43 protein-coding genes (2 of these 43 only partly in view) are annotated in these 57,671 nt (G+C 66.1%); 12 read left to right on the forward strand and 31 right to left on the reverse strand.

The genetic code is table 11. The features are described from left to right. The 3 genes from ACN22W_RS33875 to ACN22W_RS33885 all read left to right on the forward strand — a co-directional run. On the forward strand, positions 1-349 hold the 3' portion of the coding sequence (locus ACN22W_RS33875) for a MarR family winged helix-turn-helix transcriptional regulator (protein ID WP_226800689.1). It extends 332 nt beyond the left edge of the window; only the last 349 of its 681 coding nucleotides appear in the window; the start codon falls outside the window, past its left edge; its stop codon occupies positions 347-349. Between the two features lie 87 nt (positions 350-436). Continuing rightward, complete coding sequence (locus tag ACN22W_RS33880; protein WP_419690425.1) at positions 437-970, forward strand: toxin; 534 nt, start codon at positions 437-439, stop codon at positions 968-970. A 216-nt stretch (positions 971-1,186) separates the two neighbouring features. After that, positions 1,187-2,557 (forward strand): MFS transporter, encoded by a 1,371-nt coding sequence (locus ACN22W_RS33885; RefSeq protein WP_193102708.1) that lies wholly within the window; start codon positions 1,187-1,189, stop codon positions 2,555-2,557. A gap of 66 nt (positions 2,558-2,623) precedes the next feature. Here ACN22W_RS33885 and ACN22W_RS33890 read toward each other — a convergent pair whose 3' ends face one another. The 12 genes from ACN22W_RS33890 to ACN22W_RS33945 all read right to left on the reverse strand — a co-directional run bounded on the left by ACN22W_RS33890 (position 2,624) and on the right by ACN22W_RS33945 (position 20,788). Next, entirely contained in the window at positions 2,624-5,380 is a 2,757-nt protein-coding gene (locus ACN22W_RS33890) for a UPF0182 family protein (protein WP_419690426.1), read from the reverse strand. A 270-nt stretch (positions 5,381-5,650) separates the two neighbouring features. Beyond that, entirely contained in the window at positions 5,651-7,786 is a 2,136-nt protein-coding gene (locus ACN22W_RS33895; RefSeq protein ID WP_419690765.1) for an alpha-galactosidase, read from the reverse strand. 23 nt (positions 7,787-7,809) lie between these two features. After that, complete coding sequence (locus ACN22W_RS33900; protein ID WP_419690427.1) at positions 7,810-8,661, reverse strand: carbohydrate ABC transporter permease; 852 nt, start codon at positions 8,659-8,661, stop codon at positions 7,810-7,812. Next, complete coding sequence (locus ACN22W_RS33905; protein WP_419690428.1) at positions 8,662-9,585, reverse strand: carbohydrate ABC transporter permease; 924 nt, start codon at positions 9,583-9,585, stop codon at positions 8,662-8,664. Positions 9,586-9,643: 58 nt separating this feature from the next. Then, positions 9,644-10,882, reverse strand: a complete 1,239-nt coding sequence (locus tag ACN22W_RS33910) for an extracellular solute-binding protein (RefSeq protein ID WP_419690429.1) — start codon at positions 10,880-10,882, stop codon at positions 9,644-9,646. Between the two features lie 68 nt (positions 10,883-10,950). Further along, positions 10,951-12,102 (reverse strand): ABC transporter ATP-binding protein, encoded by a 1,152-nt coding sequence (locus ACN22W_RS33915; protein WP_419690430.1) that lies wholly within the window; start codon positions 12,100-12,102, stop codon positions 10,951-10,953. Positions 12,103-12,146: 44 nt separating this feature from the next. Next, a complete protein-coding gene (locus tag ACN22W_RS33920) occupies positions 12,147-14,210 on the reverse strand; it encodes a hypothetical protein (RefSeq protein WP_419690431.1) in 2,064 nt (687 codons plus the stop codon). A 173-nt stretch (positions 14,211-14,383) separates the two neighbouring features. Then, positions 14,384-15,427, reverse strand: a complete 1,044-nt coding sequence (locus tag ACN22W_RS33925; RefSeq protein ID WP_419690432.1) for a LacI family DNA-binding transcriptional regulator — start codon at positions 15,425-15,427, stop codon at positions 14,384-14,386. A 278-nt stretch (positions 15,428-15,705) separates the two neighbouring features. Continuing rightward, the gene (locus tag ACN22W_RS33930) at positions 15,706-17,577 is read right to left on the reverse strand and encodes a hypothetical protein (protein ID WP_412026283.1); all 1,872 of its coding nucleotides are present in this window, start codon (positions 17,575-17,577) and stop codon (positions 15,706-15,708) included. Positions 17,578-18,109: 532 nt separating this feature from the next. Further along, the gene (locus tag ACN22W_RS33935) at positions 18,110-18,610 is read right to left on the reverse strand and encodes a flavin reductase family protein (RefSeq protein WP_419690433.1); all 501 of its coding nucleotides are present in this window, start codon (positions 18,608-18,610) and stop codon (positions 18,110-18,112) included. A gap of 140 nt (positions 18,611-18,750) precedes the next feature. After that, positions 18,751-19,779 (reverse strand): methionine synthase, encoded by a 1,029-nt coding sequence (locus ACN22W_RS33940; RefSeq protein WP_419690434.1) that lies wholly within the window; start codon positions 19,777-19,779, stop codon positions 18,751-18,753. A gap of 25 nt (positions 19,780-19,804) precedes the next feature. Beyond that, the gene (locus tag ACN22W_RS33945) at positions 19,805-20,788 is read right to left on the reverse strand and encodes a DUF1852 domain-containing protein (RefSeq protein ID WP_419690435.1); all 984 of its coding nucleotides are present in this window, start codon (positions 20,786-20,788) and stop codon (positions 19,805-19,807) included. A gap of 330 nt (positions 20,789-21,118) precedes the next feature. Here ACN22W_RS33945 and ACN22W_RS33950 point away from each other — a divergent pair, with 330 nt between their 5' ends. Next, complete coding sequence (locus ACN22W_RS33950) at positions 21,119-22,027, forward strand: LysR family transcriptional regulator (RefSeq protein WP_419690436.1); 909 nt, start codon at positions 21,119-21,121, stop codon at positions 22,025-22,027. Between the two features lie 30 nt (positions 22,028-22,057). Here ACN22W_RS33950 and ACN22W_RS33955 read toward each other — a convergent pair whose 3' ends face one another. Further along, entirely contained in the window at positions 22,058-22,219 is a 162-nt protein-coding gene (locus ACN22W_RS33955; protein ID WP_419690437.1) for a hypothetical protein, read from the reverse strand. 181 nt (positions 22,220-22,400) lie between these two features. After that, positions 22,401-25,994, reverse strand: coding sequence for a YadA-like family protein (locus ACN22W_RS33960; protein ID WP_419690438.1), 3,594 nt, complete (start codon positions 25,992-25,994; stop codon positions 22,401-22,403). Positions 25,995-27,094: 1,100 nt separating this feature from the next. On the opposite strand from ACN22W_RS33960, the gene ACN22W_RS33965 reads away from it, so the two are divergent. After that, entirely contained in the window at positions 27,095-27,901 is an 807-nt protein-coding gene (locus ACN22W_RS33965; protein ID WP_048251906.1) for a response regulator, read from the forward strand. A 30-nt stretch (positions 27,902-27,931) separates the two neighbouring features. Here ACN22W_RS33965 and ACN22W_RS33970 read toward each other — a convergent pair whose 3' ends face one another. Further along, a complete protein-coding gene (locus ACN22W_RS33970) occupies positions 27,932-30,124 on the reverse strand; it encodes a TonB-dependent siderophore receptor (RefSeq protein ID WP_419690439.1) in 2,193 nt (730 codons plus the stop codon). Between the two features lie 495 nt (positions 30,125-30,619). Here ACN22W_RS33970 and ACN22W_RS33975 point away from each other — a divergent pair, with 495 nt between their 5' ends. Next, positions 30,620-31,567 carry a mannuronate-specific alginate lyase gene (locus ACN22W_RS33975; protein WP_412026275.1) on the forward strand — a complete coding sequence of 316 codons (948 nt, stop codon included), beginning with the start codon at positions 30,620-30,622 and terminating at the stop codon, positions 31,565-31,567. Positions 31,568-31,696: 129 nt separating this feature from the next. Here the strand turns inward: ACN22W_RS33975 and ACN22W_RS33980 are convergent, their stop codons facing one another. After that, a complete protein-coding gene (locus ACN22W_RS33980) occupies positions 31,697-32,722 on the reverse strand; it encodes an AraC family transcriptional regulator (protein WP_419690440.1) in 1,026 nt (341 codons plus the stop codon). Between the two features lie 352 nt (positions 32,723-33,074). Between ACN22W_RS33980 and ACN22W_RS33985 the strand changes: the two genes are divergently transcribed. The 6 genes from ACN22W_RS33985 to ACN22W_RS34010 all read left to right on the forward strand — a co-directional run bounded on the left by ACN22W_RS33985 (position 33,075) and on the right by ACN22W_RS34010 (position 39,367). After that, positions 33,075-34,322 (forward strand): dienelactone hydrolase family protein, encoded by a 1,248-nt coding sequence (locus ACN22W_RS33985; RefSeq protein ID WP_419690441.1) that lies wholly within the window; start codon positions 33,075-33,077, stop codon positions 34,320-34,322. Between the two features lie 40 nt (positions 34,323-34,362). Beyond that, positions 34,363-35,151, forward strand: coding sequence for an SDR family oxidoreductase (locus ACN22W_RS33990; RefSeq protein ID WP_419690442.1), 789 nt, complete (start codon positions 34,363-34,365; stop codon positions 35,149-35,151). Positions 35,152-35,215: 64 nt separating this feature from the next. After that, complete coding sequence (locus tag ACN22W_RS33995; protein ID WP_419690443.1) at positions 35,216-36,454, forward strand: styrene monooxygenase/indole monooxygenase family protein; 1,239 nt, start codon at positions 35,216-35,218, stop codon at positions 36,452-36,454. A 5-nt stretch (positions 36,455-36,459) separates the two neighbouring features. Continuing rightward, entirely contained in the window at positions 36,460-36,987 is a 528-nt protein-coding gene (locus tag ACN22W_RS34000) for a flavin reductase family protein (RefSeq protein WP_419690444.1), read from the forward strand. A gap of 36 nt (positions 36,988-37,023) precedes the next feature. Then, entirely contained in the window at positions 37,024-37,980 is a 957-nt protein-coding gene (locus ACN22W_RS34005; protein WP_419690445.1) for a SphA family protein, read from the forward strand. 124 nt (positions 37,981-38,104) lie between these two features. Then, positions 38,105-39,367 carry a serine hydrolase domain-containing protein gene (locus tag ACN22W_RS34010; protein WP_419690446.1) on the forward strand — a complete coding sequence of 421 codons (1,263 nt, stop codon included), beginning with the start codon at positions 38,105-38,107 and terminating at the stop codon, positions 39,365-39,367. 151 nt (positions 39,368-39,518) lie between these two features. On the opposite strand, the gene ACN22W_RS34015 is transcribed toward ACN22W_RS34010, so the two are convergent. From ACN22W_RS34015 to ACN22W_RS34085, 15 genes are all read right to left on the reverse strand, one after another. Continuing rightward, positions 39,519-41,459 (reverse strand): heavy metal translocating P-type ATPase, encoded by a 1,941-nt coding sequence (locus ACN22W_RS34015; RefSeq protein WP_419690447.1) that lies wholly within the window; start codon positions 41,457-41,459, stop codon positions 39,519-39,521. After that, positions 41,456-42,499: an SPFH domain-containing protein gene (locus ACN22W_RS34020; protein WP_419690448.1), complete on the reverse strand. Its 1,044-nt coding sequence runs from the start codon at positions 42,497-42,499 to the stop codon at positions 41,456-41,458. The genes ACN22W_RS34015 and ACN22W_RS34020 overlap by 4 nt, the downstream gene beginning before the upstream one ends. Continuing rightward, on the reverse strand, positions 42,496-43,533 hold the full coding sequence (hflC, locus tag ACN22W_RS34025) for a protease modulator HflC (RefSeq protein ID WP_419690449.1): 1,038 nt from the start codon (positions 43,531-43,533) through the stop codon (positions 42,496-42,498). Before hflC ends, ACN22W_RS34020 begins: the two co-directional genes overlap by 4 nt. A 44-nt stretch (positions 43,534-43,577) precedes the next feature. Continuing rightward, positions 43,578-45,473, reverse strand: coding sequence for a protease modulator HflK (hflK, locus tag ACN22W_RS34030; RefSeq protein WP_419690450.1), 1,896 nt, complete (start codon positions 45,471-45,473; stop codon positions 43,578-43,580). A gap of 655 nt (positions 45,474-46,128) precedes the next feature. Continuing rightward, the gene (locus ACN22W_RS34035) at positions 46,129-47,109 is read right to left on the reverse strand and encodes a type II secretion system F family protein (RefSeq protein ID WP_419690451.1); all 981 of its coding nucleotides are present in this window, start codon (positions 47,107-47,109) and stop codon (positions 46,129-46,131) included. A 36-nt stretch (positions 47,110-47,145) separates the two neighbouring features. After that, complete coding sequence (locus tag ACN22W_RS34040; RefSeq protein WP_419690452.1) at positions 47,146-48,123, reverse strand: type II secretion system F family protein; 978 nt, start codon at positions 48,121-48,123, stop codon at positions 47,146-47,148. Between the two features lie 33 nt (positions 48,124-48,156). Continuing rightward, complete coding sequence (locus ACN22W_RS34045) at positions 48,157-49,524, reverse strand: CpaF family protein (protein WP_419690453.1); 1,368 nt, start codon at positions 49,522-49,524, stop codon at positions 48,157-48,159. A 19-nt stretch (positions 49,525-49,543) separates the two neighbouring features. Continuing rightward, entirely contained in the window at positions 49,544-50,761 is a 1,218-nt protein-coding gene (locus ACN22W_RS34050; RefSeq protein WP_419690454.1) for an AAA family ATPase, read from the reverse strand. Positions 50,762-50,783: 22 nt separating this feature from the next. Further along, on the reverse strand, positions 50,784-51,227 hold the full coding sequence (locus ACN22W_RS34055) for a TadE/TadG family type IV pilus assembly protein (RefSeq protein ID WP_419690455.1): 444 nt from the start codon (positions 51,225-51,227) through the stop codon (positions 50,784-50,786). Then, positions 51,224-51,757, reverse strand: coding sequence for a TadE/TadG family type IV pilus assembly protein (locus ACN22W_RS34060; protein ID WP_419690456.1), 534 nt, complete (start codon positions 51,755-51,757; stop codon positions 51,224-51,226). Before ACN22W_RS34060 ends, ACN22W_RS34055 begins: the two co-directional genes overlap by 4 nt. A gap of 12 nt (positions 51,758-51,769) precedes the next feature. Next, entirely contained in the window at positions 51,770-53,035 is a 1,266-nt protein-coding gene (locus ACN22W_RS34065; protein WP_419690457.1) for a pilus assembly protein TadG-related protein, read from the reverse strand. A gap of 25 nt (positions 53,036-53,060) precedes the next feature. After that, entirely contained in the window at positions 53,061-53,357 is a 297-nt protein-coding gene (locus tag ACN22W_RS34070) for a hypothetical protein (RefSeq protein WP_048251883.1), read from the reverse strand. A 20-nt stretch (positions 53,358-53,377) separates the two neighbouring features. Then, positions 53,378-55,306: a pilus assembly protein N-terminal domain-containing protein gene (locus ACN22W_RS34075; RefSeq protein ID WP_419690458.1), complete on the reverse strand. Its 1,929-nt coding sequence runs from the start codon at positions 55,304-55,306 to the stop codon at positions 53,378-53,380. 104 nt (positions 55,307-55,410) lie between these two features. Continuing rightward, complete coding sequence (cpaB, locus tag ACN22W_RS34080) at positions 55,411-56,250, reverse strand: Flp pilus assembly protein CpaB (RefSeq protein ID WP_412026256.1); 840 nt, start codon at positions 56,248-56,250, stop codon at positions 55,411-55,413. 35 nt (positions 56,251-56,285) lie between these two features. Continuing rightward, a protein-coding gene (locus tag ACN22W_RS34085) for an ATP-binding protein (protein ID WP_419690459.1) crosses the window boundary here: on the reverse strand, positions 56,286-57,671 show its 3' portion. 15 nt of this gene lie beyond the right edge of the window; only the last 1,386 of its 1,401 coding nucleotides appear in the window; its start codon lies beyond the right edge, outside the window; the stop codon is at positions 56,286-56,288.

Genomic DNA, 57,671 nt, shown 5'->3' on the forward strand with positions numbered 1-57,671 from the left:
GCTGCTCGTGACGTCGGGTGCCATCACCAAGAAGATCGACCGCCTCGCGAGCCTCGGGATGGTGGAGCGTCAGCCCGATCCGGGTCATGCCGGCGGATTCATCGTCCACCTCACCCGGAAGGGGCTCGACGTCGTCGACAAGGCGGTCGTGAAGCTCGCGAACGAATCGTCGATCGCACCGGCGATGGCGCATTTTTCCGATGCCGAGCGCGAAGCCGGCAACGATTTCTGCCTGCGCACGCTCGCGTTGATGGAAGACCTGGTGCTTCCGGACGCCGACGATACGGACAGCGCGCCACCCGCGGCGCGGGCCAAGCCAACGCGTCGCGCGCCGCGCGGCGGCAAGTAAGCGGCGGGCCGGCCGGCGCGTGTAGCGGGATCTATCGGGCACATCAGGCACAATACGCGGCCTCGCCATTCCACCGCGGTCAAACACATGCGCTTCGTCGTCGTCGGAACAAGCGGGTCGGGGAAATCCACCTTCTCCAGCGCGCTGGCGGCTGCCGCGGGCTGCCCGTACATCGAACTCGATCAACTCTACTGGGGCCCCGACTGGACAGCCGTGCCGCCCCAGCAGTTCGAGAACGCGGTGCTTGCCGCGACGGCCGGCGACCGCTGGGTCGCCGACGGGAACTACAGCGCCGTGCGCGACGTGCTCTGGTCGAGGGCCACGCACGTCGTCTGGCTCAACTTCGGGCGATGGACGGTGTTCTCCCGCGTGCTCTGGCGCACGGTAAGCCGCGGGCTCATGCGCACCGAGCTTTCGCACGGCAACCGGGAGTCGCTGCGGATGGCGTTCTGCTCCAGAGATTCGGTGCTGCTGTGGTCATACACCACGTTCGACAAGAACCGTGTCAAGTTCGCCACCCTGCGCAACGATCCGAAATTCGCGCATCTGCAGTGGACGGAAATCACCGAGCCGTCACGTACCCGGGCGTTCATCGACATGCATGCCCGCACCGGCGGGTGAATGCGATGCGGTATCCGCGCGCGTGTTCGGTTTGAACATCACGCCACCCTCGTCCCTATCGCAACGAATAGCCATTAAATATCACGTTGCGATATATCAGGATGTCTGACTGAAAAGCCTGGACACCGTGCAATCCACTAGCCGCGGGCACTTGCCGGAACCCATCGCCGGGCGTATGGTTGATTTCTCTATCGCCCTTATCCGGGAGATATCAACATGGCTGCCACACAATCCGCGGCCACGCCCCTCTCCGACGAGGAAGCCCGGCGCCAGTTGCGCCGCGCCGTCATCGCCAGCACGATTGGCACCACGATCGAATGGTATGACTTTTTCCTCTACAGCACGGTCACCGGCCTGGTCTTCGCAAAGCTGTATTTCCCGCAATCCCACCCGCTCGTCGGCACGCTGCAGGCGTTCCTGATCTATGCCGTCGGCTTTGTCGCGCGGCCGGTCGGCGCGGCGATCTTCGGCCATTACGGCGACCGCATCGGACGCAAGGCCACCCTGATCGTGACCCTGTTGCTGATGGGGCTCGCCACGTTCGCCGTGGCCTTCGTGCCGACCTACGCCGCGATCGGCATCTGGGGCGCGGTCATTCTCACGGTGCTGCGCTTCATCCAGGGCGTCGGCGTGGGCGGCGAATGGGGCGGCTCGGTCCTGATGTCGATGGAGTGGGCGCGCACCAATGCGCATCGCGGTTTCGTCGCATCGTGGCCGCAGTTCGGCGTGCCGGCCGGACTGTTCCTCGCCAACCTCGCCGTGCTGGCCATGAGCTGGTTTTCCGGCAGCAGTTTCCTCGCGTGGGGCTGGCGCGTGCCGTTTTTCCTCAGCATCGTGCTGGTCGCGATCGGGCTCTATATCCGCCTGAACATTCTCGAGACGCCGATCTTCGCGAAGCTGCTGGCCGAGCGCCGGATCGAGAAGACGCCGATGCTCGAAGTGTTGCGCAAGCAACCAAGGGATATCGTGCTGTCGGCGTTCGCGCGGATGGCCGAACAGGCGCCGTTCTATATCTATACGGCGTTCGTGTTCACGTACGGGATCACGGCGCTGGGCGTGTCGCGCGAACTGCTGCTGACGGCGGTGCTGGTGGCGTCCGTGGTCGAGTTCTTCACCATTCCGCTGTTCGGGCACGTGTCGGATCTGATCGGGCGGCGGCGAATGTACATAATCGGTGCGGCTGTCGTCGGTGTGTTCGGATTCCTCTACTTCGCGATGGTCGATACCCGGAACCCGGTCTGGATCTTCGCGGCCATCGTGCTGTCGCTGGTCCCGCATTCGATGATGTACGGGCCGCAGGCCGCCTTGATCGCCGAGTCGTTTACAGGGCGGTTGCGGTATAGCGGCGCGTCGATGGGTTATCAGCTCGCGTCGGTCATTGCCGGTGGCCCGGCACCGCTGATCGCGACGGCGCTGTTCGCCTACTACCATTCGGGGTATGCGATCGCGGCGTACGTGCTGGTGTGTGCGGTGCTGAGCGTGGTCGCCGCATCGAAGCTCGGGGACTACACGAACAAGGATATTTCGCGGGAATACGACGATGCGCGGGGGTTGGGCGATCACGGGCACGCGCCGCCGGTGACCTGACGAACCGGCCGGCGATCGAGCCGTCGGGAAGCGTATGGGGTGCACGCCCGTTTGGCGGCACCCCGCTCACTTCTTGTTATCCGCTCGAACGGCGCCCAGCGCCTCGAGCAACGGCCGCAGCGCATCGAGTTCCGTACCGAAGCCGGCCCAATCCCCCGCCTTCAGCCGCTCGATCGCGCGGTTGTAATGGGCCAGCGCGTCGCGGGCGCGCGCATCCGCTGCGCCGCTCGCCGGTGCCACCGCCACCGGCCCCGTCTCCTTGAAGAGCGCGGCGAGCGCCTCGCTCAGGTTCTCCTCCATCACGACGCGATCGCCGTAGGCCGCGATCACCCGTTTCAGCTCGGGCAATTGGCCCGACGCCGCGCGTAGATAAAGCGGCGACACGTAGAGGATCGAGTTTTCGATCGGCACGACCACGAGATGGCCGCGGATCACGCGCGAGCCCATCTGGTTCCACAGCGAGATCTGCTGCGAGATTTCCGTGCTCTGCTGGATGCGCGCCTCGATCTGGTACGGCCCGTAGATCAGCTTGTCCTTGGGGAATGCGTAGACGATCAGCTTGCCGTACCCGGGCGGATCGCAACGCGCGGCCAGCCACGCGATCATGTTCTCGCGCTGGCTCGGCACCATCGGCAGCATCAGCACGAAGCCGGCCTGCGCGTCGCCGGGCAGTCGCATGATCGTGTAGTACGGCGCCATCCGCGTGTTCGCGGTGTCGGCGCCGTCGATATCGCCCAGCGCGCGCGGAAACTGCCAGAGGTCCTCGCGGTTATAGAACACTTCCGGCGCGTCCATGTGATACGCGCGGTAGAGGTTCGCCTGGATCAGGAACAGGTCTTCCGGATAGCGGATATGCCGTTGCAGATCCTGCGGCATCGCGTCGAGCGGCTTGAACATGCCGGGGAAGATGCGTGCGTAAGTCCGCACCAGCGGATCGGACGGATCGCTGACGTAGAAGTCGACCGTGCCGTTGTATGCGTCGACCACCACCTTGACCGCGTTGCGAATGTAGTTGGCGCCGTCGCCGACACCGGGCGGCGCATACGGAAACCAGCGACTGGTCGTATAGGCGTCCTGCATCCAGAACAGGCGGCCGTTGCTGGCCACGATATACGGGTCGTGGTCGAGCGCGAGGAACGGCGCGATCGTGCGGATCCGGTCGCGGATGTTGCGGTGAAACAGGATCCGGCTGTCGTTCGTGATGTAGTGCGTCAGCAGGATGTTGGGATCGTCGAACTGCCACGCGAACAGGCTGCGCCGCGCCACGCCGCCGATCGCGACACCGTCGCGCCCGCTGTAGGACGTGTAGACGTTGCTGTCCCCCTTCGGGTAGTCGAATTCGGGCACGCTGCCCTTCACGATCACGTAACCCTGCCCGCCTTCACCGAAGTAAATGCGCGGTTCGCTGATGGCCGGCCCGCCCTCCGCGGCAGGCGGAATGTCACGCAGATAAAGCGACGGCAAGCCTTCGGTGGATTTCTCCGTGACCGGCGACATTACGACGCCGTTGCCGTGGGTGAACAGCAGATGCAGGTTCACCCAGGTTCGCGCGTTCTCCGGCAGCATCGTCTGCTCCAGTTCGCGTGCCGACAACATGACCTGCCGGTAGCCGGAGTCGAGCCGGTAGCGATCGATATCCACGGAGAAGAACTTGTAGTAAGTCCGGATCTCCTGCAACTGCGCATAGGTATCCATCAGCGGCTGCACATCCCACAGGCGGATGTTGTCGACGGTCGCGCGATTGGCCTGCAGCGACGCGAGATTCAGCCCTTCCTCGGCTGCAAACGGCTTGACCTCGATCTGCGCGAGGCCGTAAGCCTGCCGCGTCAGCGCGATGTTGTGCTGGATATAGGGCGTCTCGAGCTGCAGCTCGCTCGGCTTCACGTAGAAGCGCTGGAACAGTGCGGGATAGAGGATGCCGAGCGCAAACGACGTGCCGAACACCAGCAGCACCGCAGCGGCCGGCAAACGATAGCCGGGCCGGCGCATGTTGACCAGCATCGCGACGGCCGACGCCGTGGCGAGGCCGACGAGCAGCCACAGCACCGGCAGCATCACGTGGACATCGGTATAACCGGCGCCGACCACGACACCGTTGTTGTCGTAGAGCAGCAAAAATCGTTCGAGCCACCACGACCACGCCTTCAGCAGGAAGAAGAGCGCCAGTAGCGCCGAACCGTGAACGGCGGCGGCAGACGAAAGCCCCTTCGGCCGCCGCAGTGCGATGTCGCCGCGCAGCCAGTAGACGATGCCTGCGGCGATCGCGCAGCACACGACCACTTGCAGCAGCAGGTTCTTCAGCACGATCCAGACGGGCAGCGCGAACAGATAGAAACCGATGTCCTTGCCGAAGATCGGATCGTGTGCGCCGAACGGCACCTGATGCAGATAACGCAGCGCAACGTCCCAGCTCGACATCGCACCGGCGGCGATCGCAAGCCCGAGGAAGGCGGCGCCGGCGGCAATGACCACGCGCCATGGAATGCGCGACGCGACGTCTCTTGCCAGCGCCAGAAGGACTTCCTCCTCGCGCGTCGACGCAGGGTCCTCGACCGGCCAGACATCGACGGGCCGTGCATGACGATGCGCGAGCAACCCCGACGCGCCGATCGCGGCCGCCGCCACGGCGAACACCGCGACGAACAGCAGCACCCGCGTGGACAGGACCGTCCAGTACACGCCGCCATAACCGATCGACGAGAACCACAGCCAGTCGACCAGGACCCCGGTGATGCGCCCGACGACGATCAGGCAGGCGATGACGATTGCAGCCGCGATCCCATAGCGTTTCAGGCGCGAAACGGACGTTGCTTGCGAGCGCATCGAGGCTCCTTTGCCGGGCCGTCATGCGTGGCCGGCTGCGGCCCGATCGGGGTGCGCCGCCGATCCGTCGGTGAGGATCGCGGCTGGCCGCATGTCTGAATGCTACGCCCGTTGCCGAAACGTCGCCATCCGGCGGCAGGCGCGACGTTGCCGAGGACGAGCGATGCAGCGCAGTGCAGCAAATCCGGTCGCACCCGGTGCGACCGGCAAGCCCGTGCCGACGAGCCGTGACGAACAGGCGTTCGATGCACGGCTCGTCGAACCGAACGCTTACGCCAGCTGCGTCACCTGCTCCAGCGCAATCAGCGTGCACGATTCGGGCGGTTGCGGCGGCAGCGGCACGCCGATGTCCAGCAACGTCGCGCCCGAAAGTTCGGCGCCTTCGCCGGCCATCGCCGCGAACAGGTCGGTCTGCTGCACGAAGTGCGGCGCGACCGGCACATGAAGGAAGCGGACGCGATAAACGACATCGCGCCGCAGTCCGTCGATGCGCAGCGGCAATGCGTAGCGCGTGTCGTCCTCGTGCAATCGATAGACGGCCAGCAGCGACGACATCCCGTCGTCGGCGACGGCCTGGGTCCACGACAGCGCACTGCCGGCACGCCCCTGCCGCAAGGTTCCGCCGTGCAGGACCGGCCGCCACGCCTTGTACAGCGCAATCCAGCGGCGGGCTTCGTCGAATTCCTCGGCGCTGAGGGTTCGCGGATCGATTTCGAGCCCGAGGTGACCGAAGATCGCAACGGCGGCCCTGAACGCCAACGTATGCCGCCGCCCTGTCGTATGAGAGCATTCCGCGCCGATGTGCGCGCCCATCACCTCGGGCGGAAAGAACCGCAGGAAGCCGCGCTGGATACCGATCCGGGTCAGCGCATCGTTGCAATCGCTCGTCCAGATCCGCTGAACGTATTCCAGCACGCCATAATCGGCACGCCCGCCGCCGGATGCGCAGCTCTCGATCTCCACCGACGGAAACGCGCGACGCAACCGGTCCAGCAATGCGTAGAACGCACGGGTCTGGCGACGGTATGCCGCGAGGCCGTGGTGGCCCGCGGTCGCAAGATCACGATTCATGTCCCACTTGACGTAAGCGATCGCGTGTTCGTGCAGCAACGCACCGACCTGCGCGAACAGATGCGCTGCCACCTCGGGCTCCGCGAGATCGAGTACCAGCTGGTTGCGCCCCGTCACCCGCGGCCTGCCGTCGAGCTGGAGCACCCACTCGGGATGGGCGCGATACAGCTCGCTGTCCGGGTTGACCATCTCCGGCTCCATCCAGAGCCCGAATTCCATGCCGAGGCCGCGCACGCGCTCGATGAGCGGCGCGAGGCCGCGCGGATACTTGTCGGCATCGGGCCACCAGTCGCCCAGCCCGGCGCGATCGTTGTTGCGTCGATGAAACCAGCCGTCGTCGAGCACGAAGCGCTCGACGCCCAGTCGCGCGGCGGCCCGGGCCAACTCTTCGAGATCCGCGGGATCATGCTCGCAATACACGGCCTCCCAGGTATTGAGCATGACGGGGCGCGGGCGCATGGGCTGCTGCGGCGCGTTCAGCATGTTTGCGCGAACGAAACGATGGAACCCGGCGCTCAGTCCGTTCAGGCCGCACGCGCTATACGACAGGTAGGCGCACGGCGTGCGATAGCGTTGCCCGGGGCCAAGCACGACTTCCCCCGGGGCCAGCCACTCGCCCAACTGGAGTTGCCGACGACCGTCGAGCATGGGTTCGATGACGATCGAATGATTGCCGCTCCATCCCAGATGCGCGCCATAAACCTGGCCTTCGTCGTCACCGAGCGACGAACCGATCATCACGCCCGGAAACGAGTCGTGGGAAGTACGACCGCGCCGGTTGTCCCGGCGCCACGTTGCGACGCCGAGGCGCTCGCGCGTTTCCTGGAACTCCAGCGTCCAGCGCCCAAAGAAACCCAGTACCTGGTCTGCGTCGGGCGGCAACGGCACCGATGCCGCGGCCAGCCAGTCCACGCGAAACGGCGTCTCGCCGCGATTCTCGACCTCGGCCCACATCGTCACGACGTCCGACGCCGGATCGATCGCATAACCGAGCGTCACGCCGAGCGCGGCTTGCTCGTCGCTCAGCTTCAGCAACATGCCGTGCGCGTTTCGGCTGACTTCGTCGAGCCGGAATTGCTGCGCCCAGTCCGTGTCGCCGTCCGTCCCCGGACGGGCGCCCGCCAGTGCGGGCTGGTGAAACCAGCCGAACCCGTGGGTCGGCAGGACGGTGAACGGCGGATCGCCGTCGAGCACCGTCGGCGGGTGCGGTCGCGCGCTCGCGGCGCGCCACACGCCGGCGCGTTCATCGGGTTTCGCGCCGAAGTGACGCCATACCGGCGGCATGCCGGACGACTCCTCCAGCGCGATGCAGACGTTGGAGCCGTTCAAGCACACCAGTTTCGTATCGAACATAGGTCTTACCCTTTGGTGGCCCCCATCGTGAGGCCGGCAATGAAGTGTTTTTGCTTGAAGAAAAAGATCAGGACAGGCGGAAGGGCTGCCACGATCGATCCGGCCGCGACGAGATGCCATTGCGCGACCCAGATGCCGCTCAGCGTCTTCAGCCCGGCGGTGACCGGCATCGCGTGATCGCCCTGCACCAGCACCGTGGCCCAGAAGTAGTCGTTCCACACGAAGGTGAAGACCAGTACCGAGATCGCCGCCATCGCCGGCCGCACCAGCGGCAGCACGACCTTGTAGAAGACCTGGAACTCGGTCGCACCGTCCATGCGGGCTGCTTCGATCAACTCGCGCGGCAGCTCGATGATGAAGTTGCGCATGAAGAACGTGCAGAAGCCGGTATTGAACGCGACATGGAACAGCACGAGGCCCGGCACGGAGTTGTAGAGCCCCAGTTGCAGGCTCATCAGGCGAACCGGAATCATCAGGATCTGGAACGGCACGAAGTTGCCGGCCAGGAACAGGAAAAAGACCGGCAGGTTCAGCCTGAACCGATAGACGCCGAGCGCGAAGCCGGCCATGCAGCTGAGGGCCACCGCGCCGATCACCGCCGGCACCGTGATCAGGCAGGTGTTGACGAGATAGCGCGCCAGCGGCGTATCCGTGAACACGGCGCGATAGTTCTCCACGATGCGCCACTCGGTCGGCCATCCCCAGTAGTTGCCGGCGAAGATGTCGGCGGACCCGCGAATCGACGTCAGCGCGATGGCCAGAAGCGGCAGCAGCCAGACGACGAGCGCGACGGCAAGCACGACGCGGTACAGCCATTGCGCGGAACGGCCGGCCTGTTCGATCGGTGTGGGAAACATTCAGGCAAGCTCCTTTTCCTGCGTGTAGACGCGAACGATGACGAAGCCGATATAGACGAGCATCAGCAGAAACAGGATCGTCGCGATCGCCGAGCCGTAGCCGACCCGATAGCCGTAATCGCCGAGTGCCTGTTCGACCATGTAGTAGGCGAGCACCCGCGACGATCCGTACGGGCCGCCCTGGGTCATGATCGACACCATGTCGAAGCTGCGCAGCGCGCCGACGACCGTCACGACGATCGCCACGAACGTCGCGGAGCGCAACTGGGGCAGCACGACGCGACGCAGCATCGACCAGCCATGCGCGCCTTCGAGGCGGGCTGCCTCGATCAGGTCGGGCCGCACGTTCGACAGACCCGTCAGGTAAAGAATCATGCAGTACGAAATCTGCGGATAGAGCCCGGCGGCAACGATGCCGTAGGTGACGTACCGCTCGTCGGACAGCACGGCCACGGGCGGGATGCCGAACCATTGGAGCACGTGGAACAGCAGGCCGTTGGACGGATCGTAGAACCAGCCGAACACGAGCCCGATCACGGCCTGCGAGATCACGAACGGAAAGAAGAACATCGACTTGACGGCGCGCATCCCGAACACGTTCTGATTGAGGAACAGCGCGAAGAACAGGCCGGCCGGAACGGCCAGCAGAAAGCCGACCAGCCAGATGATGTTGTTCCTGAACGCCGTCCAGAAATCGGGGTCCCCGAGGAGCTCGAGGTAGTTGCCCAGGCCGACGAAGCGCGGCGTGCTCAAGCCGTCCCACGCATAGAAGCCGAAGCCGATCGAGCGTGCGATCGGAACGATGACGTAGACGGCGAACAGCACGAGCGCGGGCGCGAGAAAAAGCCAGGGCGCGATTGCGCGCTGGTGACGCTCCCAGAACGTGACGCGCGGGGCGCCGACGGATGTGGCAGTGGATTGCACGAAACCTCCGGTGGCGGACGAACGCGGCACCGCGTCCGTCCGGGACACGATTCGATCGTTATTTGTAGACGCGCTGGCGAACCTGCTCCAGCCGGTCGAGCACCTCGCCACGCGAGTCGGGTTTCAGCATGTAGCGCTCGAATCCGTCCATCGCGGCCTGGGTCAGCTCGGGCGCGGCATCCCGGTCGAAGAACTGCGACAGCCCCTGTGCGTTCGCGAGCAGCGCCGCGCCGGCCTTCAGATACGGATCGCTCGGCGGCGGCGCATCCTGGTTGACCGCCAGTTCCTCGGTGCGCTCGCCGTACCGGGCCTGGACGTCCGCGCGCGCCATATAGGCGAGGAAGCGGCGCGCGTCGGCCTTGTTCCGCGCATTCGCGGGGATGTGGATCGACTCGATCGGCGCCTCCTCCGCGCGGGGCACCGCGGGATCGATCGTCGGGAACGGCATGAAGCCCAGCTTGTCCGGGCCGAGGCCGGCCTGCTTCATCGGCGCCACCACGAAGTTGCCCATCAGGTACATCGCGCCCTTGCCTTGCGCGAGCGACGCGGCCGCCTCCTGCCACGTGTAGGACGCGTGATTGGCGAGGAAATAACCCGGCTTCGTCAATTGATCCCAGCGATCGAACACGGCCTTGACGCGCGGGTCCGTCATCGGCACCTTGCCGCTCGTCAGCGCCATGTGGAACGGAAAGCCGTTCACGCGCAGGTCGAGATAGTCGAACCACGCCAGATTCGTCCACGGCTCCTTCGTGCCGATCACGAGCGGCGTGATGCCGTTCGCCTTGAGCTTCGCGCACGCGTCGAGCAATGCCTGCCACGTCTTCGGCGGCTCGATGCCGAACTTCGCGAAGAGGTCCTTCCGGTAATAGAGGCCCCACTGGTAATACGTGTACGGGATGCCCCACTTCTTGCCGTCCAGGGTCAGCGCCGGCGCCGCCGACTTCAGCTTGGCGTCGAGATTGCCCTTCGCCCACAGATCGGACACGTCCTCGAAAAGCTTCGCGCGCACGAACGGCTCCATCTTGTGCCCCGGATACCAGTTCACGACATCGGGCGCGTCGGCGGTCAGGAAATTCCGGATCGCCGTCTTGTACGCATCGTGGTCGAAGCGGTTGACCTTGACCTGCACGTCGGGATTCTCGGCCTTGAAGCCGTCCACCGCCGCGTCGAACGCGGCTTTCACCGCGACATCGGACGTATCGGTATTGATGACGAGAGGGGCGGCGCCGGCATGCAATGCGGCCGTGGCCGCCAAGGTGCACAACGCGGTCTTCAGCACGTTCCTGCGGGTATTCATGGGGATCTCCTCCTTGTGGTTCGCGGCGGCGTGGCGCCGCTCAATTCGTTTCGTCGATTGCTTGCGGTTCACGCGTACGAGGCCAGCAGCGGCGCTTCCTCGTCGATGCAGCGCCGCAGTGCCTGCCCGCTGCGGTCGAACGCGTGCAACTTGTCGGCCGGCATGAACAGCGAAAGACGGTGGCCGGCACCGACGTTCGTCGTGCCGGGCAGCTTCGCGATCCACTGCTGCCCCGCCTCGTCGCCGTGCAGATAGACGTAGGTCGCTTCGCCGAGCCGCTCCTGCCAGGTCGCCTCGCGCACGAGATGCTGCCGCTCGCCGCCGAGCGCGAAATCTTCCGGGCGAATGCCGAGCGTGAGCGGTTCGCCGGGGCTCAAGCGGCGGGCATCGACGCAGGCCGACAGCACTTCGCCGCTCGCGAGACGCACGCGGGCCTGACGCTCGCCGGCGTCGACCAGTACGGCGTCGATGAAATTCATCTTCGGCGACCCGATGAACCCGGCGACGAAGCGATTGCGCGGATGGTGATAGAGCTCGAGCGGCGACCCGGCCTGCGCGAGACTGCCGTGCTGACGCGTCGCGTCGCCCGAATTGAGCAGCACGACGCGGTCGGCGAGCGTCATCGCCTCGACCTGGTCGTGCGTCACGTAGATCGTCGATACCCGGCCGATCTCGCGGTGAATGCGTGCAATCTCGTGGCGCGTCTGCACGCGCAACGCTGCGTCGAGATTGGACAGCGGTTCGTCGAACAGGAAAACGCCGGGCTCGCGCACGATCGCGCGTCCGATCGCGACACGCTGCCGCTGGCCACCCGACAGCGCCCGCGGCTTGCGATCGAGCAGGTGTTCGATCTGCAGCGCGCGTGCCGCCCCGAGCACCTTGTCGCGAATCGTCGCCTTGTCGACGCGCGCCAGCGTCAGGCCGAACGACAGGTTTTCATAGACGGTCATGTGCGGAAAGAGCGCGTAGCTCTGAAACACCATCGACACGCCGCGCCGCGCGGGCGGCACCTCGTTGATCCGCCGGTTGCCGATGAAGATCTCCCCGTCGGTGATGTCCTCGAGCCCGGCGATCATGCGCAGCAACGTCGATTTTCCGCAGCCCGATGCCCCCAGGAAGACGCAGAACTCGCCTTCGGCGATGTCGAGATCGACATCCCGCACGATCGGCAGACCGCTGCCGTATGCCTTCGACACGCCTCTCAGTACTACGCTTGCCATGCCAGTCTCCACGTGAATGTCTGGTTCGGATGCATGCCGCGTGCCTATTTCGAAACCTGTACGACCGCGGTGCCTTGCGGGGCGACCGTCACGTCGACGTAGGTATAGGTCGGTCCGCCGCTGCCTTCCGGCTGTTCGGTGTTCGCCGCGCGCGCCACGCCGTTGACGACGACGCTCGGGTAGACGCCCGCGAATCGCGCATGCCATGCATAGGACGTCCCGCCCGCCGGGTTCTCGTTGGCGAGCGTGCTGCGCGTGGTGCCGTCATGTCGTACGGTGACTTTCCCCGCGCCGATCGGGATGTGCGAGACCTGCAGCCAGGCCATGCCGGTGGCCGGCAGTTGCGACGTCGTGGTCAGCTTGCCGGCCGACGCGTCGGGTTCGACGCCAAGCAGCCCGGCAATCGCCTGTCCGACGAGCGTGAACGACACCTCCGGATAATCTCCGTTGACGAAGTTGTTGCCGTAACCGCCGTGGACGTCGTTGATGCGGTTGTACACGTATTGCATCCACGCCCACGCGGTGGTGCCGTCGTGAACCGCGAAGAATGCGTCCGGCAGATAGGTCACGGCTTCGAGGTTGGCGGGTGCCTGGCCGAGCGCGGTGGTGTTGAGCCATCCCATGTACTGGTCGCGGCGCGTGCCCGGGTTCATGATCCCCTTCATCGGCGGGAACCAGCTCATCTCGCCGCCCCACGCGATCGACTTGACTGCCGACGGGTCGTAGGAGCGCACCACATCGGTCGAGTCGGTGGACGACACCACGCTCCACGGCGCGTTGTAATAGGTCTTCAGGTCGCCGGCCCGGGTCGCATAGGTGTTCGCCGTCGTCGTATCGCCGGCCGCCGTCGCAAGCTGCTGCATCGCGACGTACGCGCGGTACTGGCTGGACAGCGCGTCGGCCGCCTCGACCGGATTGCCCGGTGCGCCTTCGTTGTAGCTCGCCACGCCGGCCCAGATGTCGGCGCCGCTTTCCTGCGCGACCTTGACCTGCCGGCCGTTGGCCGTGCCGTCGACGAGCGGCCCGTAGTGCGCGTCGACGAACGCACCCGCGGTGTTCGCGACGAACGCATAGAACGGCCCGCCCGATGCCGCGTAATCGGCGTCGCCGGTCCAGTGGTAGCCGTCCGCGATACGCTGCGCGAGCTCGAACGGTGCCGGCAGCTCCCGCACGAACGACGTATCGCTCGAATAGTCGGTGAGGCCGATGGAGCCGTCGAAGTTCAGCGCCCAGACCGGGTAGCCGCCGCGCGCCGTGTTCGCGGTCGCGGCGAACGCGGCCAGCATCGCCTTGTTCTGCGCGTCCAGCCCCAGCATGTGCGCACCGACGAACTGATGCGCGAAATCGCGCGCGTAGTAGTAGGAGCGGAATGGATAGCCGGCCCAGTAGGACGGCGCGTAGGTCGCGACGCCCTGCCCGCTCGGATGCGATTCGTCCTGGTTGGTCACGCCGGTCGTGCAGGCCGAACGCGTCCACGAATTCGCCTTGACCTTTGCCCAGTTGAACAGCGCGACGACGGCCGTGTTGTCCGACGACAGCTGCGGATCGTTGGGGGCGGAAGGGACGACCTCGATATCGTCGACATTGATCCACGCGCGCCCGCTCGACGACGTGAAAACGATCGTCACGGCCTGATTCGCGGCCACGGCAACATGCGGGAGGGTGTACTTGATGTAGTTCGAATTCGCGATCGTCGACGGCAGCGTGACGCTTTGAACGGTCTGGCCGGCCACCTGAACGGAGAAGGTGCCCCCCGTGCCGTTCGCGGACGTGGCGATCCAGGCGGAGAGATCGAAGTTGCCCGCGACGGGCGCCGTCACGGTCTGGGACACCGAGTAGCCGTCCCCGCCGTTCAGGAATGCGGCGCGCCCGCCGCCATGCGGATTGTTCGACGCACATCCGGCGCCGGACGTGACCGTCCATGACGCCGGGCACGCATAACCGGTTGCCCCCGCGGATTCGAAACCCGGATCGCCGAACTGCAGACTCTGAAAGTTGGCCGGGCATGCGGCGTGCGCCCATCCGGCACCTTGAAGAACGGCGGCACACAGCATCGCCGCGTGGATTTTGCGCTGCGCGAGCGCACCTTTCCGATTGTCTCGTCTCATGATTTTTCCAATCCTTTTTTATGTTCGCATTCCTGATTACTTTCCTGGCATTCTCCGTACGCTTTCCGCCTCGCACTGCTTGTCCGTCGATTGCTTGTGTCGTGCCCGACGATCGCTCGCCGGGCGCATCCGTGACGTGACGACGTGGTCTTTGTCGCGAGGCGGGCGCGCTGCTACGTCTTCCGGTTCGCGCCGCAGGATTGCCGGACGATCAGTGGCGCGAGATCGCGGGTATGCAGCCCGTCGGGCGAATCGCCGGAAATGATGCCGAGCAGCGTGGCCGCCGCATCGCGACCCTCCTGGAACGGTTCGGTGCGGACGGTCGTCAGCGCTGGCGTCGCGAACGCCGCCAGCGGAATGTCGTCGTAGCCGACGATCGCGATGTCCTCCGGAATGCGCAACCCGGCTTCGCGAATCGCCGCCATCGCACCGAACGCGATCGTGTCGTTTCCGGCGAACAGCGCCGTCATGGGCGGCGAACCGGCGAGCATGGCGCGCATCGCGTCATAACCGCTCTGCGAACTGTAGTCGGCGAAGGCAATCCATTCGGGCCGCACGTCCACGTGATGCGTCGCCATCGCTTGCCGGAAACCGTCCAGACGATCGCGGACGACCTGATAGTCCTCCGACGCAAAGCCGATATGCGCGATCCGCTCGTGACCGAGCCCCAGCAGGTGTTCCGTTGCCTGCTGCGCGGCCGCGCGGTTGTCGACGCCGATCGCACACACGGTACGCTGCTCGGCGAGGTTCGAACCGAACACGACGAGCGGGAAGCCCTTCTCGGCCAGTTCATGCAGGTGTCCTTCGTCGAGACGTCGCGGATTCAGGACAGCCAGTCCGTCGATGCGCCCGCTGTCCACGAGGTCGAGGAACGCGCCGGGGCGGTCGGTCTCCTGCACGGGTTCGAGCATGACCTTGTAGCCGTGCGCATGGCACGCGACGCTGAGGCCGGCGAGAAAGCGCGGAAGATAGGCGTCGACGTCGACATGCACGTGATCGCCATGCGGCATCAGGAGCGCGATCGTTTTCGTGGAGCCGCTGGCGAGCGATCGGGCCATCGCGTTCGGCACATAACCGAGCTGCCGCGCGGCCATCATCACGCGCTCGCGCGTTTCCTCGCTGATCCCCATGCCGGTTACGCCATTCAGCACGAACGACACCGTCGTGCGCGACACGCCGGCAAGCTGGGCGACCTGGGTACTGGTTACGCGACTCACGACGCCATACTCCTGATTCGATTTAGTTACAGACTGGAAGGCTGGCGCAGGCAATCCCCGCCCCAGGTTGATCGTCGACCCCAATATACCCGAGGCAACCAGCACCCTCGTCGCAGCGCGCCGAACCACCATCTAACGCGGTTTAGTATAGAGGCGGCACGCAACAGGTCAAGGAAACGAAATTGAGTGAATACCCTTAGGCCGGCGCATGACTGCCGCGCCGGTCAGCCGGCGCGACGTGCGCATGCGCCGTGCATCCGCACGCGCTCCGGACCGCTTCAGGAGGACAGCGTGACCGCCATTTTCGTCACGCTCCAGTTCGGATCGCCGGTGCTCATCCAGATCCCCGAGCCGTCGCTGCCGCCGCAGGTCGGCACCCCGTTCGAATCGGATGTCAGCGCGTAGTACCCCGTCGATTGCGTGCCATTGGACCAGGTCTGCACGACCTTGCATTGCGTATTGCTGCCCTTCGACGGGAACTTCACGAGCCAGTGGAATCCGCTGACCGGCTGGGCGACGGGATCGGAATCGTAGGTGAAATCCGTCTCGATCGTGCCGTTCGCCGTCATCGTCTGCGCAATGCCCGCCTTGACCGTGATCGTGTTGCCCGCGTCATGGAAGTACAACGGGATGTTGTTGACGGCGACGCTGTTGCCGGCCTGGAACGACGACGGCAATCGGGCGAGCGTGACGAGCTTCTTGTTGGGTGCGTCGAAATCGAGACCCAGCACCTTCGTGATCACGTCGGAGATCATTGCGAACGCAACTTCGGGATAGCCCGTGACGCCTGCACCGGATTCCCACGACGCCAGCCGCGTCAGCCATTTCCATGCCGTATCCGGCTGGTTCGCGTTGTAGAACGCCGTCGGCAGATAGGTATGCGACTCGATGCCCGGGTACGAGAGGCCGTGTGCCTGATAGAGCGCCTCCGACTGGGTGTCGACGTAGTTCGCCTGGTTCGTCAGTTTCCCCGCATCGGTAATCACGCCCTTGTAGAGCGGGAAGAGATTCGGCTCCTGCGCGTAGTAGTCGTAGTACTGCAGGCTCTGGTAATTCGACGCGTTGTAGGTCGTGCTCGTCGTGCCGACGAGCCCCACCGAGAAATGCTGCACGGCCGGCAGATACCAGTCGCCGTTGAAACTCGTCGACAGCGTGCCGAACCGGGTCGTCACGTTGGTCGCATCGCCTTGCGCGAGCAGCGACGGATACGCGGAAATCTCGCGGTAATAGGCAATCTCGCTTGCCGCCATATCGCCGCCCAGCAGGATCACGAGATTGCTCGGGAGGTTGTTGCCGCGGTCATACACGAACTCGTTGTAGGTCGCCGCCTCGCCGTTGGTCTGGGCCCGCGCCATCCGGAAACCCTCGGCGTTGATGTAGCTGTTGTTGCTGACGTTGGTAAAGCCGTTGTTGAGGTTGTTCGTATAGTTCGTGAAATCCGCACCCAGATAGCGGCTGTCCGCGGTCAACCGGTACATCCTCGCAATGTTCTCGCCGATCTCGAACGGCGCCGGCGATTCGTCGTTCTGCTCGTACACCGTGCCGTTCGCGCCGATGGCCCAGTAAGGCGCCATCGCGCCGCCGTTGTCGTGCATCAGCTTCACGAAGTGATCGGCCATCTGGTAGTTCTGTTCGTAGAAGCCGAGGTAGTACGCGCCGGTCGCCTGGTGGACATAGTCCCGCGAATAGTAGGCGCAACGATTCTGCAGACCCGCGAGATAACCCGGCTGCAGGTCCTGGGCCGACGACGGGCAACGCACGTCGCTCGATGCGCTCGGCCAGCCGAGGCCGGCCGGCTGCGGCGTGCTGAAGAAGCTCCAGTTGTCGGCCACGAAGTTCAGCTTGCGGGCTTCGACGACCGCCTGGTTGAATGCCGTGGCCAATGCCGCGGCGGAATTCGCGGAATCGGAACTGCTGGCATGCGCCGTCAGTTCGCCATTGTCGACCGCAACCGCGGCATTCAGCGCCGCGACGGAACGCGCAACCGGATTGTCCGATTGCCCGTTGCATCCGAACAGGAACACGCTCGCGGCAACGGCCGCCAGCACGCGCAGCCGATGGGGCGCGGTTCCGCCATCGGCGCCCGGACCGCTTGCAAAGCGCTTGAGATTCATGCGCGCACCCGCGCGCCCCGTTGAACGGACATCCATCGTGAGTCTCCTTGCGTAGTTGACAAGCGCAATCCGGCGCTCCCGGTACGGCTCACCTTCTCCTCCGCTCATCCACGGAGAATGATTTGCAGTTCGAATCAAAACGACGGCATGAGCCGGTGCCGGAAACGACACGCTCGCACTGTCTACACATGCCGGAGCAATATCGAGCCGAACTCCGATGCAGGATACTAACTCGTGTTAGTTGTGAGGCGAAATAAAAGCTCCGGTCCACAATGTGCACATTCATGCGCGATGAGCAGCAACGACGCAGGATGTTGTCGACCTGGAGCTTCAGCAACTAATGCGTGTTAGTTTAGTGTCTCGCGTGATCAAGTCAAGGTGATCCGTGCCTAGGGGTTTCCCTAGGCGCCGGTCGGTCGGGCCCATCGGTGCTCGCACGTCAGGAACCGATCCGCGGTCCGCAATCTTCGAGACGCGTCAAACGTCAATGGCCCGAGGCCAACACAGTGACCTCGGGCCACGAATTCCGCAGCGCGGGCGCCCAGCCGCGGAAAGCGCTCAAACCGCGCTATGCGCCGGCGATGTTGCAGTACTGTCCTCTGAAGTACAGCAACGGCTGCGTAGCGGCCGTTGCTTGCAGATCCAATGCTTTCACCTCACCGATCACGATCAGGTGGTCGCCCGCGGCATGCTCGGCATAAATTTCGCAATCGAGCCAGTGAAGGCTCCCGGCGATGATCGGGTTGCCCAGCGGCGATTCCTGCCAATCGACGCCGTGCCACTTGTCCGTGCCTCGTCGGGCGAATTGGTTGGAAATCCCGACTTGCTCGTCCGACAGGATGTTGACGACGAATCGACCTGCCTGGCGAATTTTCGGATAGCTGGCCGAACCGGACATGACGCTGAACGACACCAGCGGCGGGCTCATCGACACGCTATGGAAAGACTGGCAAGTGAAGCCGATCGGCTCGCCATCGACGTGTGATGCAATCACCGTGATACCGGATGCGTAATGCCCGAGCGATTCGCGAAAGCTCATAGGCTCGATGGCCGTGCTGGAAAGTGACATGGTAGATACCGAATACTGGGTGCGGCTCGGAGATGTCGAGGCGGCTTATTCCGACAGATTCAGGGAGCCATTTCAACGCACTCCCCGATGTCCACGCGGCCTTCGATTCCCCGAGCACGACGTCCGACTTCAGCGCGGAACTAGTTCGAGAGTTCTTGTCGGACGATTTCCGCGCCCGCGCTCAAGGCACTCAGCTTGCCTCTCGCGATGGCGCGCGACAACGGAGCCATGCCGCAGTTGGTGCAAGGATAGAGCTTGTCGGCATCCACGAACTGAAGGGCTTTTCGCAACGTGCCGGCGACTTCCTCGGGGGTTTCAATGGTATCGCTGGCTACATCGATGGCCCCCACCATCACCTTCTTGCCTCGAATGAGCTCGATCAGCTCCATCGGAACGTGAGAGTTGTGACATTCCAGCGAAACCATCCCGATACTGGATTTTTGCAGTTTGGGGAAGGCTTCCTCGTATTGCCGCCACTCCGACCCCAGCGTCTTCTTCCAGTCCGTATTGGCCTTGATGCCATAGCCGTAGCAGATATGCACGGCGGTTTCGCACTTGAGACCTTCAATCGCCCTCTCCAGGGTCGCGACGCCCCAGTCGTTCACCTCATCGAAGAAAACATTGAATGCGGGCTCGTCGAATTGAATGATATCGACGCCGGCGGCCTCCAGCTCCCTGGCTTCCTCGTTCAGGATCTTCGCGAACTCCCAGGCCAGTTTTTCGCGACTCTTGTAATGATCGTCGTAAAGCGTATCGATCATGGTCATCGGGCCCGGCAAAGCCCATTTGATGGGCTGCCGGGTCTGCTGGCGCAAGAACCTGGCATCGTCAACGAAAACCGGCTTTTGCCGGGCAACCGCATCAACGACCGTCGGCACGCTCGCATCGTAGCGATCGCGAATCCGAACGGTCTTGCGATTCTGAAAATCAACGCCGCTGAGGTGTTCGATGAACGTGGTCACGAAATGCTGGCGCGTTTGCTCGCCGTCACTGACGATATCGATGCCTGCATGTTGCTGCTCTTGCAACGACAAACGCAAGGCATCCTGCTTACCCTCGATCAATCCCTCGTCCTGCAATTTCCACGGCGACCAAAGGGTCTCGGGTTGCGCGAGCCACGAGGGTTTAGGCAAGCTGCCAGCGGTTGAAGTGGGTAGCAATTTTTTCACGGTAGACGGTCTTGCGTTTTGTTAGTCAAAGAGCGTAGTCGGCGGACCACTGTTCAAGAATGGCCTGGTATGGCTTGATGAATTGGTCCTCGACAAACCTTCCCTGCTCGACAGCCAGCCGGCTACGTTCTTCCCGGTCGTAAACAATTCGAGTCAACGAAAAATCCTGATGCTTCAAACTGGGTTGATAGGATTTTCCCGCCGGGGAATTCGCATTGTAAATTTCCGGCCGGTAAATCTTCTGGAAGGTATCCATCGTGCTGATGGTACCGATAAGCTCAAGATCGGTGTAATCAGCAAGCAAATCCCCGGTAAAATAAAAAGCCAAAGGCGCAACGCTGTTCGGGGGCATGAAGTAGCGAACCTTCAAACCCATTTTTTCGAAATATTCGTCAGTCAAGGAATATTCGTCCTGCCGATACTCGACACCCAATACCGGGTGCCGATTGGCAGTCTGGTGATAAGTCTTGCTACTCGAAACGCTCAGGCATATAACGGGCGGCTTGGCGAAATTATCCCTGTAAGCACTGGAATTCACGAAGCACTTGAACAGCTTTCCATGCAGGTCGCCAAAGCCGTCTGGCGTACTGAATCCAGGCCGATCCTTGTTATGCTCCAGCAATACCACGCTGAAGTCATAATCCCGCACATAAGAGGAAAAATTATTTCCAGCAATACCCTCAATGCGCTCGCCTGTTTTTCTATCGAGAATATTGGTTTTTAATATCTCGATCAAAGGAAGCGCATTAGCACCGCCCTCCCCTTCGATATTCATTTCAACGGAAATAATTTCAAGCGTGACGGCATAACGATTGCCCTCGGGATTATCCCAATGCGCCAGCGAATTGAAACGATTGTCAATCATCGCGAGCGTGTTGCGCAAGTTCTCCTGGCGACTCTCTCCTCTGGCCAGGTTGGCAAAATTGGTCGTGATACGCGTGTTTTCGGAAGGCTGGTAGTCTTCATCGAAACAGATGCTGTTAATGGCAAATGTAAATTCTTGATTCATTGCGATCTCGCACCCTGGTTTCTGAAATAAGCTGCGCTTGCGCTTTGCTTTCCAATGCTTCCCGCCTTTCTTCTCCGGCTTTTACTCGGCAGCCTCATCGGCATCGACATTCCGGACGAACTTGACGTCGAGCCACGGTCGACCATGCATGAACCGATTTCATACAACCATTAATCATGTTCATGACGCGGTGTACGCGGATCTGCGTGGTGACCATGTGCCGCGTGTTAATCGGAAGAAAAGTAACTGGCAGCGATGATATAGTTCCCGTTGCATGAATAAAAATGGATTTATTTCATGCAAACATTAAAATTGTTCATGGAGTGAGCGATGCTGGATCGCAGTCATCTGATGGTCGTGCGGGAAGTGGAGCGGCAGGGTTCGCTCACGGCCGCCGCCGATACGCTCAATCTCACGCAGTCGGCGCTCAGTCATGCGGTGAAGAAGCTCGAGCAGCAGCTCGGTACGCCGGTGTGGACGCGCGAGGGACGTTCCATGCGGCTCACGCAGGCCGGACAGTACCTGCTGAGCCTCGCGAACCGGTTGCTGCCGCAGTTCGAACTCGCCGAAACGCGCATGAAGCAATACGCGCAGGGCGAGCGCGGCACGTTGCGAATCGGCATGGAATGCGCGCCGTGCTACCAATGGCTGCTGAAGGTGGTGTCGCCGTATCTCGCGCGCTGGCCGGATGTCGACGTCGACGTGAAGCAGCGCTTCCAGTTCGGCGGCATCGGCGCGTTGATCGGCCATGAAATCGACGTGCTCGTGACGCCCGACCCGCTCAAGAAGCCCGAGCTGCATTTTCAGCCGGTGTTCGATTACGAGCAGGTGCTGGTGGTCGGCGACAACCACGCGCTGGCCGGAGAAGCGTATGTCACGCCGGAGCAGTTGCAGCATGAGGTGCTGATCACGTATCCCGTCGAAACGGACCGGCTCGATATCTACACGCAGTTCCTCACGCCCGCGAACATGGTGCCGAAGCGCCACAAGGTGATCGAGACGACCGACATCATGCTGCAGATGGTGGCGAGCGGCCGTGGCGTGGCGGCGTTACCTCGCTGGCTCGCGGAAGAATACGCGGGATGGATGCCGCTCACGCCCGTGCAACTGGGAGAGAAGGGTATTGCGAAGCAGATTTTCCTCGGCACGCGCAAGGCCGATGACGACATCGATTATCTTGCGGCGTTTGTGAAGGCTGCGCGGGAGTGGAAATGGGCGGAAGCGAAGATGCGAGACTAGTCTTGCATCGAGGCTGGCGCTCAACGCGCATCAGCAGCAGGTCGCGCGATACGCGGCAGTGATGGCTTGAGATAAAGCGACGATCACCAACTCCAACGAACGCACATCCCAGCCCTTGCCGGGCGGCCAGCCCAACCGGATCTCCGTACACCAGGAACGGAACGCGTTCGCCGCTTTCACGGCGAACGTCACGAATTGCGTGTCGGGTCACGCCAGGCTCCAGTCGACGAACGGAGCCCATTGCTTACCGACTACGCACGTTCCGCCAAGATCGAAAAATGCGTAAACGAAAAAAGACCCGAAAATCCGGGCTAAATCACTGATTTAGCCAGAAAATTCGAGTCCATTCCTACACCAGGAACTCACGTTCCTCCTAGAACTGATAACCCGCGCCGACCACCGCGCCGAAGTCCGAGCGGGTGTTGCCCGTCACCGACGCCTTGACGACCCAGCGGTTGCTCTCCGTCACGTACGAGTACCCTGCCGCGAAGCCCTGCTGGCCGTGATAGTTCGAGGTCGCCGCCGACACCATCGAGCGACCCGCGCCCGTCGGTTGCGGCAGGCCGGCCACCGCCATCGCCGACGCGACGCCGCCGTACATGTCCTTCTTCAGGTCGTTGAACGAGTTGTACACCTGCCCGATGCGTTGGTCGGTGTAGTTCTTCGCCTGCGTCGAAGCGGACGTGAGGTTGTCGTTCAGCTGCTGCACGTTCACCGCGTCGGTCGGCGCCGTCCCGGCCGCGACGTTCGTGATCTGGCGCTCGCTGCCCTTCGCGCCGACCGAGAACGAATTGTCGCGATCGGCGACCGAGCCCTGACCGACCGCCACCGCGTTCTTGCCGGTTGCGGTCGCCGTCGACCCGATCGCACCCGCATCGGCACGCGCGATCCACGTCGTGTTCGCGTCGGTTACCGCCGCGCGGATCTGGTCGTTGGCTGCCACGTTCTTCAACGCATTGTTGAACTGGCCAACGTTGACCGCATCGTTGTCGTTCACGCCCGCCGCGACGCCGGTCAGCGTGCGGTCGCCCGCCGTGCCGGAGAAGTTCACGCTGGTGCCGCCGGTGCCCTTCCCGACCGTGATCGCGCCGTTCGGATCCTGCTGCTGCACGAGGCCGGCCTTGCCGTTCGCGATGTTGGTCACGTTCCCCTGCAGGTTCGAGATGTCGGTCGTGTTCTTCGAGACCTGCTGGTTGGTCGCGTAGAGCTGCGAGCCGTTCACCGCGTCCGTGCTGGTCGCGCTGAGCGTGCCTGCCTGCACGTTGGTGATGCGCGTGCCGCCGGCACCGCCGAGCGTGATCGTGCTCTTCGAGCTGTCGTCGTACTGCACCGCGAGCGCGCCGAGCTGGTTGAGGTTCGACTGCACGTCCTTCAGCTGCTTCACGTTCACCGCATCGGTATCGCTGGTGCCCGCGGCGACGTTCTTGAGCACGACCGCCGAGTTCGCGTCGCCGCCGACGAGCGACACCGAATTCAACCGGTTGCCGTTCGTGTCGACGTCGTACTTGACGACGTTCTTCACGGCTTCGCCGGTCTGGTTCGACACCTGCGTGATCTGCTGCTGCAGATCGGACTTCACGCCCGACAACTGGCCGCCGTTGACGGCGTCCGTGCTGCCCGCGGCGACGTTGCCGTCGGCCACGTTCGTCAGCTTCGTCGGGGCGCCGCCGCGCGCCGCGCTGTACGCACCGAGTTTCGGGTCGAACTGCAGCGCGTCCTGCTGCAGCCCGGCGATCGCGGCGGTATTGCCGGCGATGTTCGTTTCCGCATTGCCGAGGCGGGTTTCGTGATTCTCGAGCGTCGTCGTGTTGCTGCCGACCCGGCCGTCGAGGTTCGTCAGCGCGTCGCCGACATTGTTGAACGAGCCGCCGCCGACCTTGTAGGACGGTGCGCTGATCGAGCCGTCCGGGTTCGCCGTCGCGCCGCCGCCCAGTGCGGCCGCGGTGCCGTCGATCGCGCGGCGCAATTGCGCGCCGTTCACCGCGTCCGTGCTGCCGGACGCCACGTTGCCTTCCGCGACGTTGGTCACGCGCACCGGGCTCCCGCCGTTGCCCGCGCCGAGCGACACCTGCCGCTTGCTCGCATCGTCGTACTTCACGGCCAGCGCATCGAGCTGGCTCGTGCCGTTCTGAACCGCCGCGGTCAACTGGTCGACGTTGACTGCATCCGTGCCTTTCTTGCCGGCCGCGACGTTGCTGATCAGCTGCGGGCCGTTGCCGCCGTGGCTCGCATCGTAGGCGCCGAGGCTCGGGTTCCACTGGAGCGCGTCCTGCTGGAGCGCGGCGATGTTGCCCGTATTCGTCGTCACCTGGTTGCCGAGCGTGGTAATCGACTGGTTGAGCGTGCTGGTCGCCTTGCCGAGCTGGCCCACGTTCACGGCGTCGCCCGCGGCAATGCCGTCCGCGACGTTGTGCAGGGCGACCGGCGCCGGCGCGCCCGTGCCGCCGAGCGTGACGCCGCTGTGCGCGTCGTCGTCGTACTGCACGGCGTTCTTCGTTGCAGCGCCGATCTGGCTGGTGATCGACGTGCTCAGGTTGCCGAGCGTCGTGCTGAGGTTGTTCGTCACGCTCGTGCTGAGCGATGCCAGGCCGCCGTTCAGTTGCCCGACGTTGACGGCATCGTGCACGTCCTTGCCGTCCGCGACATTGTGCAGCGTGGTGCCGTTGGGGCCGGCGAAGGTCACCGAGTCGAACCCGCTCGGGCCGTCGTACTTCACGTTGCGCGTATCGGCCGCCTGCAGGCTGCCGATGTTCGATGCCGCCGTGCTCAGCGACGCATTGATGCCGGTAACACTGCCCTGCAGGTTCGTGATGTTCGAGGCCGCCGTCGAGATCGACGTCTGCAGCGGCGCGACACTGCCCTTCAACTGGCCGACGTTGACCGCATCGGTATCGGCGACACCGGCCGCGAGCCCGCCGATCGTGGTGCCGTTGCTGCCGTCGAGCGCGATCGCCGCGTGCGAAGCGTCGGTGTATTTCACGACGTTCTGCGTGGCCGTCACGATGCTCGTGCTGAGGCTGTTGCCCACATTGGTCACGCGCTGGTCGACGTTCGAGATCGTGGTCGACAGCGAGTTTCCAACCGACGTCACGCGCGCATCGACGTTGCCGATGCCGGTGCTGAGCGTGCTGTTCACGTTCTTCAGCTGCTGGACGTTGACGGCGTCCGTATCGGCCGCCCCCGCCGCGACGTTCTTGAGCTGCCGTTCCTTGCCGAGCGCGCCGAACGACACCGCGCCGCCGACCGGTGCGGCCGTACCGCCGAACACCGGCGTGCCGCCGTTGTTCGCGCCGACGCTGCCCGAGCCGACCGCGACCTGGTTGTTGTCGTTCGTCTGCGCGCCCGCCCCGATCGCCACGGATTGCGTGCCGCCGGCGCGTGTCTGCGTCGCGGCGTCATACGCAGCGCCGCTCGAGACGCCGTCGCTCGACGTCGGATTCGCGCCGCCGATCGCGATCGAGCGATCGCCGCTGGCCAGTGCCGAGTGACCGAGCGCGATCGAGCTGGTGCCGTGCGCATCGGCGACGTTGCCGATCGCCATCGAGAAATCGCCGATCGCGGCGGACTGACGACCGACCGCCAGCGCCGTATTGCCTTGCGCCACCGCCACCGTGCCGATCGCGGTGGACGAGTTCGCCAGCGCCTGCGAACCGACACCGATCGCGATCGCGCCGCCGCTGCTGGTGCCGCCGTTGCTGCTCGCGTTCGACTGGTCGCCGATCGCGATGCCGCTGGTGCCGGCCTTCGCATTCGTCCCCTGCGTCACGTTCGCGGTACTCACCGCCACGAAACTCCCGCTCTTCGTTGCGACGCAGAGCGGGTTCGTCCCGTCGATGCACTGACCGTTCAACGCGTTGTCCGGGTTGCCGCGATCGACGAAATTGTCCGCATGCGCGGCTCCCGCGATCAGGACACCGGCACCCGTGAACATGGCGGCGGCGAGCGCCGAAATCTGCTTCCTCTTCATGGTCTTTTGCTCCGTTTTGTAGCGTCTGAATTGAATTTGGACTACTTACTTTTATCGACAGCTTCGACTTCGATTTCGATTGCGACTTCCGTGCGGAACCTGATTCCGATGTCCGGTTCGGCCTTGTCGAAAGCAGCACGTATCGGCCGTCCGTATCGACAGGGCGTTCGAAGGCCCGGGCACGTCGTTCGTTTGACGGCCCGTTCCGTTAATTCGACTACTCAATTAGCAATGCAGATTGTTATTTATGGACGAGCTATCCCCTGACTGAATCCGGAGATTCAACCCGCCGTTATAAACAACCCTGATTCGATGCCGCGCCGACCGCGACCCATCCCGTTTCTTTTAATTCATCTCGGCAGCATCAATTGATGCTTCGGACCTGGGTCACGCAACGTCCGTCACGATTCGCCGTGCCTTCCGTTTTCCTGCATCACCCCTCGTTCAAGTCGGACGAATTATGAGACACGATCTAAAATTATTGAAGGCAACATTCTTTATAGATTGTAAAATTCAATATATCCAATGAGTTACGTAAAATATAGATATCTCGCAAACGTTTTACACCCATCGCGATTAATCCAAATGTTTTTAGAAGCGGATAAATACTTTGCCGAAGCGGATTCAAATTAAATGCCATCAAACAAATCGCCGCCGGAAAACCGCCCTACCGTGCGATTCCGCACGAAACACACACGCAAGTCACGGGTATTGACCAACATCAACGACCGACACTTCAGACGCGATCCGCAGCATTTGGCGAATAATCGTTGAAACGGAATGAAGGGAATAGAGCCGACCCATCTGGCGGGAATCGAAATATGCTCCTACAATTCCGCTCGCATCGATACCGGCAGCCGCGTGCATTCCAGGCGCGACGACGGCAACGCTCCGCGTCTTTACCGGCTCAGTGATCAGAACAACGAACGCCGGGTAACGCGCCGACCGGTTGCCCGTCGCGCAGTCCGGCGCAATCCGATTGTCGATGCGAGCGTGCGACGCGTGTGCGCGTCGTCATGGAGCAGCTTCCCAGGATTTCCCCGAACCGGGCCGGCCACCCGCGGGAACGCAGCCAGCATTATTTCCAGAACAGGTGCACGATGCCTCCATCGATCTCCGCATTGAGTGACGCCCATATCCTGATCGTCGACGATCAGCCCGACCAGCTGCATCTGCTGATCGACATCCTGCGCAGCACGGGGTGCCGGATCAGCATCGCATTCGACGGGTCGCAGGCGTGCCAGCGCGCACAGGCGCTGATGCCCGACGTGATCCTGATGGATGTGCGCATGCCGCGCATGGACGGGTTCACCGCGTGCCGGCTGCTCGCCGCCGATCCGCTGACGAGCGCGATTCCGGTCATCTTCCTGACCGTGGCCGGCGAACTGCACGAACGTCTCGAGGGGCTCGAAATCGGCGGCGTCGACTATGTCGTGAAGCCGTTCGAGCCGGCGGAAGTGCTGGCACGGATTCGCGTGCAGCTCGCGCGGACGAAACGCGACCGGCCCGCCGACGCGGAAAGCCCGTTCGCGGCCGGCAAGGACGACGACATCATCGTGCGTGCGGCGATCCGCCACCTGTCCCGAACGCTGAACGATCCGCCGACGGTGGAGCAGCTGGCGCGCGCGGTCGGCACGCATGAAAAGCGGCTGTCGCGCGCGTTTCGCGACAATCTCGGCCAGACGGTGTTCGAGTATCTGCGGGTCGAGCGGCTGCGGATCGCGCAGGATCTGCTGGATTCGACGTCGCTCAGCATTGCCAGCATCGCGAAGGAAATCGGTTTTTCCACGCCGGCGAATTTCGCGACCGCGTTCCGCGAACGTTTCGGCATCACGCCGACCGAGTGGCGGCGCCAGCGCCAGGCGGGCGGGCGCGCCGCGACCCGGGAACCGCAGCGCGACGCGTAGGCCGGCTCGGCGTGATCGCGACTACCGCGACTACCAGTTGTATTTCGCGGTGGCCAGCACGGTCCGCTCGTTGCCGAACACGCACACGGCATACGACTGGCAGCCGCTGACGTAACGCCGGTCGAACAGGTTCGCGACGTTCAGGGCCAGGCGCCAGTGCCGCATCTCGTAGTGCATCGCCAGGTCGTACAGCGTCGCGCTCGGCACCGTCAGCGCGTTGTCGGGCGCGCCGGCCGACGCGCTCTGGTAGCGCACGCCGCCGCCGATCCCGAGGCCTGACAGATCCCCCGTGCGCCAGGTCCAGTCGGCCCACAGCGACGCCATCTGCCTCGGCAGCGGCACGGCCACCGGCCAGTTGTTCAGCGACGCATCGTTCGCCTTCACGTTCTTGACGTCCTGATAGACATACGACGCGACGATCGACAGCTCGCGGGTCAGCTTGCCGACCGCGCTCAGCTCGATGCCGCGCGAACGCACTTCGCCCGTCTGCACGGACGACGTGCCGGTCGGGTCGAGATTCACCGGCGTCGGCGTCACGACGTTGGTCTGGTTGATCTGATAAACGGCCGCGTTGAGCATCAGGTTCCGGCCGGGCGGCTGCCAGCGCAGCCCGGCTTCCGTCTGCGTGCCGCGCGTCGGTTTCGGCAAGCCGCCACCATATAGCCGCACGCCGATCACCGGATCGAACGACGTCGAATAACTCACGTAGGGCGACAACCCGGCGTCACCCTCATAGGTGAGCCCGACGCGCCCGGAGAACGCACTGACGTCCTGCTGCTTCTGTATGCCGGCCGTCCGGTCGTCGAACCGCGCATTGACCCAGTCCTCGCGGCCGCCGAGCGTCAGCGTCCAGCGCTGCCAGCGGATCTGGTCCTGCGCGTACGCACCGAACCCGTTCATCGCCGTGTACTGGTCGACATGGCCGAGCGACGTCGGGCCGGAGAAGATCGCGGCCGTGACGGGCCGATAGACGGGGTTGTACAGGTTCAGCGACGGCGCCAGCGCGAGCCACACGCTGTTGGTCGTCGTCTGCCGGTCGAATTGCAGGCCGAACAGCAGCGTGTGTTCGAGCGGCCCGGTGCCGAAGCGCGCCTGCGCGTGGTTGTCGATATCGAGTCGGCTGTAGTTGAGCTGGAACAGCCCCGCGAAACGCATCATGTTGGTCGTGCTGCGGGGCGCCAGGCCGTTGCCGAACACCGTCGCGTCGTCGAGCGACAGGCGCGACCAGCGCACGTCCTGGTGCAGCGACCAGATCGCGTTCACGCGGTGCTCCAGCGCATAGCCGAGCGACCATTGCTTCTTGCGGTAGTCGTTGAACCCGGGATCGCCCATGTAGATGTCCTGCGACAGGCGGCCGTTCGGGTTCGGCAGCACCGTGCCCGATGCGGGCAGGAAGTTCGACGAAATATCGCCGCTGTCCTGCAGGAAGGTTGCCGAGAACGTCAGCGACGTGTCGGCATTCGGCCGCCATCGGAACGACGGCGCCAGCGCGACGCGCCGGTCGCCGTTCGGGCCGGTCACCGCGTTGCCGTCGCGGGCCACGCCGACGAAGCGATACGCGTACCGGCCGTCCGGGTCGAGCGTGTCGCCGACGTCGAGCATGACCTGCTTGCGCGCATCGTTGCCGATCTGCACGCCGGCCTCGCGCACGCGCTCGCCGTCGGCAAGCTTCGTGTGCGCGTCGACGATCGCGCCGGGCTCGCCCGCGCCGTACAGCACCGACGTCGGCCCGCGCAGCACCGCGATCGAGTCGATCGTATACGGGTCGACGCGCCAGTTCGCGATCACGGCCGTATTCGGCGCGGCCACGCCGTCGACGTACAGCGTCGGCGTGAAGCCGCGCAGCGCCGCATACCAGTCGGTCCGGCTATCGGCGCCGAACGTCGCGAAACCCGGCACGTAGCGCAGCGCCTGGTTCAGGTCGGCCGCGCCGGTCATCTCGATCTGCTGCGCGGTCACGATATTGATCGTCTGCGGGATCTCGGCCACCGGCGTGTCGGTCTTCGTGCCCGCGGTGGTGCGCAGCCCGACGAGCCCGACGGACGATCCGTCGGCCTTCCCTTTCACGGCGATCGGCGGCAGCACGGCCGCCGCCGTGTCGGGCTGCGGCGCCGCTGTTGCGCCCGATGCCTGCGCGTGCGCGCCGCCTGCTGCCGCCACGCACAGTGCTCCCCCGGCAGCGACCGCCATTGCGCGTCGCGCCGCCCTCGTCCCCGTTGCCATCGTTCAATGCTCCGTCGTGCTGGGGCCGATTCGGCCCGATCGTGGCGCGACGCGCCGTCGGCGTCCGCCCCGTGTTGTCGTTCTGGTGATGCTGTTGCGCGCGAGTCGGTATGCACTGGGCGATGGCGTCGTTCGCGAGCGCAGCGATCATACCGGGCGAACGTGGCGCGGTCTTTAAAAAAGTGCGCAGGCGCGCACGGGCGGGCGAAGCCCGGGTGCCGGGCGCACACGCGGCATCGATCCGGCCAATTTCAATTACTGTCGGGAAAGGCGGATGAAAGACGGAAACGCTAGACTGCGTGCGGCCCGGGAGCGGCCGCGCACCACGCGGTCCCGACGTCGCATCGCGCGTAATCGAGCGCATCCGGCGTCGCGGCGTTACCTGCGGCCAGATTGGCGGAGCCGGTTGCGGCCTTAGCGCCTCGATCGCGATACCGGCTTGCGCGTTTGCGACACCACCGTCACCCTCTCACCCCCGAGGACCGTATGCGCCGCATGTCGACCCGACCGCTGTTCGCCGCATTGCTCACCCTGGGCGCGATCTTCTGCGCCGTGCCATCCGCCCACGCCTGCGACATACCGGCGGCCGTGACGACGATCGATCCGCCCGGCTACTATGACGACGCCGCCGGTTATGCGCGCGCCGTGAAGCCGATGCGCGATTTCATTTCCCGGCTCAACACGGCGGCGGACAAAGGCGACTGGGCCTGCGCATTGAGCCTGCTGGAAAGCTGGGCGCAGGCCGATGCGTTGATGGGCCGGATCTCGGGGTATCAAGGCTATTACGAACGCTCATGGGCCGGCACCGACTTCGCGATGGTGATCCTGCGCATGCCGCGTGACGTGCGTGACGCGAATCGCGCGCGCTTCGACGCGATCGATCCGTGGCTCGAACGCATCGCGATCGCCACCCGCGATTCGGAAGCGATCAACCATCTGCACAACAACCTCGTGTACTGGGCCGGGCTCGACCTGATCGCGATCGGCACCGTGACCGGCAACGCGAGCCTGATCGATTCGGGGCTGCTGCGGGTTCGCGAAGGCATCCGCGACATCGGCCCCGACGGCGCGCTCGCGCGGGAAGTCAAGCGCGGCAACCGCGCGCTGCACTATCACACCTTCGCGCTGCTCCCGCTCGTATTCGCGGCGGAACTCGTGCAGCGGCGCCATATCGATCTCTACCGGGAAAACAACGGCGCGATCAGCCGCCTCGCGAATCTCGTGATCGACGCGGTGGAAAACCCCGCGAGTTTCACGGCCATCACGCCGATCAAGCAGGATCTGTTTCCGTGGACGTTCCGCGACGAATTGAGCTGGGTCGAGCCGTACTACGCGCGCTTTCACGATCCGCGCCTGCCGGCGATCATCGCGCCGCGCCGCCCGTTCGACGAATGGCGGCTCGGCGGCAATGTGACGGCGGTCTGGGGCGCGTCGCTGCCGTAGGCGATTCGCGGGCCTTGCGCTGCCGGCGAGTGCGTGACTGCCACGCACGCGATAGCCGTTTCCGCACGGACACGGCGCGCGGTGCGCCGCCGGCGTTGCACCGGCCCGGCACCCCCGCCGCTTCCTCCATCACCCCCGCACGCGCCGCATCCTCAGCGTCGCCGACGGCGACTCCCCGAACGCCCGCTTGTACTCGATCGCGAACCGCCCGAGGTGCGCGAAGCCCCATTTCAGTGCGATATCCGTCACCGACGCGAGCCCCGGCGTCGTTTCGGCCAGCAGTTCCTCGCGCACATGTTGCAGCCGCAACTGCCGCACGAAGCCCATCGGCGTGATCCCGTGGCGACTCCGGAAGCCGGCGAACAGCGTGCTCGGGCTGACGCCGGCGAGTTCGGCGAGCCGCTCGATCGTCAGCGGCTCGTCGAGATGCGCGCGGATGTACTCCTCGACACGCCGCACATAGAACGGCGCGAGCGCCACCGGCAGGTGCCGCGTGCCGTGGCGCGCGCTGTTCGGGTGGCCGTGCAGCAGCAGGTTGAGCAGCGTCGATTCGAGCTGCTCGAACGCGAGCGGATGACGCAGCGGATGCGCATCCGTCGCGATCGCGCCGGCGAGGATCGGCAGCAACTGGGCCAGGCACGTCCCCTGCGGCGATGCCAGGCTGAATTCCGGTTCGAATTCGACCGGCGCGCGCCGGTCGTCGCCGAAATGCCGCTGCGCATGCCGCTCCATCACCTCGCGCTCGATGCGCACGATCACTTGCGGGCACGCATCGCCCCACCGCATCTTGAGCGGCAGCGTCGGCGAAATCAGCGACGCGGTGCCCGGCGACGACACGAAGCGCGTCGAGCCGCATTCGATCTCGGCGTCGCCGCGCAGCGGGATCTGCAACAGGAAGAAGTGTTCGAGCGGCCCGGGCTCGATGCTGACGCCGCCGCCATAATCGAGCAGGTTCAGCGACACGTTGCCCCAGCGCGCATGATGCATGCTGCTGTGCAGCGCACGCGATTCGCCGGTCGGCGTGAGCCGGTGCGGCTTGAAGACATCGGCAACCCGCGCGCGAACCTCGTCGACGTCGTTCGACTGCAGCAGCAGGTTGCCGTGATTGAAACAGGCGGCGTCGTCCAGCCAGCCGGTTTCGGAAAATTGCGCCATCAAAGTTCTCCCGTCATGCTCGATCGCACTCGCGCCGTGCATGCGTTCCCTGAATCGGGGAATCCGTCGCACGATCCGGACAGTGCCCGGCGTATCCGGACAGTCTGCCCATCGGAACACGCAAGTCCCGCGCAAACGACGCAAGAAACGGACCGTTCGCGCATCGTAGAAAACTGTGCGGGGCGCCCCCATCCGCACATACCCGCAGTCAGCCGCGCATCCGCCCGGGCGCGGCGGCCGGTTCGTCAGGTTTCCGGAATTCGCGGATACCGGCCGAAGAAAGCGGATAGAAGCGCGCGTTTCGTCCGCCAATACTGGGCCCGTCACAGACACGAACAGCATGGAGGAACACATGAAAGGACGTCACATCGAGATTCCGTCACCGGACGGCGGGACGTTTCGCGCATACCTGAGCACGCCGGCCGGCGGCACCGGGCCGGGCATCGTGCTGTGTCACGAGATCTTCGGCGCGAACGCGACCATGCGGGACGCGGCCGATTACTACGCGGAGGAAGGCTACACGGTGCTCGTGCCCGACCTGTTCTGGCGTCAGTCCCCGGGTATCGAGCTCGGCAACTCCGCGGCCGATGTCGAACGCGCGATGACCCTGTACCAGGGGTTCGACGAAAACAAGGGCGTCGAGGACGTCGGCGCGGCGCTGGGCGTGCTCACGCAACGGCCGGAATGCACGGGCGCGGCCGGTGTGCTCGGCTTCTGCCTCGGCGGCAAGCTCGCGTATCTTGCCGCCTGCCGGCTGCCGGGCGTGGCTGCGGCGGTCAGCTACTACGGCGTGGGCATCGAGCATGCGCTGGACGAGGCGTCGCACCTGCGCGGGCGGCTCGTGCTGCAGATTGCCGGACAGGACCGCTTCTGCCCGCAGGACGCGCAGCAGCGCATCGCCGAAGCGCTGGCCGGGCGCGCAGGCGTCGAAGTGTATGTGTATCCGGGCGTCGATCACGCGTTCGCCCGCATCGGCGGCGATCATTTCGACAAGGCCGCCGCGGTCATGGCCCATCAGCGCGCGATCGCCGCGTTCCGTGCCGCGCTCGGCCCGCATTACGACCTCTCCGCGCTGTGGGAAGCGCATATCCGCCACGAATTCGATACGCGCGACGTCGACGCGACAATGGCCACGATGGTCGCCGAGCCGTACGTCAACCATATTCCGACGCTCACGGGCGGCGTCGGCTACGACGAACTCAAGCGCTTCTACACACATCACTTCGTGCATGCGAACCCGCCCGACACGACGATCACGCCGATTTCGCGCACGGTCGGCGCGAGCCAGATCGTCGACGAACTGCTGTTCTGCTTCACGCACACGACCGAGATCGACTGGATGCTGCCCGGCGTCGCGCCGACCGGCAAGCGCGTCGAGATTCCGCTGGTCGCGATCGTGAAGTTTCGCGGCGACAAGCTCTATCACGAACACATCTACTGGGATCAGGCGAGCGTGCTCGTGCAGATCGGCCTGCTCGACGCGGCCGGCCTGCCGGTCGCGGGCGCGGAGACGGCCCGCAAGCTGCTCGACGAAACCGTGCCGTCGAACGGCCTGATGCGCCGCTGGCAGGACAGCGAACCGTCGCCGGGTGCGCGTTGACGCGGCCCTTCCCTCACCCATCGATTCCAGGAGACACCCCATGACTGCCCTTGCTGGCAAAGTCGCGATCGTCGCCGGTGGCGCCACACTGATCGGCGCCGCGGTCGCGCAGGACCTGAGCCGCGCCGGCGCGTACGTCGCGATCGTCGATCTCGATGCGGAGAACGGCGCGCGTGTCGCCGATTCGCTGGGCGAGCATGCGATGTTCGTCGCGCTCGACATCACCGACGACCGCGCGATCGAGCAAGCGGTCGCGGCCATCGCTGAACGATTCGGCGCGATCGACCTGCTCGTCAACCTCGCGTGCAGCTACGTCGACAACGGCATCCAAGCGACCCGCAACGACTGGCTCGCCGCGATGGACGTCAACGTCGTGTCGGCGGCGATGCTGGCGAAGGCCGTGCACCCGCACATGGTCCGGCGCGGCGGCGGCGCGATCGTGAACTTCAGTTCGATCTCGGCCCAGTGCGCGCAGACCGGCCGCTGGCTCTATCCGACCTCCAAGGCGGCGATCCGGCAACTCACGCGCAGCATGGCGATGGATCTCGCGCCCGATCGCATTCGCGTCAACTCGGTGTCGCCGGGGTGGACCTGGTCGCGCGTGATGGACGAGCTGACGCGCGGCGATCGCGCGAAGACCGATCGCGTCGCCGCGCCGTTTCATCTGCTCGGCCGGGTCGGCGATCCGTCGGAGGTCGCGCAGGTCGTGACGTTCCTGTGCAGCGACGCGGCGAGCTTCGTGACGGGCGCCGACTACGCGGTGGACGGCGGTTATTCCGCGATGGGCCCCGAACAGGCGGTGCCGGCCATTCCGCGTCTGGCGGAATGACCGCGGACCGCCTGGACCCCTCGCCATCATTCCGGCCGGAACCCGGCCAAACCAGGACATTCTCATGAGACGCATCGCTATCGTCGGCGCCGGCCAGTCCGGCCTGCAACTCGCCTTCGCCCTGCTCGACCAGGGCTACCACGTCACGCTCGCGACCAACCGCGACGCGGAGCAGATCCGCACCGGCAAGGTCATGTCGAGCCAGTGCATGTTCCATACCGCATTGCAGATCGAACGCGATCTCGGCCTGAACACGTGGGAGGAAGCGTGTCCTTCCGTCGAAGGCATCGGCATCGCGGTGCCGCATCCGGACGGCAACGGCCGCAAGGCGATCGACTGGTCGTCGCGGCTGACCCGCTATGCGCAGTCCGTCGACCAGCGCGTGAAGATGGCCGACTGGCTCGATGGCGTCCGGCGTCGTGGCGCGGACGTGCGCATCGGCGATTTCGGCGTGCCTGAACTCGAGGAACTGGCGCGCAGCCACGATCTCGTGCTGCTTGCGGCCGGCAAGGGCGAAATCGTCAACCTGCTGGGTCGCGACGACGCGCGCAGCGCGTTCGACCGCCCGCAACGCGCGCTCGCCCTCACCTACGTGAAAGGGATGACGCCGAGCCAGCCGTATTCGCGCGTGCGCTTCAACCTGCTGCCCGGTATCGGCGAGTATTTCGTGTTTCCCGCGCTGACCACGACGGGCCCGTGCGAAATCATGGTGTTCGAAGGTATTCCGGGCGGCCCGCTCGACTGCTGGGCCGACGTGAAGACGCCCGAGCAGCATCTCGACAGGAGCCTGTCGTTCCTGCAGCAGTATGTGCCGTGGGAATACGAGCGCTGCCGCGACGTCGCGCTGACCGATCCGAACGGCACGCTGTCCGGGCGCTTCGCGCCGACGGTGCGCAAGCCGTTCTTCCGGCTGCCGTCGGGCCGCACGGTCTTCGGGATGGCCGACGCCGTGGTGGTCAACGATCCGATCACCGGCCAGGGATCGAACAACGCCGCGAAATGCGCGAACGCGTATTTCGATGCGATCGTCGCGCGCGATGCCGCGCCGTTCGGCGAAGACTGGATGCAGCAGACCTTCGAGGGCTACTGGGCCTATGCGCGGCATGTCGTGCGCTGGACCAACTCGCTGCTCACGCCGCCGCCGCCGCACATCCTCGAACTGCTCGGCGCGGCCGGCCAGTTGCCGTCGCTCGCCGCGGCGCTCGTCGACGGCTTCGACGACCCGCGCCGGTTCTCGCCGTGGTGGTTCGAGCCGTCGGCCTGCGCGGCGTTCATCCGCGAACACAGTGCGCGTTCGGAGTAACCGCCATGGAAACGACCGTTCCCGGCAGTCCGGCCATCGACCCGATGCAATTGCGCGCCGCCTTCGGGCAGTTTCCGACCGGCGTCACCGTGATCACCACGTGCGCGGCCGACGGACGCAAGGTGGGCCTCACGGCCAATTCGTTCTCGTCGCTGTCGCTGGACCCGCCGCTCGTGCTGTGGAGCCTCCGGAAGATCGCGCCGAGCCGCCCCGATTTCATCGCGGCCAGCCACTTCGCGATCAACATCCTCGCGCACGACCAGATCGACCTGTCGCGCCGCTTCGCGACGCCCAGCGCCGACAAGTTCGACGGCGTGTGTCACGTGGAGTCGGATCGCGGTGGCGTGCCGTGCCTCGACGGCGCGAGCGCGCGCTTCGTGTGCCGCAACGTCGGTCATTACGAAGGCGGCGATCACCTGCTCTTCATCGGCCAGATCGAGCAGTTCGATGCGTTCGGCAAGGCACCGCTCGTGTTCCATGCGGGCCAGTATCGCGCGATCGCCGATCACCCCGATCTTTCACGCGTCATTTGATTAGTTATACGAATAAATAACCAGGAGGTGGTGGACATGAAATTCGGATCTCGCCTGCTCGTCGCCGCAGGCCTCGCGCTCGCCGGCATCGCCGGTCACGCGCCGGCCAATGCGACCGACCTGCCGTCGGTCAACCTCGGCATGACCAGTTTCCTCGACGGGATGCCGCCGGCCGACTCCGGCTGGTACGGCACGCAGTACTTCCAGTACTACACGGCCGGCCGCGTCAACGACAATGCCGGCAACAAGGTCGGCCTGCCGAAGCAGGACATCGACCTGTTCGCGGGGTTGAGCCAGCTCGTGTATCAGTCGCCGCTGACGTTCGCCGGAATGCATCCGGGCCTCGACGTGATCCTGCCGTGGATCGCGTCCGCGCATACGGACGACGGCATCGGCAACGTCGCGCTGAATGCACGCGCCGGTTTCGGCGATCTGCTGATCGGCCCGTTCGTCCAGTTCGACCCGGTGATGGGCGCGCAGGGCCCGCGCTTCGCGCAGCGCGTGGAATTCCAGTTCATCGCGCCGACCGGCGCATACGATCCGGCGCGCGCGATCAACCCGGGCAGCCATTTCTGGTCGTTCGATCCGTACTGGGCCGCGACGCTGTGGCTCACGCCGAAATGGACCGTGTCATGGCGTCTGCACTATCTGTGGAACGCGACCAACCATCAGCCGGCCACGGCGCTCGGCCCCGACGTGACGTCGACCCAGGCCGGTCAGGCGATCCATGCCAACTTCGCGACCGAGTACGAAGTGCGCCCCGGCCTGCGGCTGGGGCTGAACGGCTATTGGCTGCGCCAGACCACCGACATGAAGGAAAACGGGCAGGACGTGCCCGGCACGCGGGAGGCCGTGCTGGCGATCGGCCCGGGTGCCATGTATAGCTTCTCGCCGCAGGATCACCTGCTGTTCAACGCGTACTTCGAGGTCCAGGCGCGCAACCGGCCGCAGGGGTCGCGGATGGTGCTGCGTTACGTGCATCACTTCCAGTGACGCGCGCGACCGGATGAACCGGCCGTATCGCTATCCTTAGACGAAAGCAATGCGTGCTGCCGGCGTGGACGCGCCTGTCCTATAGTTCTGAAAGATGTCCGTCACGCACACGGAGGGCCGCGCGATGACTAATTCAGCACTCTCCCGGTTCGTGGCGAGCGCGGCGAAACGGCTGGTGCACGGCATGGTTGCCTTCGCACCGGTCGCGATCGTCGGCATCGCCCTGTCCGCGTGCGTCGGCGACAGTTCGCCGACGTCCAGCGGGCCGGCGTTCGCCAACGAGGCGCGCCCGCAGATCAACGCATTGCTCGCGAACACGATGACGTCCGGCGCGGTCGTTTATGTGCAGTCGCCGCAGGGCAACTGGCTTGAATCGTTTGGAACGGCCGTGCGAGGCACGAACACGCCGATCCCGACGAACGCGCACTTTCGCGTCGGCAGCGTGACGAAGACGTGGACCGGCACCGTGATCCTGCAGCTCGTACAGGAAGGCAAGCTGAGCTTGAGCGACACCGTCGGCAAGTACGTTGCCAACGTCCCCAACGGCAATACGATCACGATCGGGCAATTGCTGACGATGCGCAGCGGCCTCTATAACTACTCGACCAGTCTCGCGTTCAACCAGACGCTCGATTCGCAGCCGGACAAGGTATGGACCACGGCGGAATTGCTGGACATCGCCGAAGGCCAGCCGGTCTATTTCGCGCCGGGCGCCGATTTTCGCTACTCGAACACGAACACGGTGCTGCTCGGGCTCATCATCGAGCAACTCACCGGCATGAGCGCGGCCGATGCAATGAACGCGCGCCTTTTCGCGCCGCTCGGCCTGGCCAATACGTTCCTCCCGCCGCAGCAGAATACGGCGCTGCCGGCGCCCGCGCCGCTGGGCTATCAATGGGGCACCAATGCGGAGACGACCGACAGCGACGCGCTGTCGCCCGAACGCCAGGCGGCCGCGAACAACGGCACGCTGCAACCGACGGACGTGACCAACGTCAATACGTCGTGGGCGTGGACGGCCGGCTCCGGCATGTCGACCGTGACGGAACTGGCCGCCTACGTGCAGCGGATGGTCGGCGGCGGCTACCTGAACGCCGATCTGCAGGCGCAACGGCTCGCCAGTTGCACGCCGCTCAATCCGTCCGACCCGATGTCGCCCAGCTACTGCATGGGCCTGGCCAAATTCGGCACGTTCTACGGGCACACGGGCGAGATACCGGGCTTCAATACCTTCATGGGCTACGACCCGGTAACGCAAACGACGATCGTCACGTGGGCGACCACGGCGGCCGCACCGGACGGGCGTGCGCCGGCCAACGTGATCGCGCAGATCGTCATGGGCGAGCTCAGCAAGGCCGCGGAAGTGCCCAGCGAGGGACGGCCGTAAGACGGTAAAGCGGTAAAGCGGCCCCGACCTGCTTCGCCGCTTGCGCCGCCGGTGTGAAGCGGCACGTCGGATCGTTCTTGCCCCGCGCCGAGCCCCGTAACGCCGGCGATCGATCGCCGCGCATCGCATCCGGCACGCGCGCCGCTTTCGTTCAAGCGACGCGAACAGGCTCGTCGATCCGCAGCAGCCGGCCGGCGTTGGCGATCACGATGAACGTGCCGACGTTGTGCAGGATCGCGGCCCACACCGCGCCGAGCACGCCGGTCGCGGCCAGCGCGATCACCGCGAGCGTCCACGCGAGCCCGATCGCCGCGTTGGTCGTCGCCGTGCGCCGGCACTGACGGCCGAGGCGGATGCAGGTCGGAATCCGCCGCAGGTCGTCGCCCAGCAGCACGACGTCGGCCGACGCGACCGCGATGTCCACACCATGCTCGCCCATCGCGATGCTGGTCGAACCGGCCTTGATCGCCAGCACGTCGTTCAGCCCGTCGCCGACGACGAGCGGATGCCGGCCGGCGCCGATCTCGCGCATCACGTAGTCGAGCTTGTCGTGCGGCAACGCCTGCGCGACCACCGTCTCGATGCCGGTTTCGGCCGCGACCTTGCGGGCGACCGGCTCGAGATCGCCCGTCAGCAGCGTCTGCCGCGCGAGGCCCAGCGCACGCAGTTCGGCGAGCGCGTCATGCGCGTCGGGCCGCAGCGTGTCGGCGAAGCCGAACCATGCGAGCAGCCGCCCGTCGAGCGCGACGCCGACGAGCGGCCCGTCGAACCCTTCGGGAGGCGGCCGCATCGCGCCGACATGATCGGCGAGCAGTGCGGGCCGGCCCAGTACCGCGGTGCCGTCCGGCGTGTCGGCAACCACACCGAGCCCGCGCAATTCCCGGGTCCGTTCGAACGGCGCGACGGCGGCGCCCGCGAGGCCCGACGCGGCCGCGTGGCGGACGAGCGCACGGCTTGCCGGATGCGCGCTGCTTTCGCCGAGCCGCGCGGCCAGCGCGCGCGCCTGGGCGCCGTCGACGCCGGGCTGCAGCCACACCTGCCGGACCTGCAACTCCCCGCGGGTGAGCGTGCCCGTCTTGTCGATCACGAGCGCGTCGACCTCGGCGATCTTGTCGAGGAACGCGGCATTGCGAAACAGGATGCCGTGCCGCGCGCCGACCGCGATCCCCGCGATGGCCGTGGACGGCGCGGCGAGCACCAGCGCGCACGGGCACGCGGCCACGATGACCGCGAGCATCGCCGACGCGTTCGCGGACGTGAACCAGACGATCGCCGCGATCAGCAGCACCAGCGCGAGATAAGCGCCCATATGCCGCTCGAGCACCTGCGTGACGGGCGGTTTCGCCTGTTCCGCGTGCTGCATCAGCGCGATGATCTTGCCGAGCGTCGAATCCTTGCCGGTGTGCGTGACCTCGATGCGCAGCACGCCGTCGAGATTCAGCGCGCCGCCATAAACGGTGCTGCCTTCGTCGACGTCGAGCGGCACGGATTCGCCGGTGATCGGCCCGTTGTCGACGCTCGACATGCCCACATACACGATACCGTCGACCGGAATGCGCGCGCCGGCCACCACTTCGATGCGATCGCCCGCGCGAAGCGCGTCATAAGCGACTTCGTCGACGCTGCCGTCCGGGCCGATGCGGCGCACCCGGCCGGCCGTCAGCCGGCCGAGCGCACGGATCGCTTCCTGCGAGCCCAGCACGCTGCGCTCTTCGAGCGCATGCCCGAACGTCATCACGATCGGCAGCAACGCGGCCGTCGTCATGTCGCCGATCGCCCACGCGGCCAGCATCGCGAGCGCGATCAGGCGATCGGTCACGCCGTGCAGGCTCGGCGCGCGCAGGCTGTGCCACGCGCTCGCAAACACGGGCCCCGCGACGATCAGCGACGCGAGCGCGGCCAGCACTTGCGCGAGCGTGTCGCCGCCGGCCGCCAGCGCGCGCCACGCGAACGACAGCGCGAGCAAGCCGCCCGCGAGCAGCGCGAGTGCGATCTGCCGCGTGATCGTGCGACGTTCGTCGGTGGACAGCGCGTACACGGTCGCGGCGGGTGCGGGGTCCGGCTGCACGGCCGGTTCGGCGATCGAATTCATCGGGCGTTTCCGGGCAGGATCAGGTTCGAGGTGTCGCGCGGATCGATCGTCGTCACGCGCCCTGCTTTCGACAGCACGCGCTGCACGCGATCGCGATAAAGCCGCGCCAGCAGCCCCGGATCGCCGTTCTCGCGCAACGTCGCATCGAGCTGCCGGATTTCGAGCGTGTCGGTCTGCGCCGTCGCGACGCGTTCGGCCGCGCGGGCCCGCGCATCCTGGACGATCCGGTCGGCGTCCTGCTGTGCATCCTGCCGCCGCTGTTCGGCCGCGGTGCGGGCTTCGGCGATGGTGCGCTCGGCGAGCTGCAGCGACGTCAGCACCGAGTTGAACGCATCGGCCGCCGCGCCGGGAAACGCGGGCTGCACGTCGACGCGCGCGACTTCGACGCCGAGCCCCGCGTGTGCCGCGTCGAGCGCGCGCAGGTGCCGCGCGATCGCATCGGCGAGATCGCCGCGCAAGCGTTCGCGGCGCGCGGCCATCTGCCGGTCGGCGGCCAGCTGTTCGGGCCGCGCGACCAGGATCGCGTCGAGATCGCGGGTGGCCGCGACCTCGACGGCCGACGCGGACACGATCCGCTCGAGCGCCGCGTCGAGACGGTCGCGCTGCAGCACATACGCGTACGGATCGCTGACCCGGTAATACAGCACCGCGCTCAACGCGACGGCACCGCCGTCGCCCGTCAGCACGTAACCGGAGCCGGCGAGCGCGTCGGGCAGACGCGCGATGCCCGACGCGGACGGCGCGAGTGCGCGCGGATCGCGGTCGAGCGAGCGGATCTTCTGCTCGAGCACGCGCGCGGTGCCCGGCACGAGCAGGACCGACTCGAACGGCTGCGGCCATGCGATCACGAGCCCGGCGTCCTGGGTGCGTACGAGCGCGCCGAAGCGCATCACCACGGCGCGGCTGTCCGCCGGAATCCGCCGAATGTTCGAGCCGGCCCACGCGCACGCGGCGAGCACCGCGAGCGCGGCGACGAACCAGAACGACAGGCGCACGGCCTGGGCGCCGGGCCCGAGCGGCGGCGCGGACGAGACGCTCATCGTGCGGCCTTGTGCGCCTTCGGCGCCGGTGCGGCCTGCCCCGACGCGTCGGCCGGGCCCTGCACGAGCACGCGGAACGGCGCGGCATCGGTGCGCAGGATCAGGTTCGTATTGGTGCCGACCACCGCGTTCAGCGTATCGAGCGAACGCAGCATCGTGTACAGATGCGGGTTGCCCGCATAACTCTTGCCGTAGATGTCGGCCGCGTCCTTGCGCGATTGCGCTTCGATGTCGGCCGCTTTCACGTTCGCATCGGCGAGCGCGATGCGGGCGTCGCGCTCGGCGTCCGAGCGGATCTGCGCAGCCTCGCGATTGCCGTCCGCGGTGCGCTGCGCCGCGACGGTCTCGCGTTCCGCGCTCATCCGGTCGACCGTCGCGGCGAGTGTGACGGCCGGCAGCGTGAGCCGCTCGAGCCCGACCTGGGCGACCCGCACGCCATAGGCCGCATAGAGCTGCGCGTCGATCTGGCGGCGCAGCGCGTCCTCGAATTCGCCGATCTTCACCTGCGCCGGGTCGGTGTTCACGAGTGACGCGAGGTCGTAGCCGGCGGACGTCGTCTGCAGCGCGGAACCGACGAGCGAACGGATCTGCCGCGCCGCTTCGTCCGGCTCGTTGCCGACCGCGCGCATGAAACGCCCGATGTCGCGTGCATCGGCCGGTACGCGCCACGCAACGTAAGCCTCGACGATGATCCGCAGTCCGTCGCGGGTGCCGACGTCCTGCAGCCCGCTCGATGTCGTGTGCAGGCGCAGGTCGACCGGCGTCACCGCATCGATCGGCGCAGGCAGGCGCCATGCCAGCCCGGGTTCGAGCAGCACGCGCACGGGCCGGCCGAAGCGCGTGATCACGGACGCCTCGCCGGCGCGCACCTGCACGAAGCTCGCGACCGCGAGCGCGACGAGCACGCACAGCAGCGCGATGGCGACACGCAGGCGGAACGCGCCAGGCGGCTGCGGCGCGCCATGATGCGCGTGGTGGTCGTGGCCATGGCCGTGGTGCGCATGATCATGCGCGTGCGAATGAAACAGACTCACGATGTCACCCCGGGTGCGGCGTCGCGCGTGTGCGCCGCGACATGTCAATGAATGCCGGCCAGATCGCCGGCAGGAGTATTGCGAAGATCGACGGTCGCGCGCGTGCCGTCGGCAAGCCGGTCGTCGATGATCGTCATGCGCGCATTGCGCAGCCCGCGCTGCAGCCGGTCGAGGTAATACTCGAACGGAAACGCGGGGCCGCCGAGCCGGTACGCGACCACCTCGGCGTCGAAATCGATCCGCTGCACGCGCGCCGACGCCAGCGTGTCGCCCGCCTGCGCTTCGGCCCGCGCGACCCGGACGAGCGCCTGCTGCTGCGCGTCGCCGAGCAGCCCGGCCGCGAATCCGCGCGCCTGCGCGACGCTGCCCAGCGCGCGGATCTGCGCGGCCTGCACGTCGTGAAAGGCTGCCGCCGCGCCCGTCGGCGGATGCACGCTCTCGATCACGACCGCGATCACGTCGACACCGCTCTGCAACTGGTCGAGCTGCTGCTGGATCGCGCGCTTCAGATGGTCGGCCATCGCGGCCTGATTCGTTTCGAGCAGCGATTCGAGCGTGTGCGACGCGAGGTAATGAACCAGTTCGCGATTGGCGCTCACGCGCACCGTGCTTTCCGGATCGATCGTGCGATAGAGCGCCGCACGGGCGTCGGCATCGGTCGGGCCGAGACGGTAGTCGACCCGCACATCGGCGTTGACGATCTGGAAGTTCTGGCGGTCGCCGTTCGCGCCGGCGATCACTTGCGTGGTGTCCCACGGATGCGGCACATCCCAGAGGCGATCGAGGCGCTCGGGCGTCGAGCCGTCGGCGGGCACGGCACGCGCGTCGGCACCGCCGTCGTTCGCGCTGCCCGCGATCGCGACCTGATGCACGGCACCGTTGTCGACGATGCGCGCGCGACCGAACGGCCAGGGCAGGCCGATATGCAGGCCCGGCTGCCAGACCGCGACCGGCGCGCCGAAACGTTCATAGACCGCGCGCTGCTCCGGGTTCAGCACGACCACGGCGGTGAGCAGCCACGCGCACGCTGCGGTCGCGCCGAGCGCGCCGGGCAGCAGCCGCACGAAGCTGCGCCAGCCCCAGCTTTGCCGCAGGTCGATGCCGTAACGATGACGCAGTTCGGCGCCGAGCGACGCGAACGGCGCCGGGCGCCGGCTCAGCAGGCCGGCGATCGCGCTGGTCGGCACGACGGCGCCGCGCGGCACCGCGAACCACGACAGCACGCCGCGGATCGCCAGTTCGGCGGCGACGGCTGCATTGAGCAACGCGACGGCATGCACGAGCCCGTCTGCCGCGCGGTGCTGGAAGGCGAACCATGCGGCGGCTGTAGCACCCGCGAGCGCGGTGACGAGCGCCACGCGCAGCACGCGCGTGAGCGACGCCGCCACCGCCGAGCCGCCTGCAGCCGCCGCATGATGGCGTTCGCTGACGAGCGTGAGAAAGGCGAGGACGATGCACGCGGCGCCGGCCGCGAGCGTGGGTTCGGGCGCAGCCATCGCGCGAATCAGCATGACGGGTGACGGCGGCTGCCACGCGAGCATGGCCAGCGCGACGGAAAGTGCGGCGCCTGCCGTGACGGCCCACGGCCGCCAGTCGATCGCGGCGGCGATTGCCGGCCACGGGTTGTCGTGATGTTCCGGCTCCTGCTTGCGGCGGAACGCACTGCCGAGCCAGCCGGCGAGCAGACTCGCAGCCGACTCTTCCGGCGGGTGGCGGCGTGCACGGCCAGCGAGCAGCACGCCGATCGCGACGACGAACACGTTGCACCATGCACTTGCGAGCGGCGCACACCAGCGCAGGTCGGCCGGCAGGACATCGACGGCGCTCAGCGTGCCGAGCGCGGCGACCAGCAACGCGGCGGCCCCTGCAACCGCGACGAGTGCGTCGCGGCCGGCCGGGCTGCCGGGAATGTCGTCGTTGCCTTCCGCCTGTTGCCCCATCGGGGATCCTTACGTACGCGTTACAGGGTGCGCAGGTGTCCGCGCGGAATTCTGCGAGCGGCAATGTAGCGCGGCGAATGATGAAACTCAAGGTATCGATGCGATTGACGCAAGGAATGAAACAGTCATGCGGATCGGGCGGTTCCCGCGCATCGCGGCGAACGCGACCGCCGACATCCGAGAATCATCGTGGCGTCAAAGCCCGTATCGGTACGAAGCCGCGTCGATCTCCGGCAGCCGGCCGAAAACCGCTCAGGAACACGATCGATTGCGATTATCGCGACTATCGCGATTGCCCGTGCGACCGTCAGGAATGTAAGGAGATGCCGCAGCGGATGGGCGAGGAATGCGAGGCTGGCCGGGGTGACGGGAAACGCGACGGCCAGCAGGCCGCCGCCTCGAATCCCGCGCAACCGACACGCGACCGACGTGAATGAACGCCGGCATTCAGGTTAGCAGTAGGGGGCAGCCAAAAAGGCGGTGGACTACGGCTTGTTCCATGGCCGACCATGGGTCCAGGATGCGTTGACGCCGCTATGGTCAACCTGTCTCGCGGTGCCGCCTGGGGAGGAAGCCTCCATGAAGCCTGTTGCCGTGCCGGCCGGCGGGTGCGTCAGGGCCGGCACGCAAATTCCTTGTCGACGCCCCTTCCCGCTCACGGCGCGACGCCAACGAACGTCGGCAGCAGCACGCGATAGACGTGAATCATCGCCGGCCCGAGCAGCACCAGCATCAGCGCGGGAAAGATGCAGAAGATCAGCGGGAACAGCAGCTTCAATGCGATCTTCGCCGCGCGCTCTTCCGCGCGCATCCGCCGCCGCGTGCGCAGCATGTCCGACAGCACGCGCAGCGATTCGCTGATGCTCGTGCCGAAGCGATCGGCCTGGATCAGCATCGCGCAGAACGATTCGATGTCCTCGACACCGGTCCGCAGCGCGAGATTGCGCAGCGCCGTCTCCTTCGTGAAGCCGGAGCGCATCTCGAGCAGCAGCAGGTCGAGTTCGCTCGCGACCACCTCGCTGCGAAACCGCAGCTCCTCGCTCACCTTCATCAGCGCCGCGTCGAGCCCCAGCCCCGCTTCGACGCACACCGTCAGCAAATCGAGCGCGTCCGGAAAATCCTCGAAGATCTTCTGCTGGCGCACCTTGACCCGCTGCGACAGCACGACGTTCGGGATGTAGTAGCCGATCCCGGCCAGCGCCACGAGGATCACCGACAGCAGCTCGCGCTCATTGCCGATCTCCGTCGTGATCAGCGCCAGCAGCGCCGTGCACGGCAACGCGAGCGCGAGCAGCGTCTTCGCGGTGAAATACAGCGCGGCCGCACTCTGGTCGCGCCAGCCGGCATTCATGAGCCGGATGCGCAGCGGCGAATTCTCCCAGCCGTCCTTCGGCACCGACAGCTTCGAGATCGGGGTGGACAGATCGACCAGCTTCGCGACCCAGCGCGACGCCAGGTCGTCGCCGCCGCCCGGGCCCGCGACGGCACCCGCGCCCGCCCCGGCCCCGCCGGCCTGCTGGATCCGGCGCTGGATATTACGCGGCGCGAACAGCAGCATCGCCACCAGCGCGCCGCCGGCCACGAAGATGAACAAGCCGCCCAGCATCACGGCCTGGACTACGCTCAGGTTTTGCATGACAGCCTCGCAACGGTTCGTTAATCGATTGGCGCGTCAGACGCGAATCCGGACGATGCGGCGGATCCAGAACAGACCGAACAGCATCGACACCAGCATTCCGCCGACCATCCTGATCCCGGCAGGATCCTCCCAGAGCACCGACAAAAACTCGCGGTTCAGCAGCGCCATCACCGCCGCGGTGCCGAACGGCAACAGCCCGAGAATCCACGCCGAGAGCCGCCCTTCCGCCGACAGCACGCGCACCTTGTCGAACAGCTTGAAGCGCTCGCGGATCAGCGCGGCGATGCTGTCGAGCAGCTCGGCCAGGTTGCCGCCCGTCTCGCGCTGGATCAGCACCGCGATCACGAAATAGCGGAGATCCTGCACCGGCACGCGCGTCGCGAGGTTCATCAGCGCATCGTGCAGCGACACGCCGTAGTTGACCTCGTCGAACGTGATCCGGAATTCGCCACCCATCGGATCGGGAAACTCGTCGCCGACCATCCCGAGCGTGCCGGTGAACGAATGCCCGGAACGCAGCGCGCGCGCGATCATGTCGCAGATGTCCGGCAACTGCCGTTCGAGCTTGCGCATGCGACTTCCGCGGCGGCGCATCACATACATCATCGGCATGCACGCAACGAGCAGCGCGACCGGCAGCACGGCGATCTGCGGCAGCGTGGCGAGGCTCAGCGCGAACCACGTGCATGCCGGCAACGCGGTGCTGAGCACGATCAGCTTCGGCAGCGTCCAGTCGAGACCGGATTGCTGGATCACCAGATCGAGCCGGTGCACGCGCGGCACGCGCAGCAGCATGCGGTCGAACGGCTTAGAGTCGTCGAGCATCCGCTTCTTGAGGATCGACAGCCGCTCCTGCTGCACGTTGCCGCCGGCCGACATCGCGCGAATGCGCGATTCGATCCGTCGCGCGGCGCTGCCGTGCCGCGCGTTCCACCATTGATAGGCACCTTCGATCGTGAGCACGACCGCGACGAAGGTGAGAATCACAAAGGCATAAAAGATCGTGTTCATGAAGCCTCCCCGGGAGCAAGCGGCGACCGGCCGTCAGTTCGTCTCGTAACGCTGGGACGGGTCGTAGAGCGAATCCGGCAGGTTGATGCCGAACGCCTGCAGCCGCTCGACGAACTTCGGCCGCACGCCGGTCGCGCAGAAGTGGCCGCGTACCGAGCCGTCGCGGTCCACGCCCGTGCGCTTGAACGTGAAGATCTCCTGCATGTTGATGATGTCGCCTTCCATCCCGGTCAGCTCCTGGATGCTGACGATCTTGCGCTTGCCGTCGGTGAGCCGCGCCGCCTGCACGACCACCGAGATCGCCGACGCGATCTGCTGGCGCATCGTCTTGGGCGGCAGCGACAGCCCGCCGATGCTGATCATGTTCTCGAGCCGCGTCAGCGCGTCGCGCGGCGTGTTCGCATGGATCGTCGCGAGCGAGCCTTCGTGGCCGGTGTTCATCGCGTTGAGCATGTCGAGCGCTTCGGCGCCGCGTACTTCGCCGAGGATGATCCGGTCCGGCCGCATCCGCAGCGCGTTGCGCACCAGCGTGCGCTGCGTGATCTCGCCCTTGCCCTCGATGTTCGGCGGGCGCGTTTCGAGTCGCAGCACGTGCGGCTGCTGCAGTTGCAGCTCGGCCGCGTCCTCGATCGTCACGATCCGCTCGTTGCGCGGAATGAAGCCGGACAGGATGTTGAGCAGCGTCGTCTTGCCGCTGCCGGTGCCGCCCGACACCAGCACGTTCACCTTCGCGCGCGACAGCGCGTCGAGCAGTTCCGCCATCGGCGGCGTCAGGCTGTGAAAGCGCACCAGGTCGTCCATCTTCAGCGGGTTGACCGCGAAGCGCCGGATCGACATCAGCGGCCCGTCGATCGCCGACGGCGGGATGATCGCGTTCACGCGCGAGCCGTCCGGCAGCCGCGCGTCGACCATCGGGCTCGATTCGTCGATGCGGCGCCCGACGCGCGACACGATCTTCTCGATCACCTTCATCAGGTGCGCGTCGTCGTAGAACGTCACGTCGGTCAGTTCGAGCTGGCCGCAGCGCTCGACGTACACCTGCCGGTACGTGTTCACGAGGATGTCGGAGATGCCGGGGTCGCGCAGCAGCGCTTCGAGCGGGCCGAAGCCGAACATCTCGTCGTACACGTCGATCGCGAGCTGGCGCCGCTCGATGTCGTTCGCGGGCATCCGCTCGTCGTCGAGGATCCGCGAGATCAGCGCGGAGATTTCCTGGCGGACCTGCTCCGGCGGCATCCGCGACAGGCGCTCCAGCTCGACGCGTTCGAGCACGGCCAGGTGAATTTCGCGGCGCAGCTTCTGGTACGCGTCGCGTACCGACGAATGGGCCGGGCCCACCGGTTCGCTGCCCGTCGCCAGCGGGGCCGTCCGGTGCAACGACATCTGTTCGCGCAATGACATGATGGTTTCCCCGAAAGAGTTACATGGACTTGAGTTTCGGCGTGGCCTTGCGGCCGAACAGCCTGGACATCAGCGGTTCGCTGCGCGCCGCGCTGTGCCCGGCGCGCACTTCCCCGTCGACGAGTTGTTTCGCGCAGGCCTGCAGCGCGCGCGCGACCGCCGTGCTGCGTGCGAGCCGCGACACCGGATGCCCCTGGTTGATCGCTTCGAGCACGGTCTCGGCGTCGTCGGGAATCGTGCAGGCGGCCTGCAGGCCGAGCACTTCCTCGAGCGCGGTGCGGGTCCGGTCGCTCGCGCGCGTCGCGCGGTTCACGATGAGCCGCATCTGGTCGGTCGAGTAGCCGAGCGACACGAGGATCTCCAGCAGCCGGCGGCCGGCGCGCACGTGCGGCATCGCGGGCTGCAGCACGATCTGGATCTGGTCGCTGCGATCCAGCGCGACCATCGACAGCGGATTGATGCCGACGCCGACGTCGAAGATCACGAAGTCGTAGCGCGGCGCGGCGACGCCGAGGATCCATTCGAGCGCATCCTCGCGCATCTCGGCGGCCCTGACCGGGTCGCCGGCGCCCGCGAGCACGTGGAAGTTCTCCGTCACGTGCGCGACGCTCGCGTCGAGAAACGCGCTGTCGAGCCGCTCGATCTGCGCGCAAAGCTGCGGCAGCGTCGACGGCGGGGTTTCGTCGCTGACCAGGAACGCCGCATCGGCGAACTGCTGGTTCAGGTCGATCAGCAGCACGCGGCGCTTGAAGCCCTCGGCGATCTCGAACGCGACGTTGCTGGCCGCGAAGCTCGTGCCGGCGCCGCCCTTGCACGACATGAACGACACGATCCGCGTATCGTCGGTGTCGCACCGCGTGCTTTGCGCGGCGGCACGCTCGAGCGCACGGCCGAGCGCCTGCGGATCGAGCGGCCACTGCAGCACGTCGCGCGCGCCGGCGCGCATCGCGTCGAGCAGCACGCGCGGCGACGCGTCCGCCGTCACCAGGATGCAGGTCAGGCCCGCGTGCCCGCGGCAGATCCGCTCGATCGCCGACAGCTCGGACGGGTCGGACGGATCGAGCGACGTGCCGTCGACCAGCAGGATGTCGAACGCGTCGAGCCCGTCGGTGCGATGCTCGATCTGCGACGGGCGGCCGGTCGCGCGCGTCGCGCGATAGCGTCCGCTGTCGGCCACGAGGCGTGCGATCTGCGTGAGTCGCGCGGTATCGTCGGAAGCTACGAGGATATTGATCATGTCGTGTGCCTCGTCTGTTCGATCAGTTGCAAGCGTTGCCGCCGGTCGCGGAAGTCAGGCTTTCGCGCGGCAGCGTGGTCGTGAACGGCGGCATCGTCACCGTGACGTTCACGAACGGGATCATCGTCTTGACCGTGACGTTCGTGACGCTGACGGTCACGAACGCGCAGGTGTTCACGGTACAGCTCGCCGGCGAGTAGCTCACCGACACGTTCGCGCTCGACAGCAGCGGCAGCAGCGCGGTCACGCGTTTCGCGATGCCAGCGGCATTCACGTCGCAGACCACCGCCGTGCGCGCGCCGAGGCGCACGGCCTCGCTCGCGGTATTCCAGTAGAACAGCACGCGGCCGAATTCGAAGATGCCGATCAGCAGCATGATCAGCACCGACGCGATCAGCCCGAACTCGACGATCGTCGAGCCGCGTTGGCCGCGCCGGCGCGACAGGGGGAAGGGGCGCGCGTTCATGACACTTGCCTCATCACGGTGATGATGTTGCCGAAAGTGATCGTCGACAGCCCCGGGAACGCGGGAATCGGCTGGTACTTGTAGCCCTTGACCTTCACTTCGACGACGTTGATGGCACCCGTCGCCGTGCCGCTCGCCGCGTTGTTGCTCGCGTCGTAGGTCGGCAGGTTCGAGAACTGCGACGGGTCGGACGCGTCGCTGCAGCCGGTCGTATGCGCCGCGTCGCAGATGGTCACCATCGAGGTCTTGAGCCCCGGCACCAGCTCGGTGCCGGACGCGCCGCAGGTCGTGCTGCCGTACACGACGAGGCACTGCGCCGCCGACACCGGATACGCGCTGTCGGTCGGCAGCCAGATCGACAGGTAGCGCGCCGCGTCGCGCGTCGCCTTGGTCAGCGTCTCGTACTGGTAGATCGCGCGGCCGAACTCGGCCACGCCGGTCGCGAGCATGACCATCGGCATCAGCACGAGCGCGAACTCGACGGCGGCGACGCCACGGGTGCGCGAACGACGAAACGGGGGCTTTTTCATGATCGCCTCTCCCTATTGAACGAGCATCGGCACCTGGACCCCGGACGCGCTGCCGTCGCCGGGCAAGCCGTGCGTCGCGCACGGATTGTTGCCGGAGACGGACGAGCCGAGGTACTCGAGGTGGGCGATGACCCCGCCGCTGCCGGGGCTGAACGGCAACGGATCGAGCATCAGCACGCAATCCCATTGCGTGACGTGCACCTTGCCGCTGCTGCCCTTCAGCGACGAGCAGTCGCCTTCCGGCGCGAGCGCGACACGACGGTCGCCGCCATAGGTCTGGTAGTTGCTCGCGGTCACGGTGCCGTTGGTGGCGATCCCGCTGCCCGCCGGCGGCGCGCCGTCGCCCTGGTAGGACTTGAAGGCCGTGCGGTCGGTCACGAACTGCGTGTACGCGTCGCCCTTGATACCCGCCGTTCCCGGCGGCCCGTAGTTCGGGCCGACATACGCATAGCCGGTGAAGTCGGGCTGGCCGCTCGAGCCGTTCGCGCCGTTCGTATAGATGCCGAAGCGCGTATTCCAGGCGCGCAGCGACGCCGACTTCAGGCCCGTGCTGCCGAGATCGGGTGGGCTCGTGATATTGCAGGTGTTGCCCGACAACTCGCCCGCGATGGTCGGTTCGTTCGTCGAGCCGTCGAGCGCCGCCCAGCCGAAGTTTCCGGGCCCGTAGGACGAACCGGACGGCGACGTGATCCAGTCGCCGACGTTGTAGGACGGCGCCCCCGTCGCGCGGCATACGAACACCGGAATCGCGCAGGCGGTCTGGCCGCCGCCGACGGTTGCGATCGCGCTCGCCGACACTTCCGCCGCGTTCGCGAGCTTGGTGCCCGGCAGCACGTTCAGCACCTCGATGAACCAGTGCGCGATGTTGCTCAGCTTCGCGGTGCATTGCACGTACTTCATGTTCGCCGGCGTCGTGACGGAATTCTTCGGCAGGAACGGATCGGTCAGCGAGTCGCTGAACGTGACGTTCGCATTCGTCAGCATCTGCACCGACTTGTTCTGGAAGAACACGAAGTTGAGATGGCCGGCGGCGATGCCGTCCGCTTCGGCGACGGACAGGCTGATCGCCGAAGTCAGATCACGCGCAGCGGACAGCGCGCACGCATCGGCGCTGTTCTGCAGTTCGCTGCGCGTGACGTACAGCTTGCCGAGGTCCAGCGCGAGACCGACGAACCCGATCATCACCGCCAGCGCGAGACCGACGATGATCGCGACGGCGCCGCGCTGGCGATGCAGGCCGCGACGGGTGACTTTCGGATAACGAGTTGCGCTGGACATGGCGTTCTCCCTGAGCGTGCCGTCGTTACTGGCTGGCCTTGCCGATACCGATCACGAAGGCATTGGTGGGCGGATCGACCTGCTTGAACGACTTGTCGTAGTTGTCGAGCGCGGCCGTGGCGGCGCCGCCGTTGACCACCGCCGGCGCTGTCGCGTGCTCGGCGGCATGCGGATCGATGATCTGGGCCTGCATCACCGCGCGGACCGATTCGCCGAAGCGGGTGTCCCACACCGGCGTCGACGACATGCAGCCGGCAAGCGCGAAGGCGAGCGGTACGGCGAGCGCCGCGCGGCGCACGAATACGAGGTAGGCGGATTTCATGAGCGTCCCCTTGGATGGGTTCAACGATCGGTGGATTCGGGTTCCGCGCTCGCACGTGCAACTTGTGCGCGTGGGGCCGCCGGTATCCGGTGCGTGGATCGCGCCGCCGGCTGGGCCGGCGTGGCGGTGCCGGCCGCCGCAAGGCGCGCGGCGGCGGCTTCGATGTGCGCGATGCGGGCCGCGTTGGCCGTGTCGGGCTGCGGTGCGGTGGCCGCCACCGGCGCGGGCGTCTTGTGCGGCTCGGCCGGCACCGGCGGCTGTACGTCCGTGCCTTGCGGCGCGCGCGGCGCGGGCAGCGCGGCGGCCGCGCCGGCGGGCGCTTCCGATTGCGGTGCCGGAACCGGAGCCGGTGCCTGGGCAGGTGCCTGCGGGGCTGCCGCCGCGCCGTTCGCGGGTTGCGTGCCCGGCCGGCGGACCCCACCACGGCCTTCCATGTTGCCCGTCGCATACACGTCGACTTCGTTCGGCTTCGAGAAGCTGTCGGTCGGCAGCGGCACGTCCGCGGTCTGCAGCGGCTTCACCAGGTGCGGCGTGATCAGGAAGATCAGCTCGGTGCGGTCCTGCTGGAACGACGTGCTGCGGAACAGCGCGCCGAGCACCGGCACTTCGCCGACGCCCGGGATCGCCTTCAGCGAGCCGGTCCCGTTGTCCTTGATCAGCCCGCCGATCGCGAACGATTCGCCGTCGCTCATCTGGACCGTCGTTGACGCGCGCCGTGTCGTGATCAGCGGCAGGATCGACGTACCGCCGATGTTGGACGCACTCAGCGTGACGCCCGTCTGCGACAGCTCCGACACTTCCGGTGCGACCTTCAGGCTGATCCGGCCGTTTGCGAGCACGGTCGGCGTGAACTTCAGCGCGACGCCGAACTCCTCTTCCTGCAGCGTGATCGACGAGATGCCGTTGCCGCTGCTTTGCGGGATCGGGATGAAGATCTTGCCGCCGGCGAGGAACGTGGCTTCCTGGCCGCTGATCGTCACGAGATTCGGCTCCGCGAGGATCTTGACGAGGTTGTCGGTGTTCTGCGCATCGGCCGCGATGTTGAACGGCTTGTTGTTCGCCTTGCTGAAGGCGACCGCGCTCGACACGCCCGCGAGCAGGTTGCTGACCAGCGCGCCGCTCCACGAACCGAACCCGCCCTGGATGTTGAGCGCGCTGCCCATCTGGTTGATCAGCGTCTTCGACACCTCGGCCACCTTCACTTCGAGCATCACCTGCTGCGGCGACGTGACGGCCAGCATGTTCAGCACGCCGCTGCCGGACTTGGCGCCCCCGGCGGGGTCGCCGGCGCTGTCGCCGTAGGCGTGTGCGATCTGCACGGCCTGCTGCGCGGCCTGCGAGCTCGACACGGTGCCCGACAGCACGATCGTGCCGGCCGCGGTCGTCACGCGGATGTCGCGTTCGGCCGGCATCAGCTGCAGCAGCGACGCCTGCAGGCCGCCGGCATCCGCGCCCACCGCGACGTCGATCACGCGGCATGCGCCGCTCCTGCCCTGCACGATCATGTTGGTCGTGCCGACCGACAGCCCGAGGATGTACAGCGTCTGCGGCGACACCATCGTTGCCTGCGCGACGGCCGGGTTGCCGATCGTCCGGTTGCGGACCGGCTCCGGCATCGGCACCAGCAGCGACTTGCCGAGCGGCACGCTGACGCTGGTCGACTCGCGCACCGCGCCGACGCAGTTCGGCCCGTGCAGCGGCCCGGACGCAGCGGCGGGTGCGGCGGCCGCTGCCGGCGCCATGCTGATCGTCATCTGTACCGGACCCTTGCCGATCGCGGCCGGCGCGCTGGCGCCGCCCTTCGTCAGCACGCCCGTTTCGATGCCTTCCTGGGCCAGTGCGCCATATACGGTCAGCCATCCTGAACAGAGGATCGCGGCCATCATCGTGCCCCGTGCGACGCGCGTCCGCAGTGGGCCGGTACCTGTGCATTGCGGTTTGATCTTCATTTCGTCTGATCCCCCGAGAGACCGGCGCCGTGCCGGTTGTCGACTTCCCAGGCCGCCGCGCTTCACGGACGGCCAATCTGTTTATCTGGATGTGTTGATCTGCTTCAGAAACATTCGACGCTGCCCTTCACGCCCGTCAGCACGCCGACGCAGTCGCGCCGCGCTTCCGGCGCCGCGTGCGACGCGACGTGCACGCGCACCGTCCGAACGTGTACGGGAGCCGGCGGCGCTTCGGGCACGGGTTCCTTGCCGAGCAGCGTTATCTTGGTCGCGCCGCCGGTGTTCAGCGTCTTCTGGTCGACCTGGTTGCGCAGCACGAGCGACAGCGTGCCGACGCTGCGTGCGAGGTCGAGCCGTTCGGCCTGATCGGGCGTGACTTCCAGCGTCACCGCGTTGACGACCTTCGGCGCGGTGTCGTCGCGGCTGACCTGCTGCGCGACGGCGAGCACGAGGATGTGTTCGAGCACGATCTTCGAGATGCTCTGCCCGTCGGTCTTGCCCTGCTGTTCCTGCGTGTTGACGATCACGTCGACGTAGTTGCCCGGCAGCGCGAAACCCGCGACGCCGACCACGTCGTTGACGCGCACCGTGATCGCGCGGCTGCCGTCGGCGATCACCGCGGACAGCCCGCCCTTCGTGCCGACCGGTGCGAGCTTCGACTCGATCACCGGCTCGCCGCGCGACAGGCTGGTGCGCACGACCCGCCCTTCGAGCCCTTTCGTATCGGTGAACGCGCCGGTCGGCACGCTGCCCGACGGCCAGCTGACCATGTGAATCTGGTTCGGCCCGAGCGGTTCGCCCAGGTTCAGGTCGGTGGTGGCCACCGCGACCGGCGTGACCGAACTCGTGGATGTCTGTACCAGCCAGTGAGACGCGAACACGACCGCGGCAAGACCCGCGACCATCGCGACGACCAGCATCATGAGCGCTCGACTGTTTTTCATGGCAATGCTCCTCGACGAATCGTGAAAGAAACGGCTCAACCGGTGATGAACGTACGTCCACCGCGCTCAACGGGCGGCGGATGGCTGCCGTCCCGTTCGGGCGCCGCGCCGAAATAGCTGGCCCACGCGTCGTACAACGCGTCGTGCGTCACCTCGAGCGGATCGCCGCGGTAACGCGCGCCGGCGGCTACGAGGCGCAGCAGGTCCGCCGGAAAGCACGCGAGAAACGCCTTGCCGGTCGGCAGGTGCAGCCGGTGCAGCAGGTAGTCGAAGGCATCGCTCGCCGAGACGAGGCCCAGCGATGCGCAGGCCGCGTCGTACACGGCGCGGTAGGCGTCGATCGACATCGCACCGACGTGCAGCTTCGAGCCGAGGCGGCGCAGGAACGCGTCGTCGCAGAACTGGTCCGGCGCGAGGTTGCTCGAGAACACCGGCCACACGTCGAACGGCAGCACGAAGCGGTTGCCGGATTCGAGCGTCAGGAAATCGACGCCGCGATCGAGCGGGCGCAGCCAGCGATTGAGCAGGTCGCGCGGCTCGACGCGCTGGCGGCCGAGATCGTCGACGATGTACATGCCCATGTTCGCCTTCATGTGCGGCGGCGCCTGGTAGAAACCGGCGGCCTCGTCGCGGCGCAGGTCGAGCTCGTCGAGCGTCAGTTCGCCGCCGGACATCACGACCGGCCGCTTGCACAGGCGCCAGCGGCGATCGACCGACTGGCTGCCCGGTTGCGACGCCACGTCGACGTGCACGAGCGGGTCGTAGATCTGGATCACTTCGCCGGCCGCGCAGATCGCATGCGGCACCGGCACGCGGCCGTGCATCAGCGAGCCGAGCCGCTCGGCGAGAAAGGTCTTGCCGCTGCCGGCCGGGCCGTAGATCAGCAACGGACGGCCCGCGTTCAGCGCCGCGGCCGCCGCATCGAGCACCGCCGTGTCGATCACGATGCCTTCGAACGCGCTCCACACGTCTTCCTGCGCGATGTGCAGCTTGTGCACCGAATGGGCGCTCACGCTGGCGAGATACGCGTCGAGCGTCACCGGCGCCGGCCCGCTGTAGCCGCTGCGCGCGCGTTCCTCGAGCGCGAGCACGCGGCCCGCGTCGGTCAGGCGGAACGTCACGTCGAGATCGGTCGCGCCGCGATGGGTGAGCTCGACGAGATGCTCGCGCACCAGGAAGGCGAAGATGTCGTCGAGCACCGCGAGCGGCAGGCAGTGCCGCTCGACCAGGTCGCCGTACGACGGGCGGCCGAGCATCAGCGTCGACTTCAGCACGAGGCCGGCGACGAAGGTCGTGCTCAGCCCGGTTTCCGCGAGCGTGCGCGGCGCCGCCGGCAGCTGCGCGCCCAGCTTCGTATGCGCCTCCCGCGACGGCAGCGGATCGGGCAGGTGGGCCACCTGCGCGTCGCGTCTCGGTTCGGT

This window comes from Burkholderia theae (assembly GCF_048565265.1).
GTDB classification, from domain to species: domain Bacteria; phylum Pseudomonadota; class Gammaproteobacteria; order Burkholderiales; family Burkholderiaceae; genus Burkholderia; species Burkholderia theae.

What these genes read in the sequence shown, in the direction of transcription:
- ACN22W_RS34020 (WP_419690448.1), bottom strand. Translation starts at nt 42,499, where the DNA reads ATGAGCGTCTCGTCCGCGCCGCCGCTCGGGCCCGGCGCCCAGGCCGTG.
- ACN22W_RS34015 (WP_419690447.1), bottom strand. Translation starts at nt 41,459, where the DNA reads ATGAATTCGATCGCCGAACCGGCCGTGCAGCCGGACCCCGCACCCGCC.
- ACN22W_RS34045 (WP_419690453.1), bottom strand. Translation starts at nt 49,524, where the DNA reads ATGTCATTGCGCGAACAGATGTCGTTGCACCGGACGGCCCCGCTGGCG.
- ACN22W_RS33920 (WP_419690431.1), bottom strand. Translation starts at nt 14,210, where the DNA reads ATGAGACGAGACAATCGGAAAGGTGCGCTCGCGCAGCGCAAAATCCAC.
- ACN22W_RS34075 (WP_419690458.1), bottom strand. Translation starts at nt 55,306, where the DNA reads ATGAAGATCAAACCGCAATGCACAGGTACCGGCCCACTGCGGACGCGC.
- hflK (WP_419690450.1), bottom strand. Translation starts at nt 45,473, where the DNA reads ATGGGGCAACAGGCGGAAGGCAACGACGACATTCCCGGCAGCCCGGCC.
- ACN22W_RS33960 (WP_419690438.1), bottom strand. Translation starts at nt 25,994, where the DNA reads ATGAAGAGGAAGCAGATTTCGGCGCTCGCCGCCGCCATGTTCACGGGT.
- ACN22W_RS33970 (WP_419690439.1), bottom strand. Translation starts at nt 30,124, where the DNA reads ATGGCAACGGGGACGAGGGCGGCGCGACGCGCAATGGCGGTCGCTGCC.
- ACN22W_RS34065 (WP_419690457.1), bottom strand. Translation starts at nt 53,035, where the DNA reads ATGTCCAGCGCAACTCGTTATCCGAAAGTCACCCGTCGCGGCCTGCAT.
- ACN22W_RS33885 (WP_193102708.1), top strand. Translation starts at nt 1,187, where the DNA reads ATGGCTGCCACACAATCCGCGGCCACGCCCCTCTCCGACGAGGAAGCC.
- ACN22W_RS33880 (WP_419690425.1), top strand. Translation starts at nt 437, where the DNA reads ATGCGCTTCGTCGTCGTCGGAACAAGCGGGTCGGGGAAATCCACCTTC.
- ACN22W_RS33990 (WP_419690442.1), top strand. Translation starts at nt 34,363, where the DNA reads ATGACTGCCCTTGCTGGCAAAGTCGCGATCGTCGCCGGTGGCGCCACA.
- ACN22W_RS34055 (WP_419690455.1), bottom strand. Translation starts at nt 51,227, where the DNA reads ATGAACGCGCGCCCCTTCCCCCTGTCGCGCCGGCGCGGCCAACGCGGC.
- ACN22W_RS34035 (WP_419690451.1), bottom strand. Translation starts at nt 47,109, where the DNA reads ATGCAAAACCTGAGCGTAGTCCAGGCCGTGATGCTGGGCGGCTTGTTC.
- ACN22W_RS33890 (WP_419690426.1), bottom strand. Translation starts at nt 5,380, where the DNA reads ATGCGCTCGCAAGCAACGTCCGTTTCGCGCCTGAAACGCTATGGGATC.
- ACN22W_RS33945 (WP_419690435.1), bottom strand. Translation starts at nt 20,788, where the DNA reads ATGAATCAAGAATTTACATTTGCCATTAACAGCATCTGTTTCGATGAA.
- ACN22W_RS34010 (WP_419690446.1), top strand. Translation starts at nt 38,105, where the DNA reads ATGACTAATTCAGCACTCTCCCGGTTCGTGGCGAGCGCGGCGAAACGG.
- ACN22W_RS33900 (WP_419690427.1), bottom strand. Translation starts at nt 8,661, where the DNA reads ATGTTTCCCACACCGATCGAACAGGCCGGCCGTTCCGCGCAATGGCTG.
- ACN22W_RS33985 (WP_419690441.1), top strand. Translation starts at nt 33,075, where the DNA reads ATGAAAGGACGTCACATCGAGATTCCGTCACCGGACGGCGGGACGTTT.
- ACN22W_RS34000 (WP_419690444.1), top strand. Translation starts at nt 36,460, where the DNA reads ATGGAAACGACCGTTCCCGGCAGTCCGGCCATCGACCCGATGCAATTG.
- ACN22W_RS33965 (WP_048251906.1), top strand. Translation starts at nt 27,095, where the DNA reads ATGCCTCCATCGATCTCCGCATTGAGTGACGCCCATATCCTGATCGTC.
- ACN22W_RS34040 (WP_419690452.1), bottom strand. Translation starts at nt 48,123, where the DNA reads ATGAACACGATCTTTTATGCCTTTGTGATTCTCACCTTCGTCGCGGTC.
- ACN22W_RS33950 (WP_419690436.1), top strand. Translation starts at nt 21,119, where the DNA reads ATGCTGGATCGCAGTCATCTGATGGTCGTGCGGGAAGTGGAGCGGCAG.
- ACN22W_RS33935 (WP_419690433.1), bottom strand. Translation starts at nt 18,610, where the DNA reads ATGTCACTTTCCAGCACGGCCATCGAGCCTATGAGCTTTCGCGAATCG.
- ACN22W_RS33930 (WP_412026283.1), bottom strand. Translation starts at nt 17,577, where the DNA reads ATGGATGTCCGTTCAACGGGGCGCGCGGGTGCGCGCATGAATCTCAAG.
- ACN22W_RS33980 (WP_419690440.1), bottom strand. Translation starts at nt 32,722, where the DNA reads ATGGCGCAATTTTCCGAAACCGGCTGGCTGGACGACGCCGCCTGTTTC.
- cpaB (WP_412026256.1), bottom strand. Translation starts at nt 56,250, where the DNA reads ATGAAAAACAGTCGAGCGCTCATGATGCTGGTCGTCGCGATGGTCGCG.
- ACN22W_RS34005 (WP_419690445.1), top strand. Translation starts at nt 37,024, where the DNA reads ATGAAATTCGGATCTCGCCTGCTCGTCGCCGCAGGCCTCGCGCTCGCC.
- ACN22W_RS34070 (WP_048251883.1), bottom strand. Translation starts at nt 53,357, where the DNA reads ATGAAATCCGCCTACCTCGTATTCGTGCGCCGCGCGGCGCTCGCCGTA.
- ACN22W_RS33975 (WP_412026275.1), top strand. Translation starts at nt 30,620, where the DNA reads ATGTCGACCCGACCGCTGTTCGCCGCATTGCTCACCCTGGGCGCGATC.
- ACN22W_RS33995 (WP_419690443.1), top strand. Translation starts at nt 35,216, where the DNA reads ATGAGACGCATCGCTATCGTCGGCGCCGGCCAGTCCGGCCTGCAACTC.
- ACN22W_RS33910 (WP_419690429.1), bottom strand. Translation starts at nt 10,882, where the DNA reads ATGAATACCCGCAGGAACGTGCTGAAGACCGCGTTGTGCACCTTGGCG.
- ACN22W_RS34050 (WP_419690454.1), bottom strand. Translation starts at nt 50,761, where the DNA reads ATGATCAATATCCTCGTAGCTTCCGACGATACCGCGCGACTCACGCAG.
- ACN22W_RS34060 (WP_419690456.1), bottom strand. Translation starts at nt 51,757, where the DNA reads ATGAAAAAGCCCCCGTTTCGTCGTTCGCGCACCCGTGGCGTCGCCGCC.
- ACN22W_RS33915 (WP_419690430.1), bottom strand. Translation starts at nt 12,102, where the DNA reads ATGGCAAGCGTAGTACTGAGAGGCGTGTCGAAGGCATACGGCAGCGGT.